We start from the raw sequence: 57671 nt of genomic DNA, 5'->3' as shown, positions 1-57671 counted from the left end.
AAAGCGTTTCGTAATGCGCTTCTTTCTCCATCCAAGACTTTTCAATGCTGCAAGGTAGCTGGGTCGTTGGGTTGATAAAGTACACCCCAGTCCCAACAGATGTATACTCTTCGTTTAAGCTGTATTTTAGTTTCGAGTAGAGCTCTGAATAGCTAAAGCGATACTCGGTGGCTTGCGCCTGAAAGCACAGTAGTATGCACAGTGGTGCTATCCACTTATTCATTGAATATTCCTTGTCCGTCTTGAGAGTGTTTTGCTGAGACATTACGCGTCAAAAGTATCATTTCCACCAGAAGGCTTTTGTACGTCAGGCTCACTAGGCTGTGATTCGGTGTGCGTGGTGCTCGACGGATCTGCTTTTGTTGCCACAACGGTCAATGTGATACCAAACATTTCACGGTAAATAATCGCTTTAACGTGGAAGTATAACGGTAACGTAATAACCAAGCCGATTCCATATAAGGCAATCGATAAGAAAACGAAGGTCACCACAATGCTATACAACGCGGCCAGCGGCAAAATTTTACGGTTACAGGCACGCAGTGAGTACCACAGTGACCGCATTGGTGACATGCGTTTTTCACAAATTAACAATACCGAGTGACTAAACACCAGAGACAGGTAGATAGAGAGCATAGGCACTAAGTTGCTAGAAGACGCTTGTAAAATAAGCGAGGCTAGCGTTGCCAGAATAACCGGGACAGTAAAGGCCAACCCTTTAGTAATGTGCGAAAGCTTGGTGTTAAACCCAGTTGCATGGCTCATCGCCATCATACAAAGGCTTGCAAAAATAGGAGCGCTAATCACTTCGTAGCTAAAGTTCGCCATAAATATGGCTTGAAAAATACTTTCGTCTACGGGTGAGTCCATATTGGCGAAGGCATCGATTAACACCCAAATATCGCCCAATTGAAGCTTAAGTGCGGCGTAAAAAATGGACAATTGCAACAGCATCAACAGCAGGATAGCTGGAGTAAATCGAGCAAAGTGTTGCAGCGTTAGTTTCCATGCCTCACTAAGAATGTCTCCCACTTTGAGTGAATACTTTCCATTGAGGGCGCGGTCTATGCTGCCCCCAACATTAATTTTGTTTGTGCTTTGTGTGTCCATGAAGCCAATAAGAGTTCGATTTAGATGCTCGCTAGTATACCTTGTCTAGAGCTGAGCTAAACCTAAAATATGAGGTACAGCACTTTGTATGGTCACAAAAACGACCGCCAATGCGACATGTGAACCTCAATGACTTAATCTTAACAGAATGTGAAATGAGTTTGATTCTTATGTAGGCATGGATATAATGCCAAACCTATATTCATTGACATTAGGTCGTTAACGTAACCACATGATAAGCCCTTTAAGACTCTCTTTGTTGATCCTACCCTTGTTTCCACAAGCGGTTTTAGCGAGTTCTGAGTTTGTCATCGTCTATGAACAGCACCCTCTTACCGACTCTCAATCGGAACGTCTTAGTGTTTTGCTAGAGCGCCCTGTTTCTCAAATTCAGGCCGATAGCTTTGAGGATATCGATACTTACCTCAAAGAGCGCCAAGTTGATTTAATGTTAATAAGCAAAAATCACTACCGTCAATTGCCTCAATCGAAAGTTGAGGTTATCGACAGCGACGTTGACTGGCAGACAGATAATTGGCAATACGTTGATAAAGAGACGGTTTCTTCACATCGTTTCTACCCATACAGTGTCGATTTCACGAGCTTGGCGATCAATGTTGACATGTTGCCAGAGTCGCTCATAAGCAATTGGACGGATGCTTGGGATACGCAATGGTCTGATCAAATTGCGATCACAAAAGACTATCAGTCATTATTTGTCGTAGCGTTACATATGCTTGGCTATGAATTGGATACGACTAATCCCTTAGAGATCCATTCGGCTTATAAACTGCTCGAAAACTGGTTGCCGAACATACATGAGATTTCTAGCAGTACTGAGATCGAAATGGCGTTTTTGTCCGGTGAAATTGTTGTTGGTATGAGTACAAGCAGTGGCGTGTACTCTGTGACCCAAGAAGGATCGCCAATGAAAATGCTGTGGGACCTAGACCCGATTATTCGTACCACCTATGGCTTTTCGGTGCCAAAGGGGGCATTGAGTCGCAAGCAAAGCATAGAAGCGCTCAAGTGGTTAGTAACGGGAAGCAACGCCGCGGAGTATGCGTTGTCGTATCGACGGGTCAGCGCAATTACTGCGAGTAATGACATTTTACCTGCTCACTTTACCGGTGACCCTAACTTATACCCACCTGCAAACAAGTCGACAGAGTTCAGAAATCTTGAAGAATATGCAGGCAAAAGCGAACTCTATAAAGAGTACTTTGATGCCTTATGTGAAGAGCATGAACGATTGGCCTACTAGTCGATCTTCCGTTACCGATTAGACATTGGACATTAAAATAGTCTAAATAATTTCTGCAATGAGCTCTGGCACCACTTGGCTCGCTTTTCCGTACCGCTTTTCAGCAAACTCACTTTCTAGTGCACTAGGTTCGAGGTTTAACTCGATGGTATGCGCACCATGCGCTCTCGCTTCGTGAACGAACCCCGCTGCCGGATAGACAACCCCGGACGTGCCAATAGAGATAAAGAGATCAGCTTGACTTAACGCGTCGTAGATGCGGTTAAGCTGCAGCGGCATTTCGCCAAACCATACTACATGGGGCCTCATTTGCGCCGGTATTTGGCAGCAATGGCAAAGGTCACCCGTTGTAAGGTCACCCTCCTGCACAATCACCTGGCCGCTTACACTGCACTGCGCTTTCAGTAGTTCCCCATGCATGTGCACGATATTTGAACTTCCAGCACGTTCGTGCAAGTTATCGATATTTTGAGTGACCAACAACACAGAGCCGTCGATACTCTGCTCTAGCTGTGCCAGCGCTTCGTGCGCTGGGTTAGGAGCAATAGCGGGATCCAACAAACCTTTGCGTCGTTTATTGTAAAATTGTTGAACAAGATCTGGGTTTGCGTGGAAACCTTCAGGTGTCGCCACATCTTCGATACGGTGATTTTCCCACAGTCCATCATGGGTACGAAATGTTTTGATCCCCGACTCTGCAGAGATACCTGCACCCGTTAGTATTACGATATTGTTGAAGGTTGCCATCCCTGAACTCCCACCTCTATGACCTCACTATAACCATATCAAGAGCATGGCTTTAAAGAAACCTATTGCACTTAGACCTTGGTCGCACCTTTAGTGAAAAAGACATTTTTTGCGACCGGTGTTCGCTTTTTGCCAGTGGCTGACTAAAATTTACCTATAATCATCCACTTATAGCGCTAAGTATGCCTAATTTAAGTTTGCAGTTGAAAACCTTATTGTATTGCTTGCTGTTTTTGGCTAGCGTGCCTAGTTTCGCCATTGATCTGAATGCCGATCAGGCCGCAGTTGCTTCAAAGGATGTTAAAGCCTTACAGCAGAAACGTCTTGAACTGCCTGATCCTGCGTTTCTGGAGGCCAGTCACCAGTCTGAGATTCATCGCTTGCTTGGTGATAGCATCGAACTGCAATCGGTCTATAGAGACAAGTTTTCTAAAGGGATTAAAGAGTACCGTCAAGACATTATTGGCTGGCACGAATTAGAAAACTTAAGTTATAACTTACGCTTGATTGGCACATCTAAAGAGGCGTTATTAGCGAGGTCGTCGTCTGATGTGCAAACACAGGTGACGGGTTTTGGTCCCTCTGGTGTGCTTCAGTTTAAACTTGAGCTCGATATTGCGCAGTTGAACGCTCAGTATATTGTGTACTCTCAAATTCGAAGTTTCAAAAAGCTTATCGCCGATCTTTTCATCTCTCCTATTCCCGTTATTTGGATTGCGCTAAAAGTATTATCTGTGATTGGCGTTCTAATGTGGTGGTTGTCCAACAGCAAGCGCCTGATCACGTTGTTCAAAACCCACTTAATCGACTCAACCGCAAAACCGGGCTTATGGGTTCGTTTAATCTGGTATGTGAGCCGCGCAGCAAACTCTATCGCTTGGTTATTGGCTCTTACCGCGACATTACGTCTATTGTCGAGCATTCCTAGCTTATCTCAATTGGCAGTATTGGAAATCTTTACTTGGTGGATCTTGGGAGGCTCAATAGCGATAAGCTTTATCTTAGAGTTTGTCTATCGAAATAGTAGACGCCGATCTCCCGCTATCACGGCGTTAAGGCTGAGCACTGTTCGTTGGTATATTTGGAGCTTTATCTTGGTGGGGGTGACGCTGCAAATTGCCGAGCGGATGTTAGGTCAAACCACCATATACTATTGGATCCTATCTTTGGTTTGGTTTTGGTTTGCTTTGGTAACGATTAAAGTGTTAAGGAAATGGCGCCCTCTAACCTTTGAAATGTTATCAGAAGTGAAGGACAAACCTGTATGGGTACTTTGGGCTGAGAAGCGCCAAAAAACGCCGCTAATAAGCTGGTTAGCGACAACCATAGGCATTGTGTGGATTGGCTATTCGAATATTCAACACTCCGTTGTAGCAGTGTTATCTCGATTCACATTCTTTAGCCAAGCGCTCGCGTATCTATTCAAAATAGAAGTGGCCAAACAGCACTCCAATGAGCAAAAACAAGGCACATTAAAGCGTGTTCGAGGCGAGGAAGTGTTTCGCTATGTTTTGCCAGGCAATGAAGACAGTACACTGATTCAATATGCTCAACCCGAGTTAAAGCAAGTTGGTAAATATGTGCTAAGCGAAAGTCCCGCAGTTGTGGTGATATCAGGAGAGCGAGGTGTTGGTGTCACAACATTCATGAAGCAACTTTTGCACAAAGTTAAACGTGCAACGCCTATCTATTTGAACTCTCCCTATGCTGGTTATCAAGAGTTAATGAAGCAAATGTCGTTGCAGCTAGGTCTTGGTGACGACGCTACTGATACCGAGATCCTTGCGCACTTGAGGAGCAGTGAACACACGTATCTGTTTGCTATAGACAATGCTCAACGGTTGGTTAAGCCAATGGTTGGTGGGCTTAACGACCTGCTAAAAGTCACTAATCTTTTGCGTCAATCTCAACAGAACCATCGCTGCATGCTGGCTATCGAGAAGTCGAGTTGGCGATTTGTCGACCGAGCACGGGGCGAGCGTTTGCTTTTTGATTGGGTCGCTTTCTTGCCTAAATGGAGTGAGGCTCAGATGGCAGAACTATTACGCAGCAGAGTGTCATCCGATCCTGCCTACCCGCTCTCCTTTGAGGGTTTAAGCGTACCAAAGCAGTGGGACCATGAAGATATGGATGACGAGCAGCGCGCTCAAACGGGATTTTACCGAATTCTGTGGCACTACGCCGATGGCAACCCAACTGTGGCATTACGATTCTTCCGTTACTCACTTAGACGAGATAAATCAACGCAACAAGTGGTCGTTAGGCTATTTCAAGCTCCAGAAGCCGATGAGCTTGAGAAAATGCCCAAACCGATGCTTGCAGTGTTGAGGTCTATAGTGCAGTTAGAAGTCGCCAGCCAAGAAGAGCTGTCACGATGCACCCAGCTTTCTGTGGCCGAAGTGCTTGGGACTTTGCGCTACTTTCAATCACGCGGATACATTGAGTGGTCTGACGATAAAGCCAGAGTCTCCGATCACTGGTTTCGACAAATCACAAATGTCCTTCATCGTCAGCACTTGTTGGTAAAATAATATGCGTAATCTCATTGCTCTTCTTACCGTACTGTTTTCGTCGACAGTGTTTGCAACCGAAGCCATACCAGACGTTGAAAGCTTGCAGCAATTTGCCAGCCTTATCCGTTGGAGTGGTGTGTTCTTTTCTATGGTCATTGTGTTTGCAACCTGGTTGCTGCTGCGCTTTATTGATTCGGTGGTAGAGAACGTGAGTAACCAGTTTGTCCAATATCGCATGGTGCTTCAAAAAGCCCAGTCGTTCTTTCAATTCTTTATGTACGTTTCGTCGGGCTTGGTTGTGTTCATGATTAGTTTTCGAATCAACGATCACATATTGGCTCTGATTGGCGGCACACTAGCGGTATCGGTTGGTTTTGCTTTAAAAGATTTGGCAGCGTCGTTCATTGCAGGGCTAACGGTTATGATTGATCGTCCGTTTCAGGTGGGTGACAGGGTCACATTTGAAGGGAATTACGGCGATATTACGACCATTGGCTTACGGTCTGTGAGAATGCGTACGCTGAATGACGATATCATCACCATACCCAACAACAAATTTTTAAACGAAGTCGTGGTAAGTGGCAACTATGGTGCGCTCGATATGCAAGTCGTCATTCCCTTCTTTGTAGGACTGGATCAAGATATCAATCTTGCGCGTACTTTGATTCAAGAAGCCGCGTCCTCGAGCCGATACATTCACCTTCCTAAACCCGTTGTAGTGTTAGTAAAACAAACCATCACCGACAATTACTTAGCCATCCAACTGACCTGTAAGGCGTATGTGGTCGATACCGCCTACGAAAAGTTGTTTGAAACCGATATTACGCTGCGAGTTATGGAAGAGTTCCAAAAACACGGTATAGCAGCGCCGAGGATTGCGACCGCACAAATAAACTATCAGCCAAACTGATGGGCAATAAAGGGTTGAACTTAGCGCTAATTCGGGGATAATCGCCGCCCTGCACTCGCATTCACTCAATTTCAAACAGGTAATCGGTATGGCTCGTATCATTGAATATGTTTACAAAAAAGAATCTAAAGAATTGCTCTTTTCTTATCAACAGTTTCACTCGATACACGAAGCCGTGGCTAAAGAAGAAGGCATCGACATTACCGACTATCTAAAGATGGAAAAGCAGCTAGAGGCCGTAGCTGACACCAAGGCCGTCAGAGATTACCGAGATACACATTTTAGAAAGTTAGGCTTTGGTACTATTCGCCTAAAGCCAAAAGTGAACCAACCATTGGGCAAAAAGAACCAAGCTTAATCATTGATTATAGTGAAAAGCAAAAAGCCAGAGTGATTCACTCTGGCTTTTTGGCAGGCATAACTAAAAGTTAATCTTTAATATTTAGGAATGCAGCTCCGCGAACACCACCCGAGTCACCGTGTTTCGCTTTCATGATGCGAGGCACGCGTCCAACAGACATCAGGTACTTAGGAATACGCTTAGGCATTTCTTCGTAGATCAATTCAAAGTTAGATAAACCACCACCTAGAGCGACAACATGTGGGTCATTGGCTGTGAAGATATTAGCAAAACAAATGGCCAGCAGCTCCATAAAGCGATCCACGTGCTCAAGGGCTTTAGGCTCTTGATTGTTATACTCGCCAATAATATCAATGGCTTTTTTCTTCTCACCATAGTAATGCTCGTAGATCAGCTCAAAACCACGACCTGAAAGGTAACTGTCTAGGCACCCTTTTTTACCACAGCCGCAACCCAGCAGTGGTGCGTTATCACCAAGATGGAACCAAGCATCGATAGGTAAGCGTGTGTGCCCTAACTCTCCTGCAATGTGTGAATAGCCAGAGAAGACTTTACCGTCAAAAATAAATCCACCACCAAAGCCCGTACCTAGGATCAGGCCTAGCACTGATGGAGAGTCTTTTAACTCGTCGTCCCATGCTTCAGACAGTGCAAAGCAGTTTGCATCGTTCTCAATCTTTACAGGACGTGTAAGTTTTGCTTCAAGATCACGGCGCAGTGGTTTGCCTTTTGCAGCAGGAACATTAACCGTCAGAACCGTGCCATCTTCAGCACTTTCCATACCTGGAAGACCAATACCAATTTTACCTTGCTCACCGAATTGCTGGTCGTATTTTTCAATAAGACCGACAAGGGTATCAATCAGCAGCTGATAGTCATCTGTAGGGGTTGGTACGCGCTCTGTGGCTACGCGATTTAAATCACTATCAAATGCACCAAACTCTATTTTAGTGCCGCCGACATCAAAACCGTAGTACATGGTCAGTTTCTCCTTAGTATGTACAATTAAACCGTTTTGGCTAAACCCTGATCAGGCACAGACAGAACGGCTCAAACCCTAAATTATCCTTATATCTACGCCTGCAATCCGTGACGCTGTGCAGATAAATGACCGAACAAAAGTGCGTTTGAACAACATTTCTTCAATTGTGTTGCCAACCGAAGTCCATTTGATGGAGAATCAGAGTGTGTTTAGCTCAATAAGGCAAATCGTATGGATGCAGGGACACTTCGCGGTACAATCTTTATCGTTTGGTTAGTCGTGTTATTGGTCAGTGAAAGGATCAATCCTCGTCGACCATTTACACCGTTGACAGGCAAACGAGTACTCAATAATTTTGCTTTGGTGGTGCTCAATACTGTGATTGTGTGGATTGTATTGCCGTGGATAGCGTATGACGTGGCAATTTGGGCAAAAAGCCAACAACTGGGACTATTCCATCAACTCACCATTCCCGTGCCAATTAAGTTTGTTTTGAGCATAGTGCTACTGGATCTGGTGATTTATTGGCAACATCGAGTGTTTCACACCTACTCTTGGTTGTGGTCACTGCACAAAGTACATCATGCCGATACCGAATTCGACACCAGCACTGCGCTGCGCTTTCACCCTATCGAAATAGTCCTCTCAATGGTCATTAAAATGGCCGTGGTTTGCTTGCTGGGGATTGACCCTATCGCAGTGATTGTTTTTGAAACGCTACTTAATAGCAGCGCTATGTTCAATCATGCGAACTTGTACCTAAAGCACACACTCGATCGCACTCTAAGGTGGGTGATCGTTACCCCCGACATGCATCGCGTGCATCACTCGGTATTTCGTGAAGAGTGCAATGCCAACTATGGGTTCTTCCTATCTATATGGGACAAACTATTTGGATCCTATGTTGCGCAACCAAAACAGGGTCACAATGACATGGTCATTGGACTCAATCAATTTCGTGATCCTAAAGAAATGGCCGTTCATCGAATGATGTCACAGCCTTTTAGAGATAAATAAGGTAAAACGGGGACCATCATGACAGTTAAATCAAACCGAAGTGCGTTAAGTGCAACAGCGCTGGTGGCCTCTTTAATGCTTTTATCAGGGTGTGCGAACGACCCAATTAATGATCTCTATACTTCCAGTAATGACCTGACGAATCAACACAAGCAAATGCACGGCAGTTTTATGGATAGTTATCAGGCTTGGAAAGGCACTCCCTATCGCTTAGGCGGAAGCACTCGTAGCGGCATTGACTGTTCTGCGTTTGTGCAACAAGTCTATCAGGAGTTTGGTCAGCGCTACCCTAATTCATGGTCCTACACCATGCTCCCAAGAACCACCAGAAAACAATGGCAAGCGTCTAACGAAGTACCAAACAGTCAGGTTCAAGTCGGCGATCTGGTCTTTTTTAGAACTGGGGTAAAACAGCGTCACGTTGGGGTATATTTGGGCAGTTATGATTTTTTGCATGCTTCAACATCCAAAGGAGTGATCATCTCTTCGTTGACCACGCCCTACTGGCGTCAGCACTTTGAAAGCTTTAGACGACCAGACAATCGCTAATCGTATACGGTAACGGCCGAATCAAACATATTCTTGATAAGGCCAACATAGTCTTCTAGAAATTCGACTTGTTGGTTCGTTGCTGGCTTGTTCCAAACACTGCTTAATATCTCTGCAAGGTCCGCGACCAACGCGTCCACTTCTTTTAGTAATTGAAAGCGAATACTGGTGTGCATGGATGGGTTTTGTTCGAATAATGCCATGATGTTTGAAGAAATCATGTCGGTGACGATCTCTTCTACGGTTTCTGTACCCACATCGCCTTGGGAGCTGGCAAATAGAGATAAACTGGTGGCTAAGTACTCAATAAGTGAATGATAGCCTTCACTTTCTACAACCATAATGACTCCTTAACACGTTTATTTAATAACTACTGACTTACTGTCGCCTGATTTCGACCGTTTCGCTTGGATAAATACAGGGCTTTATCAGCCGCCTCAATCCAATTTACATGAGTCGTAAACTGTTGAGAAAACTCGCTAACACCTAGACTAATAGTAAAGCTTAAACTCTGAGACTCATGTGTAACCTGCAGTTTTTCGACTCTCTTGCGCAGCCGATCAGCAAAAAACATTGCTTGGTCTGAACTTGTATTTGGTAATAATACTGCAAATTCTTCACCACCGTAGCGACCCACATAGTCAGAATCGCGAGCGGTCTTTGACACCATTTTAGCCAGTTGACGTATTACTTCATCCCCTGCGGGATGACCGAAGTTGTCATTGACGCGCTTAAAGTGGTCGATATCAATCATCACCAATGTATCAGTTCGTTTATGTAAACCACAATAATGAAAATGGTTTTTGAGCTGAGCTTCCCAACTTGAGCGATTCAAAAGCTGCGTGAGGCCATCGGTTTGACTAAGCTGCGACAGCTTTCTATTGGATGCGTTAAGCTCCAGCTTGTTCTGAGCGATGTCGGTAACATCTTGTAAGATGATACTAAAATGGGTGACTTGTGCTGTGAGGGACTTAAGCGGTGTGATCACCATATTTTGATACATGGTGTCCATGCCGTGAGTTACCGGTGAGTAGTTTTTAAACTTAAACACATACGGCCGATCTTCCCAGCAGGAGAATCCTTTGGTGCTAAGTTTGCCGCAGGTGTTAAGTTTGGCGATTAGCCACTCGACGGGCAGATCAGGGCAAGCATCAAATAGGTTTTTATGCATGATCTTATCGGCTCGGATCCCGCTGTAGGATTGCATAAATGTGTTCCATGCGACCACATTAAAGTCCAAATCTATTACCACAAGTCCGGAGTCCATATTGTCCATGATCTGCATAGCCCAATGGAAATCAGACAAATCCATGGTAATGTTTTTCATTAGAAAGTCTCCATAATGTCGTAAATTGCTTGTCGAGATTTATCATCGAGCAAAAACAACACTTCACACTCAAAGTTAAGATGCTCGGTGCGATAGGTAAATTCAATAGTAAACACTTGTGCGTGTTGTTTTGAGTCTTCGACTTTGTACCTATCGGGGGTCAGAGTCGTTGGCTGCCTTAGCACCATGTCGACGTTGAGCTGCTTTGACAACGACGTTAAAAATGACGCAACTAACAGGTTACCAATGTTTAGTACTATCTCGTTGAACGTAGAGTGTTCTCGAGAGAACCCAAGCTTTTCGCCAATAAGAGCAATGTCAGCCCCTTCCATACACACAATGGCTTCACCATGCAGGCCACTCCCAACAAATCGCTGAGCAACAGCAATTGAGGTTTCTCGATCCAAAGCATCAGTGATCATCATATCCAATTCACTGCTTTCTAGTGGGCCAACATTAGGAATGGGTAATGTGATGAACTCACCAATGAAATCGGACACAACCGCCGCCCCTGCGCCCAATGCGACATTGCAAATTTCTTTGAACTTGATGGCTGGTGAAATGTTATCGTCTTGATGAGCATTGGTTTTATCTGGTTTCTTGATAAGGCCAAGCTGCTCTAAAAGAGATTCAAACTTAACTTTTTCGAAGGGCTTTTTGATGAAGGCATAGGCGCCTAACGAGTAGCATCGATCGATCGCCTGTTGCTGAACATCTCCAGACACTACGATGGTTTTTAGAGGGTGATCCGTGATAGGCAGATGTGCCAATACTTCAAATCCATCCATTACTGGCATTGTGAGATCGAGAAACAGAATGTCAATGCGTTCTGCTTTCATTATTTCTAAAGCTTCAGCTCCGTGCTCGGCAAAAAGTATCGGATGATCTGTGTAGTGGGTTATCGTACGAGCCAGCGATTTTCTCGCTAGGCCGGAATCATCACAAATTAGAATTTTCATTATACAGTATGGCGGTCCTTTAATGCGGTTATAGTATATTGTGATCCCGATCAGTTCTAGAGTTTTTGTCAATTTGTTGCGTAAAAAACGATGTTACTCACAGCTATAGGTTTATTTTGTGCTTTTGTTAACAGGTATGCAGGAATAACTCTTCTACAATAACAATATGGCAAGTAGGTGAATTCATAATTGACCGTCTCAAGGAGTCCGTATGTGGAATGCAATCGCTAAGCAGTTAAGTGATACTTTGCAGTTTGATTTCAAGATTTTGGAACGAATGCGGATTTCAGGAGGCAACATCAATGAGAACTACGAAATATCGGATGGAGAGCAGCGCTACTTTGTAAAAATAAACGCCTCCGAGTTCCTTCCTATGTTCGAGGCAGAGCAGGATAATCTCACTACGTTGAGAAACACCAATACAGTGAATGTACCGGAGTTTATTACTCTGGGAAAAACTCGCGGGAATGCATTCATCATCCTGAATTACTTGCCAACGAAATCACTCTATCAATGTCGAAACAGTCTGGAATTTGGTGAGCAATTGGCTGAGCTGCATGCTATTCATACGCAGCTCGAATACGGGTTTGATAACGATAACTACATTGGTACAACGGTTCAGCCTAACCGGTGGCATAAGAAATGGGCTCAGTTTTTTGCCGATCAGCGGATCGCGTGGCAACTGAGTTTGCTGGCTGAAAAAGGCATACGGGTTGCGCAAGACAACGACGCATTGCTCGACAGTGTCTACTACGGACTAAAAAATCATAACCCTTCGCCATCATTGCTTCACGGCGATTTGTGGAGCGGTAATGCGGCTAATGGTCCATTTGGCCCACTCTGTTTTGATCCTGCTTGTTATTATGGGGATAGAGAGTGTGATATTGCGATGACCGAATTGTTTGGTGGTTTTGATAGCGACTTTTACAAAGGCTATCAGTCCGTGTATCCGTTAGCTGACGGCTATCAACGCCGCAAGTCTATCTATAATCTTTACCATGTACTCAACCACTGTAATCTGTTTGGTGGACATTACATTCAACAGGCGGAACAGATGATTGATGAACTAATGCTAAGCTATTCATAGAGTGGTGGTTTGGTAGGAGATCAATATGAAAACATTCAGCGAAAAAGGCATAGATTGCCCTCATTGTGGGCATCATATTCGGGTATCAGTGGATGCGACCAATGGCGATCAAAGCTTTTATGAGGATTGTCCCGCATGTTGCTGCCCTATACATTTGAGTATGCATGTGGACGAGCAACATGATCATATCGACTTAATGGTCGACGCTGACGACGAGCAAATGTACTAAGCCACCCAATTAGAGTGGCTTTGATAACACTATTGACCCCTTTGTTCTAGCACACGCTCGACAGTATCAACGATCGCTTGGGTTTGAGGATCAATTTCAATATTCACTTTGTCATCGACTTTACGATGACCAAAACAGGTTCGCTCAAGTGTTTCGGGTATTAAGTAGACACAAAAACGGTCTTGTTCGACTTCACCAATCGTCAGTGAGCAACCGTCAATCGCAACGAACCCTTTATGAAGTATGTATTTGGCCCAACTTGGGTCAATGCTAAACCATATTTGTTGTTGCTGGTGACCTGGTACTATGTGTGTAATCACTGCCTGACCAACGATGTGGCCTGAAACGGTGTGACCCCCTATTTCATCACCAACTTTTGCAGCACGTTCAATGTTCACCTGATCATTGGCTTGTAAGTGTGACAAATTGGTTTTGTGCAGAGTCTCTTGCATCAGGTCAAAGGTGACCTCTTGATCATTTTGCGCTGTCACTGTCAGACAACAGCCGTTATTTGCGATAGATGCACCTAGTTGAATGCTACTCGACAGACCTTCTGGTAGCTCAATGGTAAGCTTTCTAAACTGTGGCTCGTCAACGACTTTGACGACTTTTCCCATACCTTGCACAATTCCTGTAAACATTCTTCCTCACTTAGGTTTCATCACAGCGTTAACTGGATTATTATTCGCGTTCTTTTCCTGCTATTCAATTGTTTTTTAGGAATGCTATGCAACGTTATGTACGCGAAACCAATCACCTTGTACGCCTAGCAACGCCAGTGCTTATTGCTTCTGTTGCACAAACCGGTATGGGGTTTGTCGACACAGTGATGGCGGGCGGTGTGAGTGCAACCGATATGGCGGCCGTGTCGATTGCGGCCAGTATTTGGCTGCCCAGTATATTGTTTGGGATTGGTGTACTAATGGCGCTGATCCCCGTCGTAGCGCAGCTTAACGGCTCTGGACGCATCGAAAAAATCGCACCAGAAATTCAGCAAGGCGTGTATCTGTCGTTGCTGCTCGCAGTGCCAATTGGGTTGGTGCTGGTTCAAACGCCTAAGATCCTGTCGTTTATGGATGTCGATGTAGCGATGTCTCAAATAACCAGCGGCTATATTGATGCCGTTATTTGGGCTATTCCTGCATTCTTGTTATTTCAAAATTTCCGCAGCTATACCGACGGTATGTCTTTAACCAAACCTGCCATGGTCATTGGGTTTGTAGGGCTGCTATTGAACATTCCTTTAAACTATATTTTGGTTTATGGAAAACTGGGTTTGCCAGCGTTAGGTGGCGTTGGTTGTGGTGTTGCAACAACGATTGTGTATTGGGTGATGTTCGCTCTTATGGTGGGGTATGTCGCTAAAGCTAAAAAGCTGCAAAAAATCGGTTTGTTTGAACGCTGGTATGCACCGAATTGGAAAGAGCAATGGCGCCTATTTACCCTGGGATTACCCGTTGCATTGGCGATGTTCTTCGAAGTGACGCTATTTGCCGTGGTGGCTATATTGGTTGCGCCGCTTGGTCCCATCGTTGTCGCTTCGCACCAAGTGGCCATTAACTTTTCGTCGATGATCTTTATGCTTCCTATGAGTATAGGCGCAGCAGTGAGCATCCGTGTGGGGCATAAACTAGGCGAAAAAAGCACCGATGGTGCAAAGGTATCGACCCGAGTCGGCCTGATTGCAGGATTAGCAACAGCGGTCGTTACAGCATTATTAACCGTGTTTTATCGTGAACAGATCGCGCTACTTTATACCGACAATACAGAAGTGATCGTACTTGCTGGACATCTATTACTGCTTGCCGCGATTTACCAATGTACCGACTCAATTCAAGTCATCGCGGCGGGTGCACTAAGAGGTTACAAAGACATGCGCTCCATATTTGTGATCACCTTTTTCGCCTATTGGTGTGTCGGGCTGCCGTTAGGCTATGTGTTAGGGCGCACCGACTTGTTGGTTCCAGCGCTTGGTGCAGAAGGGTTTTGGTACGGATTTATCGCTGGCTTGTCTACAGCCGCATTACTGCTGTTTATGCGTATAAGATGGATGCATAAACAATCGGATCAAATACAGTTTAGATTTGCAAACCGGTAACAATAAAGGCGCTCTATGCGCCTTTATTGTATTCAGCATTAACGCAACGCTACAGGTGTTCAATGCTACAGCGCATAGCTCTCTAATTGCGACTGTTGGGTTTTAGAAATGTTGGCAACCTTTTCAGCATCGTCAACCAAATGGTTTAATTGAGTTTTCACATGATTCGCTTTATCCATCATTGCGGCGATGGTCAGATTCACTTCTTCAGTGGCACTTTGTTGCTGCTCTGCAGACACCGATATTTGTTCTGAGCGTTCGTGAATGGTCTCCACTGAATGCGCAATTTCGGCAAAGCGTTGCTCCATTTGGCGGTTACTTTCGAGCGCAATCTGCATGTCTTTTTGGCTCGTGAGCACCAACGATTTTGAGTGTTGAGCTGTCGATTGTAAATCATCGACCATAGTGCGTATATTGGTGGTTTGTTGGGTTGTTTCGCTGGCCAGTTTACGCACTTCATCTGCGACAACCGCAAATCCACGCCCCATGTCCCCTGCCCGTGCTGCTTCAATAGCTGCGTTTAATGCCAATAAGTTTGTGCCTTCGGCAATATTGCTGATCACACTCACCATCTCTTCGATCTTCACTACTTTTTGATCCAGCAGTGCCATTGCTTGAGCGCTAGTACTCATTGATGTTTCGAGTTTGGTGAGTAATTCCGAATTATGCTGGACCGTTTTTGTGCCTTGCAAGGATTGGTCTGAAGTGATTTGAGTCTCTTGATTGGTTTCTGTGGTGAATGCAGCTATCTCTTTAATGCTCGCTTCAAGTTCATTGACCGCAGAGGCCACGGTCTCTACGTATGCAGCTACGTTATCCATATTTTCATAGGTATACTTTGCCGTCTCAAACGAACCATGAGCATTAGTGTTAAGCTCTATACTGCTCGCGTTCACTTTACTTAGAGAAGTCTTTGTTGAGTCTGTAACTTGATTGAGCATCTGGCTCAGTTGACGCAGTTCTTTAGGGCCCTTTGTTTCACACGCTTTCTTTTGATAGTCCAACTTCACCAATCGAGTTAGTCCCTCATGCATCACCTTTACGCCCTTTTGTAGCCACTGGCTAAGGGCTATTGCGCTGACAAAAATGGTGATGGCAATAATTGAACATGCTATCCATAGCGTCGCTTTGGTGTAGTTAATTGACGACGAAATGGTATTTCCCTGCAACAGCAGTTGTTTTTCTATTTCGTGTGCAATCAACGAGCTGTTGTGTGTGAGTTGTTCGGTGTTTTGCGTCAGTTCAGCTAGTGTCGCTTGCGCGGTTTGATCCAGTTGAAAACTATCCATCAATTGTGAAACTACGCCATTTCGCTGCAAACCTTCCAACACAATGTCGTAGGCGGACGTTAAACTCGGGAACTCTTTAATATCGGGTTTGATTTCAGCGTAGTCGTCGTATGCAAGCTCAAGCCCTGCCAAGCGTCCTCGTAGGTCTCGATAGTGCTTTTGCGCCTGAGCTGCATTGTCTGCGGCCAAAAACAGCAGGAATGAACGTGACATTGTCACCGCGGCGTCACTAAAGCGGTTTGCCGCGTCAACAGCGACTGGGTGTTCTTCCGACAAATAGGAAGATATACGGCTCATTTCAGGGCCTATAGAATCTATACCGTACTGAAACTGTGCGATATTTTGCTGAGAGCGACTACGGACATCTAATTGACTCCGTTTGGCATCAATAAACTGCTGAGCAAGAGTTTCATTGTCAACGTTTAGCTGTAAGATTTCCTCTAGTAGTGGGTCTTTGACAGTGGCTAATCGGCTCTGAAGAGATTGAAAATCGCTGACTGACGCATCATTAAGTGTGTCCAACGTGGCTAACTGGACTTCAAGCTCCTCTTTCGTTTGCGCATTGCCTGCCAAATTGAAGTGCATGAGCTTAATGAGTGCGTTCTGGGTAAGGTTAACGTTGTTAAACGCAACTGGAAGTTCATGATGTGATAGCTGACTAAACTCGTCATCAATCGAGTCAACTAGATAAGCACTTCTAAAACTTGCAATAACACTGACTAACAGCACAACACCAAATACCGCGACAATGGCATAAATGATTGAGGTGCCGCCGTGAGTCTTTGGCGGGATTGTTGTGGACTCAGCCTGTCGCGAAATGTCTACTAAATCAACGTTTTTCAAGTTGCTCTCCTAGCAATCTAAACTTTCGTGCGATACTAGGCAGGCTTTGTGACAGTCACATTGCAGATTTACGTCAAATTGATGAAGCCGTATTTGAGACGGTAACGCTGGTGTTTTAGGCAGCATTAAGGAGCGGTGCTCGATTGTTAAGCAGTCAGATCACGTTGGCACAATAATTTGTTGCACCTAATACGGTCTCTAGGTAATATCGTCTGCGTTCAAGACGTTGCGTCCGTAGCTCAGTTGGTTAGAGCACTACCTTGACATGGTAGGGGTCGGTGATTCGAATTCACTCGGACGCACCATCCTTGACTGCATAAGCAGTCAGTTGAACACACAAATTTGGGTCCGTAGCTCAGTTGGTTAGAGTACTACCTTGACATGGTAGGGGTCGGCGATTCGAATTCGCCCGGACCCACCAAATTTAAAGATAAACCCGCTTTTTAGCGGGTTTTTTCTTGTCTGTAGAGTACGATCGGCACTAATTATAACTGTTTTGACAGTGCCATTATTACTTTCAGTCCTTGTTGCTTTTCTTAAGGTTCTTTCGCGTTCTTTTCTGCGCTATCCCACACGCCAAGAATATACATAACTCCTAAAGCACGGTCGTAAAGTCCGTATCCCGGTCGTGCCCACTGTTCTTCGCCCCAAATATGACGACCATGATCGGGGCGCACGTAGCCATCATAACCATATTTATGCAAAGTCTGCACGACTTTAACGGTATCAACCGAACCGTCACAAGCACGGTGTGAGGCTTCAATAAAATCCCCGTTGTCATAACGTTTAACGTTTCGAATGTGCATGAAATGTATGCGGTCGTGGTATGCATCAATAATGTCTGGAATATCGTTATTCGCAGAACCTAATGAACCAGCACACAAACTCAATCCGTTGTAAGGGCTATCCACTAGGTTAAGAAAACGACCGATATTTTCTTTATTGATGATCAAGCGAGGCAAACCAAAAATTGGAAATGCAGGATCGTCAGGGTGAATACCCATTTTAATACCGACTTCTTCACACACTGGGATCACTTGATCAAGGAAGTATTGTAGGCTGTGCCACAAGTCTTCTTCTGTGAAGTTTTCGTACAGTTTAAATACTTCCTTCAGGCGAGCTAAACGTTCTGGCTCCCAACCTGGCATGGTCACATCCACATTGGTCGATAACTTTTCAATCAGCTCTATTGGGTCGATATTTTCGATTTTGTTCTTTTCAAAAAAAAGCGCGTTTGAACCATCTTCCATCTCTTTGTAGAGTTCGGTTCGAGTCCAGTCAAATACGGGCATAAAGTTATAACACACCACTTTTACACCCACTTTTGCCAAACGGCGGAGTGTTTCTTTATAGTTGTCGATATACTTGTCACGAGTTGACAAACCAAGCTTGATGTCTTCGTGAACGTTGACACTCTCAACAACATCAATATGAAAACCCGCAGCTTCGATGATCGCTTTTTCTTTCGCAATACGCTCTTCGCTCCATAACTCCCCGGCTGCCATGTCATGCAGTGACCAGACGATGCCTTCTACACCTGGGATCTGTTTAATATTGCCAAGAGTAACTTTGTCGTTTCCTTCGCCATACCAACGAAATGTCATTTTCATTTGTTATTTCCTCTGTGCTACGAAGCTGGCTACTGATTCTTTGGCACCCTTTGAAAACAGTGTTTCTAACGCGGATTGAAGCTCTGCTCTGAATGTTTGATTACTCGCTAGATCTTTTTCAAAGACACTATGAAGAGATAAGAAGCCATCTAAGGCTTTTTCTAAATCTGAGCCAGCTTGCAGCCAAATTTGTGCAAGCTGCTGTTTGAGAGGATCTTGCACGTCAATCGCCTGCCCCTGTTCGTTCACACCGCTGACATAACGAATCCAGCCCGCCAAAGCTAGACATAAACCTCTAATTGAAATGCCATTGTTTAGTGAATAGTCAATGGTTTGCAAAAAGCGCTGCGGAACCTTCTGTGTTCCGTCCATCGCAATCTGCCATGTACGGTGTTGCAGCGCTTTGTTTTCGTAACGCTCAATTAATTGGTCTTTGTACTTTTCGAGGTCAATGCCTTCAATGCTTAACGATGGCGTAATTTCCTCGTCCATCAGATAGCGAACAAACGTTTTGAAGTTAGGATCTTGAATAGTTTCCGAAATTGTCACATAACCAGACAAGTAACCAAGATAGGCCATAGTAGAATGTGTCCCGTTAAGCAGGCGCAGTTTCATTTCTTCATACGGTACAACGTTATCCGTAACCTGAACATTGGCGATTGACGTCTTCTCCCATGCAGGACGTTCATTGGCAAATTTGTCTTCAATCACCCATTGTAGAAAAGGTTCGGTAATCACACTGGCTTTATCTTCGAGACCCAAAATGTTCTCTATACGAGCGATATCATTTTCTGTCGTGCGAGGAACAATTCGGTCGACCATTGTGCATGGGAAAGTGATGTGCTTTTTAATCCATTGATAGAGATCAACATCAAGTTGCTTGGCAAACTGCAACACTACTTTTTCTAATACATGACCATTTTCAGGTAAGTTGTCACAGGTCAATGGTGTAAATGGTTGCACTCCTTTTTGATAGCGACAACGCATAGCTGAAACCAAAAGTCCGATCGCAGATTTTGGTGTGTCAATATTTTTTAAATCATGCACAATCAGCGGATGTGAAAGGTCCAAATCACCGGTCGCCGGGTTGTGGCAATAGCCCTTTTCTGTGACGGTCAGAGAGACGATTTTCACCTCTGGGTCACACATATAACTTAAAACTTGCTCTGTCTGAGCTGACATCAACACCGTTTCAATGGAGTCAACGATGTTGATGTCTAATTGATCGTTGTATCCGACGCCGATCGAATAGAGGTTGTCTTGAGCCGCTAGTTCTCTCTGTAATTCTACATTGCTCCATGTAACACCAACAATTTTCCAGTTACCACCAAGCTCTTTTATCACAGCATCCGTAATCAATGCCTGATGAGCGCGGTGAAAAGCGCCAAAGCCCAAATGTACAATTCCAACTTTTGCATTATTATTATTTTCGTTGGGTTTAATTAGGGCATTAGCCTCAGATAAGTAATCTTGACTTAATCTCATAATTATTCGAACCAAATGATATTAACAGACGCAACGAATTCTTTGCGCAAGATGATTTGTGAGAGAGTGTGTGACGAATAGCGCAGGGAAATATCCCCACGCTATAGAAACATCTCTAATTACATTGCTTGAATTTTGTCTAGAAGAGTGACTAGATCTGGGTTTTCCTTACGGAATTTATCATACACAGGCTTAACGGCTTCTTGGAACTTTGGAATATCACTTTCAACAAAAGTAATGTTTTGATTGACCAGTTCCGCTTTCGCTTTTTCTACATAGTTTGCCCAGTTAGTATCTTGTTGCTTAACTGTCTCTTTTGCGATTTCACGAATTTTCGCTTGCTCTTCAGCAGATAAGCTATCCCATACGCCTGTTGACACTACAAGTACGTCTGGAACCATAGTGTGCTTGTCGTAAGAAAACGTTTTCTTTACTTCGTAGTGACGAGAGGAGTAGTAAGACGGAATGTTGTTTTCCGCACCATCAACAACACCCTGTTGCAATGCAGAGTAAAGTTCACCGTAAGGTAGTGGAACCGGAGTGCCGCCCAACGCTTTGATAGTATCAATAGAAAGTGCTGAGTTTTGCACACGAATTTTCAGACCTTTCAAATCTTCTGGAGTACGAATGGGTTTGTCGGTGTAGAAACTGCGCGCACCTGCATCCAAAAATGCAAGACCAATAAAGCCAGAATCTTTGGAAGACATTAGGATTTGCTCACCAATCGGACCCTGCAGTACAGCATCATATTGTGCGCGGTCACGGTATAGGTAAGGGAGAGAAAGAATGGTGTAATCTGACGCAAATGCAGTCAGTGGCGCTGCACTTACTTTGGTGACGCCGATAGTACCACCTTGTACCATTTGCAGTAGTTTAGTTTCATTACCTAATATTCAAAAAAGTATAGTATCCATTTTAGTCTCTTTTTATTGCAACAACGTACCAAAACAAAAAGTGACTTATGGGCTAGACGAGGCGCTGCTTTTAATCGTTTTAAATTCACTTACAGGTAGCGATACGGTATCATTGAGCTTCTAGGAGCGTATAATGATGAAAAATTCCAGACATGAGATGATCGCGTTAGCGAGTCAACTTCGTACTCACCCTGACATCGCTGGGTTAGACTTCATTGAAAAGAAAATAGAAGCAGTCAGTGTGAAACACGGTGTTCCTATCTCTAACACGTTGCGTCACTTTTTAAATGGCATGAGGGCTATCCGCTCAGACGAGGATGAGTTGGCCATTGAGGAGTATGCCTCGTGTATTCGTATTGCGTCTGATGGAGATTACGTCTTAACCGCTATTTCTCACCTTTTAACAGCAACCATTCACTACGAGCAAGAAAGAACAGAACTTGCCAGCGTTCATTTTAAAGCCGCCCTTACTAACGAACATCGACTCGACACCGGAACGCTTTCTTGGATCTTAGTCAATATAAGTGGGTTTTACTGTTTTTTAGGCCATTACGAACGCGCTTTAGAGTGCGCCAGTAAAGGCGCTGAGTTATCGTCCTCGTCATTTAATGCGTATAACTATTGTGTTTGCTTACTTAACATTGGATATGCTCAGACACACCTTGGCCGTGGACGCGAAGCTGTCACCGTATTAGAAGATGCGGTAGAGATTGGTACTAAAAATAACAATATACGTCTGTTGGCCATTGCACACTCCTACCTTGCACGCAGTTATGCAAGTCTCGATAACTGTAACTTTGATAAAGCCCAACAACTCTTTTTTACTGCGCGTCAATATTTTACCGATGCGCTATCGGTTAACGATCATGTCGAGAATGAGATTGGGATTGCACGGTTTTACAATCAACATGCGCGATACATCGAAAGCGTTGAAGTGTGTGATGCGATATTTGCCCAGCTTGGTTCTGAATTAAGACCAATCGCTCGCAGACGTGCCTTAGAGCTACAGTGCGAGGCCTTAACTGAACTTAAGATGTGGGAACGCCTTGCTAACGTTGAGAATCAACTTCGACGATTGGTATCCAGCGCGCTGGATGAACATGAAACAGCAAGGAAAGAAAGTGTTGTCGAAGAGATTGATAGTACAGCAGAGCGACAAGAACAGCTTATTAATAGCAAAGTCTTCGAGAACTTAGACGCCATCAATACCATTGGCCAAATGATTGCAACAAGTGACAACCTTTCTAAGACTCTGCCTAAGATATATCAGCAAGTGAACACTGTGTTCCCTACTTTTGAGTTTGGGATAGCGCTTTATGATAACGCTAGCGATATCTTAGATTATTGTTATTTTTACGATGTGAATGGTTCTGTTAAAGGAAAGCGTGTCGACTGTAATATAGGTGACAACCTAGGTGCTTTTGTCGTTAACCACCTTCAAACGGTGCATATTAACTCGGTGACGTCAGATACCCTATCTCCCTTCCTTAATACAGAATACAAAGAAGTGAGCAACCCAGTTGTGAATGACGAAGAGTGCCACTCGTTACTCATGACCCCTATTGTGCTTAAAAATGAGTTACTTGGCGTCCTATCATTGCGCGCTAAAGAGGTTGATCAATATCACTCTTATCATCGCCGTCTGTTTGAGCAATTGGCTAACTTCATTGGTATATCGCTCATTAACTTGCAGCAGAAAGCGAGATTATTGATCGCCAATCAGCAACTCGAAAAATTGTCGCAAACTGATCCACTCACCGGTTTGCGTAATCGGCATCAGTTGAGTGAGTTGTTCCATGAATCGTTAGACTATAGCGTCGTTAACTCAACCAGTTTTTCACTGGCCCTTATCGATATTGATGAGTATAAGCAGTTTAACGATACCTTCGGACATCAAATGGGCGACCAAGCGCTAGTGATGGTGGCTAACTTACTTGCTGAACGTTTTAGCGACTGCAATGCACATCTATTTCGATACGGTGGTGATGAGTTTTTGCTGCTTGCTGAAGGGTTGAAGCAAGACGCGTTAGAATATCGTTTGCAATCACTTCTGGATAACTGCTATGCACTGCACATCGATGGCATCAACACTCCAATCACCTTGTCAGTAGGCGCAGCAATAGCAGAACGCCCCGAACGTGGCACTCGTTTTAATCTACTGTTTGACTTGGCGGACGAAGCACTCTATCAAATCAAGAATCAGGGTAGAAACGGATATCTCGTTCGTACTTGTAAAAAAGAACAATTGCTATGTGACTAATGCAGATCCTAGTCTCGCCGAAACTAGAATCACTAGACTTTTTATGTGGTACGCCATAGGCTTACTTAAACTGGTGTTTTCTATACTTTCAGATTAAGGATACGCGCACAATGATTTCAAAATGGTCTAAACGTTTTTTCCAGATGGCCGAGCTTGTTGGCTCATGGAGTAAAGACCCCTCTACTCAAGTTGGTGCGGTGATCACTAAGAACAACCGTATCGTCTCGGTTGGTTTTAACGGCTACCCTCACGGTATTTCTGATAGCGCCCAAACCGACGAACGAGAGCTAAAATACCTCAAGACATTGCACGCAGAAGAAAACGCCATCTTATTCGCAAAACGCGATTTAGAAGGCTGCGAAATATGGGTGACTCATTTCCCCTGCCCAAACTGCGCGGCAAAAATAATTCAAACGGGGATTGCATGCGTGCACTGCCCAGAGCAAACCGAAGATTTTATCTCCCGCTGGGGCGACAAAATTAAAATTAGCCAAGAAATGTTCATGCAAGCCGGTGTTCGTGTTGATTGGTTGCCGTTAAAAGATTTGGCAGACAGCCAAGAAAACGTACGATAATAGGAAGTGATGATGAAAAATGGACCTTTTCGCTGGGGTATCCTTGCTCCGGGCAATATAGCTAACCGTTTTGCACAAGCCTTTGAAGCTGTAAATAATGGTCTGGTATATGGTGTCGCTAGCCGAAGTGTTGAACGAGCTCAAGAATTTGCCAACCAACACGGCATCCCGACCGTTTATAACTCGTACGATGCGCTGATTCAATCGAGTGACATCGACGCTGTTTACATTTCCAGTCCTCATCGATTTCACTTTGAGTTGGTGAAAAGCTGCTTGTTAGCAAAAAAGCCGGTGTTGTGTGAAAAACCCCTCTGTGTCACCGCGAAGCAAGCAAAGGAACTCATCGCTCTTTCACACGAGCAAAATACCTTTTTAATGGAAGCGTTGTGGACCCGCTGTTTACCGCTATGGCAACAGGTAAGAGATTGGATCGCTGCGGGACTTATAGGTGACATTGTCACTATGGAGTCAAGCTTTGGCTTTGTTTTTCCCAATGATCCAAACAACAGGCTCTATAACATCGAATTAGCAGGCGGAGCCTTGTTGGACACAGGGATTTATAATCTTGCAATGTCTGACTTTGTGATGCAAAAAGCGCCTCTAGCAGTGCATTCTTCGGTAGAGAAAAGTGCGACTCATGTGGATCAACGTACTACGGGATTGCTTGACTACGGTAGTGCCACCAGCGTGTTTACCTGCACATTAGTCTCCGAATTAAGTAATACTTTTAACATCTTCGGTACCAAGGGCCGCATTTCCATTGATGCGAATTTTTGGGAAGCCCAGCATGCGACTTTGTCACCCGCTAATGGCGAAAAGAGAGTGAGTCACATCCCCTATCGAAAGAATGGGTTTGAATATCAAATTGAAGAAGCGCAGCACTGCATTGCCGCGGGTAAGTTACAGAGTGATCGTGTCAGTCACGACTTCACCTTAACAATGGCCAACATCATGGATGATATACTTGAAAAAGGCGGCGTCAATTACCCATTTGCACCGCGCAGCTAAGCGAGCTTAATCATGAAGCACAATCGCGTTATGTTACTGTTGGCGATGACGGCAGCGTTACCTAATGCGGCGTTTGCCGAAGGCTTTGAGCTACCTATCTGGAAGTCGGATGCCGAGGCGTTAGGCTACGTGCTCCCTGAGGCGTTTGGCATCAGTATCGGTTATATGCATGTTGAGCAAGGGATAAATGTCGATAGCATTAGTTTTGAAGGGCTGAAGTTAGGCCGTATACCAATCCCGAGTGATGCAATAAATATTGCGACTCGAGATAGCTACCAAAATAGCGATGTACTCACATTAAGAGCGGATGTTTGGCTGTTTCCCTTCCTTAACTTTTATGCCATTGGCGGTAAAATCAAAGGCTACTCTCAAACAACAATTGACGTAGAGATAAATACACTTGGAGGACTACCCGTTGCGAAAGATCTTCCTTTTCGTTTAGATCTAGATGGAAATATGTATGGTGGTGGCTTTGTCCTAGCGGGTGGCCATGGAAACTGGTTTACCCTCGTAGATGCAAGCTTCACCAAGACTAACCTAACCGTGATTGACGGTGGTATAGATTCGTTTGTCGCGACACCACGTGTTGGCTATGATTTTACCAATCATGGCACTCCAATTCGGGCTTGGGTCGGAGCCCAGTATCAGGATATTCAACAGAGTCTATCTGGTAATATCTCAGACTTAGATCTACCTAGTGAGTTGGCGAGCTTGATTGATTTGGTTAATCGCGATGAAGAAGGCCGATTTAACGTCGAGCAAAGCTTGGCCACGGCTTGGTCGCCGGTGGCGGGGTTTCAATACACATTCAATAAAACGTTTAACGTGATTGGTGAATTTTCGTTTGGCGAACGACAAAGCGTTTTTGTTACTTTGGATACGCGATTTTAGTGCTCGAGAATGTTCTCAATATAGTTACAGTTTGGCGCACGACTGCATACCCAAAAACGGCGTCCAACCATCTCACCTTGCGTCGCGGTTCGAATCACTAACGGGCTGCCACATTTTTGACAAAATTTAGCGCTGCTGGTGTCAGTTTCTAAGTTTAGATAGGGCGATAGTTTTCGACTGATGGCCGAGACTCGATACGCATGTTGTTGGTTTAATGAAATAACGGGAATGTTGGCGCTGCGGCAGATCGCTAAAATGGCTTTTTCTCGATCAGCCTTCTGCGGGCTAATTTTTTTGCCATCGTCAATAACGATTGTACAGACTACTCGCCCACTTTGAATATCCACAATTACATAGTCTAGGGTCGCTTTCAACGCTTTGGCATAGGCTCGCGCGCGCTTTTTACTGCTGGATTCTTGCGGGACAACGATACTAGAGAGCGCGACTTTGGATTGAACCAAAGCTTTGTCTTGAACTGCTTCGAGTAACGCGATATTGAGCGCGTGTTCTACATCGCTAAAAAAGCGTTTACGGGCTGAATAGCGGTACTCTTCTGCTACATACCGTTTTAGGACTTTACTCCTTACAATAAGGTAGAAAACAACCAGTACTAAAAATAGAATTGCAATTTCGACCATGCTCTGTCCGCTGTTATGTCACTTTAGGCGAGTAAAGTGTAACAGCCCAAAAAAACAATTGAGAGCGATTTCGCTCCCAATTGTATGATTTGGTTAGAAAGTGATGATTATTTAGCTTGGTAGTTTTCTAAATCACTTGGCATCACTAACACAACACCTTTCTCAGTCACTTCAAAATATTTCGCATCGTGTTCAAGGTCATCACCGATCACAATACCATCTGGCAGTATAGTCCCTTCACCAACAATCACTTTGGTTAGTTTACAGTTTTGGCCCACTACAACTTCAGGTAAAAGTATTGAATCACGGACAACCGAGCCTTCATCTACATACACCGACGTAGAAAGTAAAGAGTGATCAACCGTCGAACCTGACACAATGGTCCCTGCAGAGAGAACCGAATCCGTCGCTGCTCCACGACGCTCTGGTTCATTGAAGACAAACTTCGCACCAGGTAACTGTGATTGTGTGGTCAATGTTGGCCATTGACGGTCGTAAAGGTCCAACTCAGGCTTAGGTGACAAGATGTCCATGTTGGCTGCGTAGTATTCGTCTAGATCACCTACATCACGCCAATACGCTGTTTCACATGGATGCCCGTGAGCACTGAACACATAACCACGTACATTCAAACGCTTAATAATTGCAGGGATGATGTTATGGCCAAAGTCATGTTGATACTCAGGATCTCTTAGCGCTTCGACGAGTTCACGCTCCAATACTTCTTTATTGAAGATGTAGATCCCCATAGAAACTAGAGATTTACTTGGATCCGTCGGACTTGGTGCAGGATTGGCCGGTTTCTCTTGGAATTCTACCACATTACCTTCACCGTCGATTGCCATTACACCAAATGCGCTTGCCTGTTCGATGGGTTTATTAATGCACGCTACAGTGACATCGGCATTAGTTTCAGAGTGGAAGTTAAGCATGCGCGAATAATCCATCTTGTAGATGTGGTCACCGCCAAGAATAAGTATACGGTCAGCGTCCATTTGACGGATCAAATCTAAGTTTTGGTAGACCGCATCTGCCGTACCACGATACCAGTCGTTGCCAGTACGCTGCTGTGCAGGGACAATCTGTACACCGTCACCCAAAGCGTTGGAAGAGAACTGCCAACCACGCTGAAGGTGTAAAATAAGGTTGTGGGCCATAAACTGGGTAAGAACACCTACCGAGCGTATGCCTGAGTGATAGCAGTTGGAAAGTGCGAAATCAATTATTTTATACTTTCCAGCAAAAGAAACAGCGGGCTTAGCGTCATCTTTAGTAAGGCCTTTTAAGCGAGTACCTTTACCACCCGCAAGAACCAACGCAATGGTGTTCTTAAGCAAACGATTGCTTGGGTGGTGCGAATATTTATTGTGGGGCATGTGAGGGTCTCTCCTAGTATTTTTATTAACGCACTATTGTCATACTTTTTGTGCGGTTTAATGACTATACCCCCTTTAGATTACGTTTTTTTTGAAGCAATACTAAATCCTTGAAGTCGGTCGATCTAACTGCTTAAAAATTGCGCTTACGCAAACAGTTACCTAACAAACCACCCCTTACATGTGAAAACTGTGCAACGAATGACCAATCAATCCACTGCTTTAGTAGCATTTTGGCTCTCTTGGACAGACTGTTCCCCTTGAACAGATAATGCGAGCGGGTTTCTCAATGCCTCGTTCTATCCACCCTACATTAAGGATTTTCGATACTTTACTTAATGCGGTCTTTATGGAAGGTGCAATAGCAACCTCACCGTGGTGAGATACGCAGGCTTCTTTTAACTGTTGCGCCATTTCGATGCTATCAATGCCTTGTGCAGCGATCGCTGGATTTAAATCAAGACCAGCACATAACACCCTATTGTTACCGGCTGGATCTCGCATATACACCGACTCACAACAATAAATTCGCGGTTGCCCCGCGACATCTAACACCGAGATTTGTGCCGAAGTACCGTTACTTGGTGTCGATAGCATGCGAAACACTGCCCAGTGCCGACATGGGTCTTCGACCTGACGCATATTCCCCCAAGGTAAAGGAATACCATTGCCACGATAGACCGCTTTTAGTTTGCCTGGACCATAAGCATCAAAGTAATGCCAGTTTGGATAAGGTGACACAACGGTCATCCTTCTCATTGCAACGGACGGCGACACTTGTGCCAGTTGGTGGCTTGCTATTTCATAACCGTTTCTATCCAGTAATTGTCGAAATGGAACTTTTGGGCATAACAAAGCACCGGCGAAAAAGCTGGACTCAAAATCTCGCCATGCGTCTAAAATGTCAGCAGCGTTTAGATCCAGGTTCTGGTTTTGAGCGTCGTTCCAGTTTGAATGGTGCCCTACTCTTAGACTGGTTTTTACACCCTGCTCGTTGTGCAAAACACAGTGGCCAATATAGACCGCAAGATCATATTTAAGTCGTGTAGGAAATTGCTTAAGCATATCATTGAGGTAAATGTGACCAGGAGGCTCAAAGTGTGAGGTGATGATCTCTTTCCCATCAATGCCTAACTCGTTACGGATTGCGCGTGGTGTTTCTGAAATCCAATGGATACGTACACCTAGCTGCTTCGCGATGTCCATTAGGTCTTCAACACTTAACGGTAAACGTTTCCCACCAATTTCTTCCGCACGTTTCTCCAGGTCTGGAAAATGATTTTGGTTATTTTCCTGATGCGCTCTGATCAATAGTTGAGCAAATTGCCTCCCTCCTATTCCTGCTTGCGACAGCAGCTCTGGAATCGCATTTTGCAGAATATCGGGAGTAAAAAGAAAACTTGGCTCTAGCGCGATACCTGCAAGTCCACCCTTGCCAGATTTATGTGGCGTAATGTGTGACTCCTCCGGCTCATCATCTAGAAACCATTCGAACGGTTTTTGAAACACATCCGCAATGACCTCTAACATGTCTGCGCTCGGAATTCGTTTGCCCCGCTCAATCATAGATAAATAGGACACCGAAGGCGCATAGTCTGGATTGATCCGTACGCATCGAGTGGACAGGTCCTCCATGGTTAAATTATTACGCTTGCGCAAATTTCTAACCTTGGTTCCCAAGAAATGTGTCTGTCTAGCTAGAGAGTTTTTACTTTTCATTTTTGTAAAATTCACATTGTGAAATTTTTGTTGTGAAATTGTATACAAAAAACAGGTAGTCTACAAATGAAGCAGCAAAAAAGTAAAACATCAGGAGCACACTATGACTATGACCCATCGAATCCATGACGAACACTCTCCCAACTCGTTGTCAGAGAACCCAATGTCACCGCAATTGCGTGAAGTTAAAAAAGCGAAACCTTGCCAACAACATGTTGTGAAATCATTTTTGGATAAAAACTTTCCACTGGATGGGGGCTCTCACCAAGACGTAGCGAGCTACTACGTTTATTACTGCAATCTTATGGTGTGTTTTAAGGATGGTCGCTTAAGTGGACTGGTAAAACCTAGCCAGTTTGTCGCGTTAGGTGGCCACAAAGATTCCCCAGAGGCGCTGGTGTTTAAAAATGACAGTGGTTCACACCTTGAGTTAACGCTTGGAAAACGACGTGGTGCTGATGGTCTTGTGACAATTTCCGACCTGCAATTGGAAACTCAAACAACCCTAAGCGCCGATAATCTTGGTGGGGTTAGATATTGGGTAAGCTTGATGGAAAACAGCAATCAAGGTGCACCGATTGCTCACTTAGAAGATAAAGAATATCGTAGCAAGAGAGACGATGACTACCAATTAACTCGATTCGTTTAATTACACGACTTTCTTCTGATGCTGCAACGGCTTGAATGAGTTACACTTATTTAAGCCGTTATCATTTAGAAAGGACTCTTTAAATGACTACCCTTCGAGCAACAGTCGTTGCCGCTTCACTCGCTACTTTACTTGTTGGCTGTTCTCAAACAACGGATCCTGTGTATATAGCCAATGACAACATCGCTCCGTACAAACAAGCGACATTCGATCAGTATCTAGCCGAAACAGAGCAGTGGCTAATCGAGCATCGACATTTTGTCAGCGATAATCAGCAAAAAGAACTCGATGCAGTTATGCCGTTCGAAATAGTACCTAGCAATCCTAACGGTGAAGGAATATTGCTTGTACATGGTCTGTCTGACTCGCCCTACTCCTTTGTCGATATGGCCCCTGTACTGGCTGAACAAGGCTACCTAGTGCGAGCTATATTGCTACCAGGTCATGGCTCCAAGCCTGCTGATCTTCAACTGGTTGAGTTGGAAGACTGGAACGAAATCGTCGAACATCATACTCAACTGCTTCAAAATCAAGTCGATAAAGTTTGGCTTGGTGGTTTTTCGACAGGAACAAACTTAGTCACCCATTATGCAGCGTCTCATCCAGGTGAAGTTGAAGGGTTGATTTTGGTCTCTACCGCTTATCATCCGCGCGATCCAATGGCTAAATACACACCCTATGCGAAGTGGTTTAGCGATTGGGTAGATCAAGAGTTAGAATCCAATCATACCCGTTACTCGTCGTTTTCAATGCATGGTGCTGCGACCTATTATCAGAGTACTAAGCAGGTTAAAACTCACATAGAAAATAAACAGGTCTCGCTACCTACCTTTATGATTTTAAGCGAGGCAGATGAAACCATTGATTCTCAATATGCTGTCGACGCGTTTCAAATGAACTTTACTCACCCCAATAGCCGTGCGCTTTGGTTTGGTGAGACAGCTTATGCCGATACACGTATAACCCAGTATTCCATGGTTCTGCCAAAGAAGCAGATATTCAGTGGCAGTCATTTATCGCCACTTTTCTCTCCAGAAAATACGGTTTACAACAAAGACGGTGAAATCCGGTTCTGTTTTGAGCAGCAGCCTGAAATGTCAGTAACGTCTTGTGAATTGTCTAATAATGTGTGGTTTGGTGCTTATGGATTAGGTGACGAGAGAACACAAAGGGCACGGCTCAGTTGGAACCCGTATTTTGATGAAACGATGGACGCACTACTGGTGTTTTTAGCCGAAAACTAAGGCGTGTTCTATGCGAATAATAAAGGCGCTATTGATAGCGCCTTTTTATTGCACCGCGACTTAGTGCTGCGGTCTCGATGCAATGGTCTTAATGCAATGCGCTTAATGTAATAGCCATAGCGTTATGCATCGTAGACTAACTGCTGATTCTCATATCTTGTGGCTACTTTACACACCATTAATGCAGCTCTTTGACCCACAACGACATTAGGGTTTGGGAACACAACCGCTTCATGGGCCACCTTGGTGGTTAATATCTGCTCGCCGTCATGCCCAAGGACATCGCCTAACTCAAATGACGTAAAGTTCTCTACATCTTTAGCGAAGTTAAACTGGAAGTTTTCAAAGTGGCGAGTGATGGTTCTATTGACCCGATAAGTGATGATGGTGTGAGGTTGCGGTGGTAACGGCCTATCAGTGATGAGGCAGGTAAGCGCATCAAAAAATGGTTGGATCCGAGCTAAATCGTTTTGCCACAGAGGCGCTACTTGTCCTAGCTCTACCGTCACTGCTTGTGCACTGTGATTTTCCGCCGAGTACCAACTGCAGGTTGGGCTTGGGGAGTTAGACAGGAGTACGGCTTCTAGTTTGGCTGCATCCATAAATTCAATAAGCGCCCGACTTCTGGTGGGTTTTAAGGTTTTTGGACTGACTGCAAAGGTATAGTGTTTAGAGCCGCGGATTGCGCAATGCAAATCGAAGTGCCAGCGAGTTGCTGGATCGGTGCCAGCAAAAAAGGCATCAATGTGCTGCTTTATTCGTAACGCAATAGCCGTTTCTTTATTAGAATAATCGGGTGCTTCGCCAAACAGTCTATTTAAGTTTTCGACCACAAACCTTGAATGACTGAGCGTAGCTTCTGGGTGGCCAAAAAACACCAGCAAGCGATGCTTTGACTCTACTTTTCCACTTAAGATATCAGTAACGAGGTGATTGACCGACTCCATTGGCGCAGTTTCGTCACCGTGTACACCGCTAGAAATAACAATATGTTTAGTGTCTGGCGTTATCGATGCCGGTTCAACAAGTAGATAGCCGCTTTCCAGTAAACTGACGTTGGTTAAATTGTCTAATGTGACAGACTTTTCAGTGACAGTGTCACGCCCGGTAAGTCGGTGATGTTCTAAGGTGTCATGTAAAAAACTTTGAGAAAACAACGGCATTCTACCGCACTCCTTGCTTCTGGTGATGGTTAACTTCGATTTGTCATTTGCAAACGATGTCTACATTGCTTAAGACACTCTCAAAGTTTTTACGCCCAACTATCGACGATTCAATCTAGATCATAACCGAAAGAGCTCTCTACGTTGAATTGAGCCCTTTTTTTTGAGAGCCACTTCAAGCCTGTTGCATATTATTTTTAAGTCGCTCATTTATTGGGCGAAAGTGAGTGATTGCACCATGATAATGTTTGGTTTTAACTCGATATCATTACAAATGTTACGGATATAGTTTGCGGTTATGATTAAGAAGAAAAAGGCATTTAGAGAGTTCAAATAGACACTGTATGCTGCCGTTCTCAATATAGAGACGTTTCGTCGGTTGATTTTAAAACTCCAATAATATAGGAACTCATTATGTCAGTTGCTGTCATTGCAAATTTAGCGGTATTTGCTGTATTACTCGCTTTCTTATTTAAGCAACAGCGCCAAGAACGCACACTTTCTTTCCTTGTTCTAACCGGGCTTATGTTAGGCAGCGGTTTTGGCTTAGTGCTTCAGCTTGTTTATAGCGATTCCGCGGCCATCATTAAAGAAACCATCGACTGGACTAATGTGGTCGGCAATGGTTATGTTAGCCTACTGAAAATGGTAATAATGCCGTTAGTTCTCGTGTCTATGATTTCTGCGGTCGTGAAGCTTGATAACTCAGGCTCTCTAGGCAAAATCAGTGGCTTAACCATCGGCGTGCTTATGGTAACAACAGCCATCTCTGCATTGATAGGGATCGCGGTTACTCAAGCCTTTGGCCTAACGGCTGAAGGCTTGGTAGAAGGCAGTCGCGAAACAGCTCGAATTGCGCTGTTAGAAAGCCGCGCAGATAGTGTCAGCGACCTAAGCATTCCACAAATGCTATTAAGCTTCATTCCAACCAATCCGTTTAATGACTTAACCGGCGCACGCTCAACATCCATTATTGCTGTGGTCATTTTTGGCATCCTTGTGGGTATTGCTGCGCGTAAAGTAATGCAAGAGAAAAAAGAGCTAGAAACACCAATTCGTACTTTTGTCGAAGCCATTCAATCTATTGTTATGCGTTTGGTGAAAATGATCATGGCGCTTACCCCTTATGGTATTGCTGGGCTAATGACTAAAGTGGTCGCGACATCGTCAGCAACGGATATTCTTAACCTGTTAGGTTTTATTGTCGCGAGCTACGTCGCGATTGGTCTAATGTTTTTGGTACATGGTCTGTTGGTATCTTTTGTCGGTGTCAGCCCAAAAGAATATTTTAAAAAGATTTGGCCAGTGCTGACCTTTGCATTTACTTCTCGAAGCTCGGCGGCAACCATTCCTCTTAACGTGGAAGCACAAATCACCAAACTAAAAGTTCCGCCAGCGATTGCAAACCTTTCAGCATCATTTGGTGCGACCATTGGTCAAAATGGATGTGCTGGTATCTATCCAGCTATGCTAGCTGTTATGGTTGCCCCAACGGTTGGTATTAATCCGATGGACATTGGGTTTATCACTTCTCTGGTTGCTATCATAATGATCAGCTCATTTGGTATTGCAGGTGTGGGTGGCGGAGCTACCTTCGCAGCGCTCATTGTATTGCCTGCAATGGGGCTACCCGTCACTATTGCGGCGTTACTTATTTCTATCGAACCTCTTATCGATATGGCACGTACCGCGTTAAATGTGTCCGGTGCAATGACCGCAGGAACGATTACGAGTAAACTGCTTAAGCAAGAAGAGACGCCAGCGGAGCTCGAATCCGCTAACGCTTAAATTGGCTTTTATTTAATCAAGCTAGCCCATTGTGGCTGGCTTTTTTTGTTTTTGAAGCTCAAAAACAGCTTATGCTTTGAGTTTGAATTGCTTTGAAAAATAGAAGGTGCTGTAATAAAGAAAATCTAATACTGGCTTGATGTTATGAGCAGCGGAAAAACGTTTTTCTTTTTTGATTACGAAACTTGGGGTGTCAACCCTGCCACCGACAGACCCTCTCAATTTGCTGGGGTCCGTTGCGATGCAGAGCTTAATATTATCGGCGAACCACTGGTCATTTACTGCCAACCACCCACCGATTACCTTCCTAGCCCAGAAGCCGTATTGTTAACTAAAATCACGCCACAAAAAGCGCGTCGTGAAGGGTTACCAGAACCGGAATTTATCGACAAAATCCATCAAGAGCTGTCTAAGCCAGACACCATTAGCTTAGGCTATAACAATGTCCGCTTTGATGACGAAGTCACACGTTATACCTGCTATCGAAACTTCATTGATCCTTATGGTTGGAGCTGGCAAAACGGTAATTCTCGTTGGGATTTATTGGATGTGATGCGCGCTGTGCACGCCCTACGCCCAGAAGGAATTAATTGGCCTGAAAACGACGATGGGTTACCCAGTTTTAAACTTGAACACCTTTCTGCCGCCAATGGCATAGAACATGAAAATGCGCACGACGCAATGGCGGACGTCATTGCAACGATTGAACTTGCGAAAATTGTTCGAGCCGCTCAACCAAAAATGTTCGATTACTTGCTGTCGCTGCGTACAAAAAATGAACTGACCAAATTGGTCGATGTGGTAAAACAGACTCCACTGGTCCACGTATCGGGTATGTTCGGCAGTGAAAGAGGCTATACCAGTTGGGTTGTGCCTATAGCATGGCACCCTAGCAATAAAAACGCATTGATTGTCGTAGACCTTGCGCACGATCCTGAGCCACTGCTGACTCTAAATGAAGACGAGATTATGGCTCGCTTATACACCAAGCGCTCCGAGTTAGGGAACGATCTCCCTATTCCGGTTAAAGTGATCCACCTTAATAAGTGCCCTATTTTGGCTCCGCCTAAAACGCTTACGCCACAAGCGGCAGAGCGATTGGGGATCGATCGCGCCCAGTGTTTGCAACATCTCGAGATCGTTCGTAGCAACCACGATATAAAAGAGAAACTATTGTGGGTGTTCAGTCAGCAGCAAGAGTACCCAGAAAAATCTGACGTTGAAAGCAAGCTGTATGATGGCTTTTTTAGTCCTGCGGCGCGCTCTGCAATGGACATTATTCGTCATTCCTCCCCCGAGCAGTTGGCAGTGCTAGATATTGAGTTTGACGATCCTAGGATCGCCCCACTGCTGTTTCATTATCGAGCTAGGCATTATCCGCACACATTGACGCCAGATGAGCAGCGTCAATGGCAAGCACACTGTTATGACTATTTTTACGATCGTTTACCGGACTATAAATTCAATTTAGAGGCCCTATACAATCAGTACTATGGCGACGAAAGTAAGCGAGGTCTTATTGAGAGTGTTAGCCATTATATTGAATCACTCGAAAACTGAAGAGAGCTATAGGTGAATTTACTCCTTCGATATATTACCTCGGCGGCACTCATCGTACTGTGCTTATTTATTGGCAATACGTTGCAGCACGTATTGCACTTAGCGGTGCCTGGCAGTGTAATTGGCTTGCTTCTGTTGTTTGGTTTGCTGGTTTCAGGTGCGGTAAAGCCAGTGTGGGTGGAAAAGTCTGCCTCATTGTTGATCAAATATATGATTCTACTGTTTGTTCCTGTCAGTGTTGGGCTAATGGTACACCTCGATACGTTAGCCGATAACTTTTGGATGATCATTGTCAGTACGGTTGGAGGGTCATTAATTGTATTGGTGATTATGGCTCTACTTTTAGAACGAATTCTAGTGGGTAAAAAATAATGGTTTGGCTTTTTGTCACTGTTGGTGTGTATTTTTTTGTTCGCTGGTTATGCAGTAAAATAAGCTCGCCTTTTGCCAACCCGCTGCTCTTAAGTATGGCCATTATTATTCCACTGCTGCTGTGGTTTAATGTCCCCTATCACACCTATTATCACAATAACGACCTGCTCAACCATTTACTGGGGCCGGCTGTTGTAGCCTTAGCTTACCCGCTCTACGAGCAACTGCCTGCCATACGCCAGAATTGGAAAGTGATCACTACCTGCTGCTTTGTCGGTTCACTCGCTGCGATGACCAGCGCAATAGGGTTAGCGGTCATTATGGGTGCTGAAGAGACGTTGCTTGCGAGTATCTTAGGAAAATCTGTCACCACCGCTATCTCGATGGAAATTGCCGAGCAATTTGGTGGTGTCCCAGCGATTGCTGCGATATTAGTACTATTAGCAGGGATCGTTGGTGCGCTGTTTGCCTACCCTATTTTTAGTGCATTAAACATAACCCACCCAATAGCCAAGGGCTTAACTATGGGCACGGTATCTCATGCGCTGGGGACCGCTACCTGTTATGAAAAGTCGCAACAAGATGCTGCGTTTAGCTCCCTTGCACTGGTGCTTTGCGGCGTATTTACCTCAATTTTGGCTCCGTTAGTATTTACCGTTGCGCTACACTCAATCATGTAATCAATTACATTGTGAAGCGACACTAGATTCACAAAAATGATCGCAATTAAAAGCATTGTGATGGCTTATGATTGACGAAAACGACGATCCTTTAAGGTTTACTATGCACTCTCAAAGAGAAATGATAATCCAAGCGTTGCCCAACGCTCTACAGCAACCAGTCCGTGACCTAATGACGGCTCCAGGTTTTGATGCCACAATCGCCAAACAGAGTGTGAAAGCCCTTTCCGATGCATCCGGATTGGATGAGTCGCAATTAAAGTTGGCCTTGTTGCCATTGGCTGCCTCTTTTTCTTACACACCCATCTCCAAATTTAATGTGGGTGCCATCGTGACGGGTAAGTCCGGTAAATTGTATTTTGGCGCCAATATGGAATTTACCGGAGCACAGTTAGGTCAAACGGTTCACGCAGAGCAGTCCGCTATTAGCCATGCGTGGATAAAAGGCGAAACAGCAATAACCAATATCACCATTAACTACAGTCCATGCGGTCACTGTCGCCAGTTCATGAATGAGCTTGATTGTGCAAGTGAGTTTAATATTCAATTACCTGATCACGCTGCCCAGCCTCTTCATTATTATTTACCCGATTCATTTGGGCCAAAAGATCTTAATGTTACAGAGGGGTTAATGCACCCAACGTCTCATGGTTATTCTCTGGACCAACAACACCCACTGTTACAGCGAGCGGTTGATGGGGCTAATATGAGTCATGCCCCTTATACGGGTGATCATAGCGGCATCGCAATCGAGTTGGCTAACGGTAAAGTTTTCATTGGATCGTATGCTGAAAATGCCGCCTTTAACCCTTCTCTGCCGCCATTGCAGGTTGCGCTTTCACAAGTTCTCATTCATGGGTTTCAATTTAGTGATATCCAATCGGTAGCGCTTGTTGAAGCCAGTGGTGGTGCGATTTCGCATCTTGCTGATACACAAGCGACGTTAGACGTAATCGATCCAGACATCCCTCTTATCTATACCAATATCTAGTTGGTACCACATAAACACCTGAGGCTGCTTATGATAAGCAGCCTTTGTTTTTTTGTTTACAAGCAAACGATTGCGTCCAGAGTAAAAATCCGTATCATGCGAGGGAAAATTTCTACAACCATTTGAGGTGTATATGATTGGCTCGGCAACATCGGTATCCGCAACAAAAGTCTTACTGCTTGGATCGGGAGAATTAGGTAAGGAAGTGGCCATTGAGTGTCAGCGTTTAGGGTACTACGTCATCGCTTGTGACAGTTATGCACACGCACCCGCTATGCAAGTGGCCCATCAAGCAGAAGTCTTGGACATGTTAGATGGCAACGCCATACGTGCGCTGGTAGAGAAAGAGCAACCGGCCTATATTGTCCCTGAAGTTGAAGCGATAGCGACCGATACTCTGGTTGATCTCGAAAGCGAGGGATTTACAGTTGTTCCTAAAGCAAATGCTACTAAGCTGACGATGAATCGAGAAGGTATTCGCCGACTTGCTGCAGAGGAGCTTAAATTGCCGACCTCTCCTTATCAATTTGCTGATACCGTCGAGAGTTTTCACGCCGCCGTTGCCGACGTTGGTGTCCCTTGCGTAGTAAAGCCAGTAATGAGTTCGTCTGGTAAAGGCCAAAGCGTTATTAAGTCTGTCGACGACATCGATGCGGCTTGGCAATACGCTCAAGACGGAGGCCGTGCAGGTGCAGGTCGTGTGATTGTTGAAGGGTTCATCGATTTTGACTATGAAATCACACTTCTCACGGTAAGCGCCAGCGATGGGATTCACTTTTGTGCGCCTATTGGCCACCGTCAAGAAGACGGAGACTATCGCGAGTCATGGCAGCCGCAGCAAATGTCATCAGCAGCTAAAGCAGAGTCTGAGAGAGTAGCTGGCGCCATTGTCAGCGCTCTGGGTGGCTATGGACTGTTTGGAGTGGAGTTGTTCATTAAAGGTGACAAGGTTATTTTTAATGAGGTCTCTCCTCGACCGCATGACACCGGCTTAGTGACATTAACCTCTCAAGAGCTGTCTGAGTTTGCATTGCATGTACGCGCATTCTCTGGTTTTCCCATTGGCGACATCGTTCAATATGGCCCTTCGGCTTCTGCGGTAATATTGGGGCAAGGTACATCAGAAAACTTGCGCTATAACGGATTGGACAACGCGCTTTCAGTTCCATCAACCCAATTACGCTTATTTGGTAAACCCAATATTAATGGTAGACGCAGACTTGGCGTTGCTATCAGTCGTGCTAAGAGTATTGAAGAGGCCGTTGATGCTGCGAAACTGGCCGCCAGCAGAGTAAAAATAGAGTACTAGTTGCTGACCCAACAAAACAAAAGGCCCGAGAGTGACACTCTCGGGCCTTTTGTTTAAGGCTTTTCTAATAACCACACTTGTTCACTAAAACGTGAAACACCGGATTTAGCTTTCTGCAGCTCAAATTCACTCTCATCACTGTCAATCAACGTGATGGTATAGTGGTTAAACAGTCGTTCTATTTCTTGGCGCTCTACCGAAAATGGAGGGCCTTGCTTTTCGTGTTGTGGGTAACTCAAGGTAATGAGTAACATTTTTCCACCACTTACCAAAAGCTGGTCCATCCGTTTTGAGTATTCAATGCGAAGCGTTTCAGGAAGCGCTATAAGTGCCGCGCGATCGTATATTCTATCCACCGGTGTTAGTGGTGCTGTAAAAATGTCGCCCACGTAGATAGAGAGCTCGTCAAACTCATACAGTGAGTGTGACGAGTCTAAGGTGATGACTGTTGGTGTATATAAATGTTCCGCAAAAAAACTTTTAACCGCAATGTCGCTCAATTCACAGCCAATAACGTTATGATGAAATCGTGATAACCATATAAGGTCTTCGCTTTTGCCACACAATGGGACGAGAACCGATTGCTCTTTTGTGGGTGCTACTTTAAACCAGTGCTTTTCTAAGTGTGGGTTCACCTCAAGTTGATGAAAACCAATTTTGTTGGACGCCCATTTTTGATGCCAAAAATCGTGGTCTTGTTGTTCCTTCATTGCACCCTTCTTATTTTTTGCGATGATTAAAAAAGGCCACCGTAGTGACCTTTATATTGAAGAGCTTAAAGCTATTTTTTTAAACTTTCTACCCTAGATTTTAGCTTTTGACCTGGACGGAAAGTAACAACCCTTCTTGCGGATATTGGAATATCTTCCCCAGTCTTTGGATTACGTCCTGGACGTTCATTTTTGTCTCGCAAGTCAAAATTACCAAATCCAGACAACTTTACTTGTTCGCCATTCTCTAGCGCGCAACGAATCTCTTCGAAAAATTCTTCTACAGTATCCTTTGCATCCCGTTTGCTTAATCCTACATTCTCAAACAGGTATTCGGCTAAATCAGCCTTAGTGAGCGCCATATAACATTCCTCAACGTTAACATTCGACCATCTTGTAGCTGCAGTGGATACTGAGAACAGACACTCTTGGTTAAGAAGCGCTACTGTCAAAATCACTACTGCTATCAATCACATATTGCGACTTTTTAGAAAGTGTATGCCATACAAATGAATTTCGCCAATATTTTTCACAATAAAATTGTCAACTAGATTAGTGACTTACCTTGAAATTACTTATTTTTTGTACAGCAATAGACGATCTGACGTAAATATTATACAGTTGCAGGTAATATCACTAATATAATACATATTAACAGAATCTTAATTCAGTGGCCGCGATTTGATAATTGACACTAAATTGTCATTAGTACAATAAAAAAAGAGGCCCAATAGGGCCTCTTCTGCTTTATATTCAGTCACTTGGGCTATTAGTTTTACCTACTAGTCGCGCAGCGATGCACCAAAGGACTCAGAGATGTGCGTGACTATGGAGTTTACCGCACCAGCAATATCAGAGTCTTCTAGGGTACGCTCTACAGATTGCAGTGTTAATGCAATGGCAAGGCTCTTGTTACCCTCTTCTACTCCTTTGCCGACGTACACATCAAAGAGTTTGGCTTCAACCAAGAACTCGCCGCCATTTTCTAGACACGCTTTAACAATGTCACCTGATGCAACAGAATCATCGACAACAACAGCAATATCACGGCGGTTAGCAGGGAACTTAGACAGTTGCACGGCTTCTGGGATCACCTTAGTGTTGATCGCAGACCATTCGATTTCGAATACGATAGTACGGCCATTAAGACCAAACTTACGCTCAAGCTCTGGATGAACAGTACCAATGACACCGACTTCTTGGCCATCTACGATGATTGCGGCAGATTGACCTGGGTGTAAAGCTGGGTGACTGGTTGGCGCGAATGAGTACGCTTTCTCGTTCGCGGTCAATTCTAAAACAGCTTCAAGGTCACCTTTCAAGTCAAAGAAATCAACAGTGTTGGTTTCGATGTCCCAATGTTCTTCACCACGAGTTCCTGCGATAACACCCGCGAGCATTGGCTCTTGCTGCATGCCATTTTCAGCTTGCTTCGAAGGAACGAAACGTAATCCGTATTCAAACAAACGAACGCGCGGTTGCTGGCGTTTTTGATTGTGAACAACGGTATTAAGAAGCCCTTGAATAAGACCAAGACGCATCGCGGACATATCTGCCGAGATTGGGAAAGGCAGTACCAATGGTTCAACACCGGGTACAACCAATTTTTGCTGCTCAGGCTCGACAAAACTGTAGGTGATCGCTTCTTGATAACCGCGATCGACCAATAAGTTGCGCACGCGTTTAAGCGGCATGTCGGCTTCAACGTGGTTGTGCATGGTTAGGGCTGCAACGGGATGTTGATTAGGAATGTTGTCATAACCGTAGATACGGCCGACTTCTTCAATCAAATCCTGTTCGATAGCAATATCAAAACGCCAAGTCGGCGCGATAGCACTCCAACCTGTATCGGTCGTTGAAACCGTTAGACCAAGACGCTCTAGTATTTCAACTACGTCACTGTCAGCAATGTGATGGCCTAGCAGGCTATCAAGCTTTTCACGGCGCAGTGAAACTTTATTAGGCTTTGGTAGTTCTGCATCAGATTCAGCCGCTACGATAGGCGCAACGTCACCGCCGCAAATATCAACCAATAGCTGAGTAGCTCGCTCCATCGCTTTATACTGTAGAGAGTAATCTACGCCACGCTCATAACGCATAGAGGCGTCAGTGTGCAGCCCATATTTGCGTGCTCGGCCACGAATTTGATCCGGTGCAAAGAATGCGGCCTCTAACAGAATGTCTTGAGTGTCCGTCGTAACGCCCGAATGCTCACCACCAAAAATACCCGCAATAGCAAGCGCTTTGTTGTGGTCGGCAATGACGAGAGTATCGCTGGACAGTTTGGCTTCGTTGCCATCAAGCAGAGTCAGTTTTTCATCTTGCTCAGCCATACGCACAACAACGCCACCTTCAATCTTAGAAAGATCAAATGCGTGCATTGGGTGGCCTTGCTCAAGCAATACGTAGTTGGTGATGTCAACGACTGCGTCAATAGAACGGATGCCACAACGACGCAGTTTTTCTTGCATCCACAGTGGAGATTGCGCTTTCACGTTTACATTTTTAACGATTCGACCAAGATAACGTGGGCAAGCAGCAGGCGCTTGTACATCGATGTCAATAGTGTCTTGAAGGGTGTTAACCGCGTGTTCAAAAGCTGGCTCTGTCACGTCTGCACGGTTTAACACGCCGACTTCACGAGCCAGTCCGCGAATACTAAAGCAGTCAGCACGGTTTGCGGTTAGATCAACGTCGACCGTCACGTCGTTAAGCTCAAGGAAGTCACGGAAATCTTTGCCGATCTCTGCAGTATCGCTTAGCTCCATGATGCCGTCTGATTCAACGTCAATGCCAAGCTCACTGAAAGAGCAAAGCATACCATGTGAAGGTTGGCCGCGAAGTTTTGCTTTTTTGATTTTGAAATCGCCAGGCAAGACTGCCCCGACTGTGGCAACCGCCACTTTGATTCCTTGGCGACAGTTTGGAGCGCCACAGACGATGTCGAGAAGTTCTTCCTCACCCACATCGATTTTTGTTACTCGAAGTTTATCGGCGTCTGGATGTTGACCGCATTCGACAACTTTACCTACTTTAACACCAGTAAAAGTGCCAGCAACAGGCAATACATCGTCTACTTCTAGACCGGCCATAGTAATTTGGTGTGTAAGTTCGTCAGTAGATACTGAAGGGTTTACCCACTCACGAAGCCATAATTCGCTGAATTTCATTGTGATGAACCCTCTGGATTACTTGAATTGTTTAAGGAAACGAAGATCGTTTTCGAAGAATGCACGCAGATCGTTGACACCATAACGAAGCATGGTTAAACGCTCTACACCCATTCCGAATGCAAAACCAGAGTATTTCTCAGCGTCGATGCCTACACTGCGCAATACGTTCGGGTGAACCATGCCACAGCCAAGGACCTCTAGCCATTTACCGTTTTTCCCTTTTACGTCAACTTCTGCTGAAGGCTCAGTAAATGGGAAGTAAGAAGGACGGAATCGAATCTCAACTTCTTCTTCAAAGAAATTACACAAAAAGTCATTTAGGATGCCTTTTAGCTGTGCAAAGTTGACGTTTTCGTCTACCAACATACCTTCTACCTGATGGAACATTGGTGTATGAGTTTGGTCGTAATCGTTACGATATACGCGGCCTGGCGCAATAAAGCGGAACGGAGGCTTGCCGTTTTCCATCGTACGAATTTGCACACCAGAGGTATGCGTACGAAGCATGAGATCAGGATTGAAGAAAAAAGTATCGTGATCGGTACGTGCTGGGTGATCTTCTGCGATATTTAATGCATCGAAGTTGTGGAATGCATCTTCAATTTCTGGACCAGATTCAGTTTGAAAGCCAAGCTCACCGAAAAATTGCTCAATACGTTCGACGGTACGAGTCACTGGGTGAAGTCCACCATTTTCAATGCGACGACCAGGCAAGGTAACGTCAATGGTTTCTGCGGCTAGTTTTGCTTCTAATTCGGCGCGCTGCAAAGCGTCTTTACGAGCGGCGATGGCTTGCTGTACGACACCTTTCGCTTTGTTGATCTCTTGACCGGCTGTACGGCGCTCTTCTGGTGGTAATTTACCCAAGCTTTGTAGCTGAGCCGTTAGCTCGCCTTTTTTGCCTAGGTACTGTACCCGCACTTCATCCAGTGCGACTAACGAGTCTGCGCTTTCAATCGCAGTGTTCGCATTAGCAATAATCTCTTGTAGATGTTGCATCGTTTCCTCAGTTAACCAAATCTAAGCGTTGGTCAAGTTTTGGGTAGTGATCCCTGACGGAATCTGGGTTTTTATATAGCCCTACATAGTAACGAAAGACATCTGGAAATCCAAACTGAAATCAGGGTTTAACGAAAATTTATATGCGGATTCAAAGGCTAATGATAAGAAATGGTAATTAGCGGTAAATATGAGAGTTATCACTCACGCAAACGCGCAATTAACGCTCACAAATGATGATAATTGAACTGTACATTGGATGCTTGCGTATACTCATACAAACGTCCGATTTAGAACGGAGGAATAGGTGAAAAAGAAACAGCAACTGTTACTTGCTATGATCCTCGCAGCATTTGTTATGCCTGTAGCCCTTCTCGTGATTAATCTGGTTCAAAAATCGCCACAGAATGACCTTAAAGACTACTTACATAGAATAGCGCGAGTTCAAAACGCTAAAATCATCGAATGGGAATTCAAGCCATTTATCTCCCCGAGCAGACGGACGTTTTATCAACCGGTAGAGCGGTTAACTATTGGTATTATTGAATCAACTCAGTTACGAAAATGCGATTTACTCGAAATGGTGTATCTGCACAATGACGCTTTAGGAAAAGTACAAGATCCATTTCGGAATCTTGATTATCAAGTCAACGTTCTCATTGGTCTAGAGAGGTGCATTAAGGGGCGCGACCTGACGCCAGAGCTGACGAATAAACTTAAGAATATTGTTAACGAAAAATGGAAACAGCTACCACTGCATATTAACAATGCCTTGTTTTACTCCGAAGCGGGTCACAAACAGCGCTATAGTGAGCAGTGGTTATCCGTTGATAGTGCGCCTGCTAATCAGTTTTATCGCGATCTTGCTAAGGTGTTTGATGAGTTAATCATTGGGTATGAACAGAAAGACCTGCCGCTTCAGTTCACGGCCGTTGCCTATCAAGAGCAACTAGAGAAAAACCGGCATATCGGTGAGCTACTGTATTCACTGCACTTTACCAATCAATGGCTAGAGCAAATCAACCAACAGCTGATTCAGTACAATTCAAATGTGCTTTGTTCGACTGGAAGACAGTCAGAACAAATAACCATCATGCTTAACATTTTTTCAGAGCTTTACGTTAAACGGTTGCAGCCCTATTTTTCTCAGTTGAATCATCATTATCACTCAGTGGTCCCCTTGCTCGAAATCTATCAGCACCCTATTCTATTAAGACAAGGTAGTGAGGATCTCACTGAGCACTATCAGAGGTTTAAAACCAACCTGCAACAGCATGTCGAGTACTGGACGCAGTTAAGAGAACGTTGTGGCGTATCTATGCATCAATTGATGGGAAGGGAAAGTGAATGAAAAACTGTGCGTTGGCCGTATTAGCAATGAGTGTTGCGCTACCGAGTTATGGGTATCAACTAGAAAAAGTCTATGATGGTCTCAAGGTGCCTTGGAGCGTTGAGTTCGTTTCAGATACCAAAGCGTATGTCACTGAACGCAATGGCGGTATTTTGTTGATAGATTTGGCAACAAAAACACATCAATCGCTTCCTGTACCGGAGCATATTTACACGTCGGGTCAAGGTGGACTGCTTGATCTTTCTCTATCGCCAACTGCCCCCCAAAAGTTATACCTAACGTACAGTAGTTCTGAAAACGGTAATAGCAATTATAGTGGCGCAGCAACGGCGTTGGCCGTTTTTAACCCACAACAACCGCAGAATGGCTGGACAACACTTTTTACCGCGTCAATGGAAGGTAGTGGCGGAAGACATTTTGGAAGCCGGCTACTCGTCGATGAGCAACATATTTATATGACCATTGGAGAAAGGGGGGAACGCGAGGCAGCTCAGCAGCTCTCCAATCACAATGGGACGATTATTCGCTTAGATCACAACGGCAAGTCCCCAGCATCAAACTTTTTTAGCGAGCAGGCACTTCCAGAAATATACAGTTACGGCCATCGAAACCCTCAAGGTATCGCTCGTGACAATGATGGTCAGATTTGGGCAATTGAGCATGGCCCCAGAGGCGGAGACGAAGTGAATAAAATTACCTTAGGCTCCAACTATGGCTGGCCGGAAGTATCGCAAGGCAAAGAATATTGGGGACCAATATCGGTAGGAGACTCCACCTCCCCCCCTGGCATGCAAGAGCCTGAATTGGTTTATACACCATCAATCGCACCCGGTTCGTTGTTCTTCTATTCCGGCGAACGCTACCCAAATCTAGACGGTAAATGGCTCGCAGGGGCACTAAAGCTAATGCATGTAAGCGTGATAAAACAAGTGGATGGAAGGCTTATGGAGGAGCTACGACTGTTTGAAAATTTAGGGGAAAGGATCCGAGATATTAGCCTCTCGCCTGATGACTATCTCTATATCTCGACAGACTCAGGCAATCTGTACAGAGTTTTACCCAATTAGCCGTCACCGACGATTTTTAACGCGACCACAGTGGACACCTGTTATCTAACAATCTGTTTTTAGCAACCGCCCTTTATCAACTGTGGTCTTTGCCTGACTTCACATGGGCAGTCGCGTTCACTACGAATGTTTTGAAAGGGCCTTCAACAACTTGTTTGGTTTTGCTAATACGAACACACCCCTTTCCAACATTAAAGTGCTCGCCGATTTGGTTTGTTGGGTCGATTTTTTGAATGTCGCCGACGTAAAATCCAATAAATTTTTGCTGTGCATTCAGGTGAAATACCGGTTCATCATTAAACCGGTAACAAAGCATTTTATAGTTAATACCCTCTTCCAGCTCAGGAAAACACTCCATCAACAATGTGCGAACTTGCAGTAATTTTTCTTTGCGCCAATCGCTTTCCAACGCGTCGAGATAGTCATTGACTGAATTTACGTCATATTGCATCTTAATTCCTTTCGCAATTATTTGTATGCAGTGACCTGACCCGCGCCTGAAATATAGGATTGAACCATTGCTTGAGCGCCAGTTTTGTATTTCACATCACCACTACCAGAGATTTGTACTTCCAAATCGTTTACCGTACCTAAAATAACGTTGGCGTTGCCAATTATGGTGACTGACGCTTTGTGACTATTAAGCCCACTCAAGTCTAGGTCACCGGCACCTGAAATGGTGATCACAAGGTTTTTAACGATTCCTCTTGCGTGGAGATCGGCTTGCCCCGCAACATCGATGGTAAAATCTTCGAGTTCAACTTTGCTTAAGTTAAGTTCGGATGTTCCATTAATACTAATAGTAAAGTCGTCAAACTGATGTATTGCCAACCATGCTCGGGTTTGTTTATCCAAAACAAGATGATCAAACGTATCGGATGAAGCGTAAATACTGGCGCTGGTAGGCTCTATTTTGTCTTTTGACGAAAGGGTTAACATACCCTCAGTAAGCTCGTAACTCACCTGCCCCTGTAAGTTTTGGTCAATGGCGATATCTAAGCCATTAGTATGTGCTGGGCTAACCGTAATATAGGTATCTATGGGTGTGGTAATTTGCATGGTGTCAAAGGCGTCCAGAGTGACTTTTTCAGTCGTTACTTCACCGTCCCCTACGCTACTGCATCCAGCAACAACAGCTAACGACAATAGGCCAATCCATTTTTTCATTACAACACCCCACTCTTTAATAAGTGGTTCTATTATGTCTTTGAATTGTATTAAAAGGCCAGTGTTGTTTATCTAAATCGTTCTTTTCGTTGGATTTGACGACAATTTTTGGCAATAAAAAAGGAGGCCGAGGCCTCCTTTATAAAGTCTTAAAGCGTTCTATTACAGAGCTGCTTTAGCCTTCTCAACTAGAACAGCAAATGCTGCTTTGTCGAATACAGCGATATCGGCAAGGATCTTACGATCGATTTCGATAGACGCTTTCTTAAGACCGTTAATGAAACGGCTGTAAGATAGACCATTTTGACGAGCTGCAGCATTGATACGTGCAATCCACAATTGACGGAATTGACGTTTCTTGTTGCGACGGTCACGGTAAGCGTATTGACCCGCTTTAGTTACCGCCTGGAAAGCTACACGATAAACACGTGAACGTGCTCCGTAGTAACCTTTAGCTTGTTTTAGAACTTTCTTATGACGTGCACGAGCTTGTACACCACGTTTTACGCGAGGCATTATGTCTCTCCTAAACTAAACGATTGATAACTAAAAAGATTAAGCGTATGGCATCATACGAACAACTGCAGCCACTTCACATTTAGGAAGGATTGCATTTGGACGAAGCTGACGCTTGTTCTTAGTCGTACGCTTGGTCAGGATGTGACGTTTTGTAGCGTGCTTAAATTTGATTCCACCAGCAGTTTTCTTGAAACGCTTAGCAGCACCTTTGTTGGTTTTCATCTTAGGCATGATGAATAACTCCGCATTGTGATTAATTAAACAACATGTAACTAGGGCGAATAAAACCCTACAACTTAAAGCTGCAGGGCTATACTACTTGCAGGCCGTTTGTTACTTCTTTTTGGGGGCCAACACCATGATCATCTGACGACCTTCTATACGCGTTGGGAAAGATTCTACAACAGCGAGTTCTGCTGTATCGACTTTCAAACGGTTTAGAACGTCAACACCGATCTCTTGGTGAGCCATTTCGCGGCCACGGAAGCGAATTGTTACCTTCACTTTGTTGCCGTCTTCTAGGAAACGCGTCAGGTTGCGTAGTTTTACCTGATAGTCTCCAATATCAGTTCCAGGTCGGAATTTAACTTCCTTAATCTGAATCTGCTTTTGCTTCTTCTTCTGCTCTTTAGCAGCTTTGCTCTTCTCAAAGAGGAACTTGCCGTAGTCCATTACGCGACATACAGGTGGCTCCGCATTTGGACTGATCTCTACTAGATCCATTCCTGCTTCTTCGGCTGTTGCTACCGCTTCTTGAATAGAAACGATACCTACAGGTTCACCATCTGCACCCGTTAAACGAACTTCTTTAACGCCACGGATTTCACCGTTTAAACGGTGTGGGTTTTGCTTAACTGGCGCTTGGCCACGTCTTCCGCCTTTAATAGCTTATTCCTCCAGATTGAGCTTACGGCTAGCAATCTCGTCTTGGATGTATGAGATAAAATCATCCACTTTAAACTTGCCGAGATCTTTACCTTTACGAGTACGTACTGCGATTTCTCCGGCTTCCATTTCTTGGTCACCACAAACCAACATGTACGGCACACGCTTCAAAGTGTGTTCGCGGATTTTAAAGCCAATCTTCTCATTTCTCAAGTCCGCTTTGGCTCTAATTCCACTTTTTTGCAGTTTTTTCGCTATTTCAGCTACATATGCTTCTTGTTTTTGCGTGATATTTAAAATCACAGCCTGTTCTGGCGCTAACCAGGTTGGGAAGAAGCCTGCGTAGTCTTCGATCAAAATACCGATAAAACGCTCTAATGAACCCAAAATAGCGCGGTGAATCATCACCGGAACTTGGCGTTCGTTGTTTTCGTCTACGTATGACGCGCCTAAACGGCCCGGCAAATTGAAGTCGAGCTGCACTGTACCACATTGCCACGCACGATCGAGACAATCATACAAAGTAAATTCAATTTTAGGTCCGTAGAACGCCCCCTCACCTTCTTGAATTTCAAAAGGGATGTCCATCGCTTTAAGAGATTGTTGTAGAGCGTCTTCAGAACGGTCCCAAATCTCATCCGAGCCTACACGTTTTTCAGGACGTGTTGACAGCTTAACAACGATGTTGTCAAAACCGAATGTGTTGTAGGTATCGTAGACCATCTTTATGCAAGAGGTCACTTCGTCTTGAATCTGGCTTTCAGTACAGAAGATGTGAGCATCGTCCTGTGTGAAGCCACGTACGCGCATAATACCGTGTAATGCACCAGAAGGTTCATTACGGTGACACGAACCAAATTCGGCCATACGAAGCGGCAGATCACGGTATGACTTAAGACCTTGATTAAAGATTTGCACATGACCCGGACAGTTCATCGGTTTGATGGCGTAATCGCGGTTCTCAGACTGAGTAGTAAACATAGCGTCGCCATATTTGTCCCAATGCCCCGAACGTTCCCACAATACGCGATCCATCATCAGTGGGCCTTTTACTTCCTGATAATCGTATTCCGTCAGTTTTTCACGCACGAAAACTTCTAAATCGCGGAAAATAGACCATCCATTGTGATGCCAGAAAACCATACCTGGTGCTTCTTGTTGCATGTGGAATAGGTCTAAGTGCTTACCGATTTTACGGTGATCGCGTTTTGCCGCTTCTTCTAAACGCACAATGTGTGCTTTTAGCGCCTTCTTGTCGTGGAAAGCGGTTCCGTAAATACGCTGCAGCATTTTGTTGTCGCTATTACCGCGCCAATATGCGCCAGCTACATTCATTAATTTAAAGTGCTGACAAAAACCCATATGCGGTACGTGTGGACCACGACACATATCGATGTATTCTTCGTGATGGTACAACCCTGGACGATCGTCTTTGGCAACGTTTTCGTCTAAGATTTCCATTTTGTAAGGTTCGCCACGAGACTCAAATGTATCGCGCGCTTCCTGCCAGCTGACTTTTTTCTTAACGACTTGATATTTCGTTTTAGCCAACTCTTTCATACGCTTTTCGATTTTGGCAAGGTCTTCATCAGTCAAAGACTCTTCCATATCGATGTCGTAATAAAAACCGTTGTCGATGGTTGGACCAATCGCCATTTTTGCTTGAGGATACAGTTGCTTGATCGCATGACCGAGCAAGTGTGCACAAGAGTGACGTACGATCTCTAAACCGTCTACTTCGTCTTTTGCGGTGATGATTTCTAAAGCTGCGTCTTGTTCGATTAAATCGCACGCGTCAACACGTTCGCCATTGACTCGACCCGCAATGGTGGCTTTTGCCAAACCAGGGCCAATATCGGCTGCAACATCAAGAGTAGAAACAGGGTTTTCAAATTGACGTTCAGAGCCGTCAGGAAGTGTAATTACAGGCATGTTATGTCCTATTACAGTGGTCTTGCATACTAAGCAAGACGTGTTTTATTAATATGCAGCTTAATTGGGTGAATGGCTGCGTGATAGCGACGCTGTTTTACGTACAAATACCAATGCACAGACAGCGAACGCGGTATTGTACTTGGTTTGTATTAAATAACAATGAATTGTCCAGTTTCTAGCAAAAGCATTAATGGTTATTTTTACTGGATCGACCAATTAAATAGTTAGCTGAGGTATACTCAGCACAATACACCTTTGATATTAAGTAGATATGTACCTCGACAACTATTACACGGACGAAAATCAGGCAGTTCGATTTACTCGCCAGCAAGCCAGTGACTTTGCCAAGACCATCGCGGGTGACTTCAACCCTATTCATGATGTAGATAACAAACGATTTTGCGTACCAGGCGATTTATTGTTTGCTTTTCTACTGCATAAAAATGGCCTATCTCAAAAAATGGCGTTTAATTTTGCAGGGATGGTTAACGAGACAACGAATATTCAGCTTGCGAAGCAATGCAACAACACCTCGTTATTGACCGACGAAAATCAGAAAGTCTACCTTGAAATGACTCAATCCGGTGAGCTTAGTCATGACCAAGCTTTGATCGAAAAAGTGGTTAAAACGTACGTAGCATTTTCTGGTATGAACTTTCCTCACATTATGGTTCCGCTAATGCGTGAGCAAGGAAAGATGATCAACATTGCGCGGCCATTAGTGATGTATCAGCATATGGAAGTTGAGTTTGTTCACTTAGATATTGTTAACCCTAAAGTAAATTTCACGGGGGCATCTATGGAAGTCAAAGGCAAACGTGGACACGTTATGCTTAATTTTGATTTTGTCGAAAATGGTAAAATAGTTGGGTACGGCACCAAAAACATGGTTGCCAGTGGCTTGGTCGATTTTGACGAGGCTGGGATCCAATTATTAGTGGATAAGTTCAATCAACTTAAAAGCCGTTACCTAGACGTAGCTTAACGAATCGTTACGCTACGGGATAAAAAAAGCCAACGCTAACGTTGGCTTATTTGTGTCTTAACTTAGGGAGTTAAGTACTTCAACTGGGTGTAATGGCTTGACGTCTGAAAATCGTTTTGCTTGGCTTCGACATGAATAGCCTGTTGCCATGATCCGGTCTGAGTCATGTTTTTCTATTGTCGGCCCCCAACTGAGTGCAAAAATGTCTTTCGACATCCCTAGTTTATCTTGCTCATGGCCAAAGGTTCCCGCCATGCCACAACACCCAACGGGTATCGCTTTAAAACAAGCATTGAAGTGCTTGAAGATAGTGCCCCACTCTTTCTCTGCGTTTGGCAACATCGTCTTCTCTGTGCAATGTGCTAACAAATACCAAGGTTGCTTACATCCTTCAACTTGAGGGGCATCAATCAGCCCTGACTCTAAACGAGGCAATAGCCACTCGTGCGCGGTTAGCACATCAAAGCTTTCATGGTTGGAATGTTCTATCTCAGAATATTCATCGCGGTAACAAAGTACCAGCGCTGGGTCAACACCTACCATAGGAATGCCAACCTCAGCAACTTCAGCTAAAAACTCTCCAGTAGAACGAGCGGTTTTACTAAATTGCTTTAAGAATCCTTTAATGTGTTGTGCTTTACCATTGGGTTTAAATGGCAGCACTACGGGAGTGATTCCTAGTTTAATGGCCAGCTCAACAAACGCCTCAACGACTTGCCCGTCGTAATAACTGGTAAATGGATCCTGTACGATCAACACGTGTTTGTCTTTTTGCTGCTGACTTAATTTAGCCAACTGTGCCAAGTTAAACTCAGGTAACGGTAGCATGGACAACCGGGTAGCAAGCGTCGGATAGGTCAAGTGCGGAGTATCGACATAACCGACCGTGGATTTGATTAACTGATTCACCCAACGACTAGACAGCACACCGTTTACAACTTTAGGCAAGGTAGCCATAAGCGGCAGTAAGTGTTCAATATTGGCCACTAGGTAGTCTTTGGCCGGTCGCTGGTAGCGTGAGTGGTAAAGATTTAAGAACCGAGACCGAAAACTAGGCACATCCACTTTGATTGGGCATTGGCTTGCACAAGCTTTACACGCAAGACAACCGTTCATTGCCTCGTAGACTTCATGAGAAAAGTCGTTGTGGTGTCGCTTGTTCAAACTGTGCCTAACTCTATCTATGAGCGTTTTAACCGACGTTGTACGATCAAGGGTTTGCTTCTCTAGATCAAGAATATCGATGCCTTGTTCATTGAGTTGTCTGAGCCATTCCCTAACAAGACCTGCTCGTCCTTTTGGAGAGTGTCTACGGTCATAGGTTACTTTCATCGAAGGGCACATGGGCGATGACGTATCATAGTTAAAACACAACCCATTACCATTGCACTCTAACGCTTGGTGAAAACTGTCTCGTACATTGATTGGAATCTGTCGGTCAAAGTAACCCCTTTTGTTGTCGCTCACTTTGACTAAACTATCGCTGCTATCAAGTGGCGTGCAAATTTTGCCAGGATTCATTTTATTAAGTGGGTCGAACGCAGACTTTACGCGCCGAAGTTGTTCAAATAATTGTTCACCAAAAAACTCCGGACCGTATTCTGAACGATATCCTTTACCGTGCTCGCCCCACATTAGGCCACCGTATTTCGACACAAGCTTAACCACCTCGTCCGATAAACGGTGCATCAGCGCTTCTTGAGCAGGGTCGCACATATCTAATGCAGGACGCACATGAAGCACACCCGCATCCACATGACCAAACATTCCGTAATACAAATTGTGGCTATCGAGAAGCTGCCTGAACTCGGAAATGAAGTCGGCTAGATTTTCTGGTGGTACACAGGTGTCTTCTGCAAACGCAACAGGTTTTGCTGCGCCTTTAGTTGCCCCTAACAGCCCAACCGCTTTTTTACGCATTCCATAGATCTTACCGATATCTGTGACACTGTCACATACTTGGTAGCCGATAATACTATCTGTTCCTTGCTTTAATTTGATGTCGAGTTGCGATAGCAAACGCGCAACGTCAGCATCAACCTCATCACTAGATTCACCCGCAAATTCGACCATGTTAATGCCCTTCATGTCGGCATTGGGAACATCGGTGATTAACTGACTTACTGTATTCCAAACGATATCTTGTTTGGCGAGGTTAAGGACTTTTGAATCAATGGTCTCAACCGACAGTGCCTTAGCCTCGACCATAAAAGGAGCATGACGCAACGCAGAATCAAAGCTGTCGTATTTGATATTAATCAGTACACGCTTTTTGGGAATAGGCGTTAAATTGAGTGTTGCCTCCGTCAATATTGCTAGCGAGCCTTCGGCGCCACACAAAATGCGGGTAAAATCGAACTTGCCCGTATCCGTCAATGAATTCTTTAGATCATATCCGGTTAAAAATCGGTTTAGATCGGGAAATTTGTCGATGATTAACTCGCGGTTCTCACGGCAGACCGACTCAGAAACGGTAACCGCCTGCTCTGCAAAAGAGTCGGCTTTAGGCAGACCTTGAGAACCATCTGTTTCAAATATGGAGCCATCAGCAAAAACGGCCTGAAGTGATAAAACATGATCAGACGTCTTGCCATACTTTAGTGACCCCTGCCCCGATGCATCGGTATTGATCATCCCACCGATGGTGGCACGGTTACTGGTCGATAAATCGGGCGAGAAAAAGAATCCGGCGTCTCGCACGGCATCATTCAACTGGTCTTTAATAACGCCTGTTTGTACGCGAACCCAACCCTCTTCGGTGTTGATCTCGAGAACTTTGTTCATATGTCGAGACAAGTCAACAATAATGCCCGGTGTTAGCGATTGCCCGTTGGTTCCTGTACCACCACCTCGTGCGCTAAAGCGGATATTGCTAAATGGTGTGGTGTTGGCAAGACGAGTGATTAAAGAGATGTCGTCTGTCGTACGGGGTAACAACACCGCGCTCGGCAGCTGCTGATAAACACTGTTATCAGTTGAGACAGCCAACCTACTGGAGTAACTTTTTTCGATATCACCGGTAAAGCCTTGCTGCTCTAACTGAGACAAATAATCTAGAGTGCTAGAATCGATAGAAGCTTGAGTATCGAGTCTTGGTATCATTGCGTTCCTTGCCTTTGTTCTGTGCGGGAACAGTGAATGTAACCGCATAAACATTCAAATGGGTGTATTGAATCACTTTACCTTATCTGTTTTTTAGTTCAACACGCATTCTCAACAATTAGCGGTTAAAAAACACTTGTCATCTCTGAAATATAAAATACCATGTACGGTATACCCTAGGGGTACTAAATAAGGACGATTTAAATGCGCAAGAATAAAGTTGTGACGACAGAGGATATTTTACTCAAACTCTGTCAGTCAGTATCACAGGTACTCACTTCAGCCACCAGTTCGATGGTAAACTATTCGGCGATGGTGCAAAAAATTAACAAGACGAGTCTCAAACCAGATTTTGGCTGTTTTGTTTTGTTCGACGGTGGGTTTTCTGGCCTGGTAGTGATTAACTTTACCTCGCAAGCGGCCCTAGAAATCTATACCAATTACATGCGCAATATGGGGATGCCGGAAGAAGAACTTGCTATTTTGCATACCTCTGATGAAGTTGGCGATGTACTCGGCGAACTTATGAACCAGTTAGTGGGTAATTTTACAAACAAGATACGTAAAGAGTTGCAAACCAATATCACGCAGAATCAACCAAAAATGCTGTCGATCAATAAGCAAGTGTTGTTGTCGGTTGATACCAATCTAGACCGCCCACAAGCTCGACGTGTTACCTTTACCACCGAGCAAAACAACATCTTCTACCTCGAACTTGCTATGGATAAAACCGAGTTTATTCAACTTGAAGAGTTTGAAATTGAGGGTGATACGGACCCAGATGATATTCTCGACCAAGAACAGAATCGAAGCAAAAACACCAAAAACGAAAGTGTTAGCGACGCAGTCACTGACGACCTTCTTGATTCGCTTGGTATATAGTTACAAACCCGTTTTAAAGGCCGCATAAGCGGCCTTTTTTGTTTCCAAACAGTACGCATTTATCTGCCGTAACATCCATTATTGCCCAATTCACCGACACTTTTGTACAAGCACTCGCATAACTGTATATACATACAGTTATGCGGGAAGTGGTCATTTCTCCGTAATTATCCAAAGCTTTTTTTGATTGATCACAAGGAAATTTGGTAACATATGCCCCCTTAAAATTAAGAGGATAAGTATGGACAAGCGACGCGCGTTGAAGAAAATTGCCAAGTGCCTAGAGTTAGGTAATTCGGCCAACGTTAACGAAGCCGCCAATGCAATTAAGATGGCGCATAGCTTAATGCTCAAATATGGTCTCGATAAGGACGACATTGAGTTTATTAAGATGGGAAAAACGCAATCGTCCCATTTGCTGCCCGCTTCAGTCGGCGAGTCCATATTGCGCATTATCCGTGGAATCAATACTCGATTTGGCGTTGAAGCCGTTCTGGTCAACCATAAAGGCCTAAAACGCGTTGAATTTATTGGTGAAGCTGACCGCGCCATTTTTGCCGCGTTTGCTTTTGATATCGTTTATCGCGAAATGAATCAGCAGACTGGACAATTCCGCAATGGTTTCCAGGGTACTGGTACCAGTAATGCAGAAGTCACTAAACGAGTGAATTCATTTTTATCTGGCTGGATTGAAGGCGCGTTAGAAAAACTCCCTGTTATCGCGCCTGATGACGACTCTCAAAACAAGATCAACAACTACATTGATAAAGAGTTTAAAAATATCGATAGAGAGACGTTCAAAAAACAGTTATATGAAGCAATGAAAAACATCACTGAAGATTATGAAAAGGGACTCAAAAAAGGACGTACTGTATCGGTAAGCCGAGGTGTACAAGGTGAACAAGCTCGTAAAAGGCTTGGTAATGGGTCTTAATTGTAACGAGTAATCACCACCCATTAACAGCACTGTAACAAATGTAAAAGCTGTGTTATGCTTCACTGGTTTTCAAGTTAGTCGAGGCTGTATGCAAAAGGAAAGACAAAATTGTGACTGGTGTAAAGAGTTTCTACCGGTCAACCCACTTAAGTATTCTGATGGCAAACGCTATCACTCATGCGATGGCTGCCTACCTTACGCAGAATTTGATATCCGCATGTTTAACTCTGATGAAAAACGGTTACAGAAAATATCTCTTCAGCTACAAGTAGCCTAATAAACATCTCTTCTTTCTAAGCCCCCTATTTTGGGGGCTTTTTTGTGCCTATAACTTTTCACTTAGCTAGCGCTCTGAATCATCAAAAACAAGCACCATGTCATAACAGCTTAAAAATGCCGCAAAAAAAGCTTGCAAAACAAGCACACTCGAATTACTGTTGAT

54 protein-coding genes and 2 tRNA genes (1 of these 56 cut by a window edge) are annotated in these 57671 nt (G+C 44.4%); 29 read left to right on the top strand and 27 right to left on the bottom strand.

What is annotated here, in order from left to right; all coding sequences use genetic code 11:
* Positions 1 to 223: the start of a DUF2987 domain-containing protein gene (locus tag ST37_RS15605; RefSeq protein ID WP_172401013.1), read on the bottom strand. Its footprint begins 416 nt before the window's first position; the window shows 223 of its 639 coding nt (coding positions 1–223); the start codon lies at positions 221 to 223; its stop codon lies beyond the left edge, outside the window.
* Between the two features lie 41 nt (positions 224 to 264).
* The gene (locus ST37_RS15600) at positions 265 to 1110 is read right to left on the bottom strand and encodes a hypothetical protein (RefSeq protein WP_084888014.1); all 846 of its coding nucleotides are present in this window, start codon (positions 1108 to 1110) and stop codon (positions 265 to 267) included.
* 232 nt (positions 1111 to 1342) lie between these two features.
* Between ST37_RS15600 and ST37_RS15595 the strand changes: the two genes are divergently transcribed.
* Complete coding sequence (locus tag ST37_RS15595) at positions 1343 to 2374, top strand: extracellular solute-binding protein (protein ID WP_084888012.1); 1032 nt, start codon at positions 1343 to 1345, stop codon at positions 2372 to 2374.
* A 42-nt stretch (positions 2375 to 2416) separates the two neighbouring features.
* Here ST37_RS15595 and cobB read toward each other — a convergent pair whose 3' ends face one another.
* Positions 2417 to 3121 (bottom strand): Sir2 family NAD+-dependent deacetylase, encoded by a 705-nt coding sequence (gene cobB / locus ST37_RS15590; RefSeq protein ID WP_084888010.1) that lies wholly within the window; start codon positions 3119 to 3121, stop codon positions 2417 to 2419.
* A gap of 182 nt (positions 3122 to 3303) precedes the next feature.
* Here cobB and ST37_RS15585 point away from each other — a divergent pair, with 182 nt between their 5' ends.
* The 3 genes from ST37_RS15585 to ST37_RS15575 all read left to right on the top strand — a co-directional run bounded on the left by ST37_RS15585 (position 3304) and on the right by ST37_RS15575 (position 6902).
* Positions 3304 to 5652, top strand: a complete 2349-nt coding sequence (locus ST37_RS15585) for an ATP-binding protein (protein WP_172401012.1) — start codon at positions 3304 to 3306, stop codon at positions 5650 to 5652.
* Position 5653: 1 nt separating this feature from the next.
* The gene (locus ST37_RS15580; RefSeq protein WP_084888008.1) at positions 5654 to 6544 is read left to right on the top strand and encodes a mechanosensitive ion channel domain-containing protein; all 891 of its coding nucleotides are present in this window, start codon (positions 5654 to 5656) and stop codon (positions 6542 to 6544) included.
* Between the two features lie 88 nt (positions 6545 to 6632).
* Complete coding sequence (locus ST37_RS15575) at positions 6633 to 6902, top strand: DUF2960 family protein (protein ID WP_084888006.1); 270 nt, start codon at positions 6633 to 6635, stop codon at positions 6900 to 6902.
* Between the two features lie 70 nt (positions 6903 to 6972).
* Here ST37_RS15575 and nagK read toward each other — a convergent pair whose 3' ends face one another.
* Positions 6973 to 7884: an N-acetylglucosamine kinase gene (gene nagK, locus ST37_RS15570; protein WP_084888004.1), complete on the bottom strand. Its 912-nt coding sequence runs from the start codon at positions 7882 to 7884 to the stop codon at positions 6973 to 6975.
* A 234-nt stretch (positions 7885 to 8118) separates the two neighbouring features.
* Between nagK and ST37_RS15565 the strand changes: the two genes are divergently transcribed.
* Together ST37_RS15565 and ST37_RS15560 are read left to right on the top strand one after the other, a co-directional pair.
* Positions 8119 to 8904: a sterol desaturase family protein gene (locus ST37_RS15565; RefSeq protein ID WP_084888001.1), complete on the top strand. Its 786-nt coding sequence runs from the start codon at positions 8119 to 8121 to the stop codon at positions 8902 to 8904.
* Between the two features lie 18 nt (positions 8905 to 8922).
* Entirely contained in the window at positions 8923 to 9453 is a 531-nt protein-coding gene (locus ST37_RS15560) for an NlpC/P60 family protein (protein ID WP_084887999.1), read from the top strand.
* On the opposite strand, the gene ST37_RS15555 is transcribed toward ST37_RS15560, so the two are convergent.
* Genes ST37_RS15555 through ST37_RS15545 form a run of 3 tightly spaced genes read right to left on the bottom strand, consistent with a single transcriptional unit; the run spans position 9450 to position 11739 of the window.
* Positions 9450 to 9794, bottom strand: coding sequence for a DUF3802 family protein (locus ST37_RS15555; protein ID WP_084887997.1), 345 nt, complete (start codon positions 9792 to 9794; stop codon positions 9450 to 9452). The genes ST37_RS15560 and ST37_RS15555 overlap by 4 nt on opposite strands.
* A gap of 29 nt (positions 9795 to 9823) precedes the next feature.
* Positions 9824 to 10780: a diguanylate cyclase gene (locus ST37_RS15550; RefSeq protein ID WP_084887995.1), complete on the bottom strand. Its 957-nt coding sequence runs from the start codon at positions 10778 to 10780 to the stop codon at positions 9824 to 9826.
* On the bottom strand, positions 10780 to 11739 hold the full coding sequence (locus ST37_RS15545) for a response regulator (RefSeq protein WP_084887993.1): 960 nt from the start codon (positions 11737 to 11739) through the stop codon (positions 10780 to 10782). The genes ST37_RS15550 and ST37_RS15545 overlap by 1 nt, the downstream gene beginning before the upstream one ends.
* Before the next feature lie 211 nt (positions 11740 to 11950).
* On the opposite strand from ST37_RS15545, the gene ST37_RS15540 reads away from it, so the two are divergent.
* Both ST37_RS15540 and ST37_RS15535 read left to right on the top strand, forming a co-directional pair.
* The gene (locus ST37_RS15540; protein WP_084887991.1) at positions 11951 to 12826 is read left to right on the top strand and encodes a fructosamine kinase family protein; all 876 of its coding nucleotides are present in this window, start codon (positions 11951 to 11953) and stop codon (positions 12824 to 12826) included.
* A 25-nt stretch (positions 12827 to 12851) separates the two neighbouring features.
* Positions 12852 to 13055: a CPXCG motif-containing cysteine-rich protein gene (locus ST37_RS15535; RefSeq protein WP_084887989.1), complete on the top strand. Its 204-nt coding sequence runs from the start codon at positions 12852 to 12854 to the stop codon at positions 13053 to 13055.
* A gap of 29 nt (positions 13056 to 13084) precedes the next feature.
* Here the strand turns inward: ST37_RS15535 and ST37_RS15530 are convergent, their stop codons facing one another.
* Positions 13085 to 13696: a riboflavin synthase subunit alpha gene (locus ST37_RS15530; RefSeq protein ID WP_084887987.1), complete on the bottom strand. Its 612-nt coding sequence runs from the start codon at positions 13694 to 13696 to the stop codon at positions 13085 to 13087.
* A gap of 86 nt (positions 13697 to 13782) precedes the next feature.
* Between ST37_RS15530 and ST37_RS15525 the strand changes: the two genes are divergently transcribed.
* Positions 13783 to 15153 carry an MATE family efflux transporter gene (locus ST37_RS15525; RefSeq protein ID WP_084887985.1) on the top strand — a complete coding sequence of 457 codons (1371 nt, stop codon included), beginning with the start codon at positions 13783 to 13785 and terminating at the stop codon, positions 15151 to 15153.
* A 65-nt stretch (positions 15154 to 15218) separates the two neighbouring features.
* Here ST37_RS15525 and ST37_RS15520 read toward each other — a convergent pair whose 3' ends face one another.
* Complete coding sequence (locus tag ST37_RS15520) at positions 15219 to 17285, bottom strand: methyl-accepting chemotaxis protein (RefSeq protein WP_084887983.1); 2067 nt, start codon at positions 17283 to 17285, stop codon at positions 15219 to 15221.
* A 228-nt stretch (positions 17286 to 17513) separates the two neighbouring features.
* On the opposite strand from ST37_RS15520, the gene ST37_RS15515 reads away from it, so the two are divergent.
* Both ST37_RS15515 and ST37_RS15510 read left to right on the top strand, forming a co-directional pair.
* Positions 17514 to 17590: transfer RNA gene (locus ST37_RS15515), tRNA-Val, on the top strand.
* 39 nt (positions 17591 to 17629) lie between these two features.
* Positions 17630 to 17706 (top strand) — tRNA-Val (locus ST37_RS15510).
* Positions 17707 to 17821: 115 nt separating this feature from the next.
* On the opposite strand, the gene uxuA is transcribed toward ST37_RS15510, so the two are convergent.
* The 3 genes from uxuA to ST37_RS15495 form a co-directional block, all read right to left on the bottom strand.
* On the bottom strand, positions 17822 to 18895 hold the full coding sequence (uxuA, locus tag ST37_RS15505) for a mannonate dehydratase (RefSeq protein ID WP_084887982.1): 1074 nt from the start codon (positions 18893 to 18895) through the stop codon (positions 17822 to 17824).
* A 3-nt stretch (positions 18896 to 18898) separates the two neighbouring features.
* Positions 18899 to 20380: a mannitol dehydrogenase family protein gene (locus ST37_RS15500; RefSeq protein WP_084887980.1), complete on the bottom strand. Its 1482-nt coding sequence runs from the start codon at positions 20378 to 20380 to the stop codon at positions 18899 to 18901.
* Positions 20381 to 20499: 119 nt separating this feature from the next.
* Positions 20500 to 21273 (bottom strand): TRAP transporter substrate-binding protein, encoded by a 774-nt coding sequence (locus tag ST37_RS15495; protein WP_277922159.1) that lies wholly within the window; start codon positions 21271 to 21273, stop codon positions 20500 to 20502.
* Positions 21274 to 21427: 154 nt separating this feature from the next.
* Here ST37_RS15495 and ST37_RS15490 point away from each other — a divergent pair, with 154 nt between their 5' ends.
* The 4 genes from ST37_RS15490 (at position 21428) to ST37_RS15475 (ending at position 26028) form a co-directional block, all read left to right on the top strand.
* The gene (locus tag ST37_RS15490; protein WP_084887976.1) at positions 21428 to 23554 is read left to right on the top strand and encodes a sensor domain-containing diguanylate cyclase; all 2127 of its coding nucleotides are present in this window, start codon (positions 21428 to 21430) and stop codon (positions 23552 to 23554) included.
* A gap of 110 nt (positions 23555 to 23664) precedes the next feature.
* Entirely contained in the window at positions 23665 to 24129 is a 465-nt protein-coding gene (locus tag ST37_RS15485; RefSeq protein WP_084887974.1) for a cytidine/deoxycytidylate deaminase family protein, read from the top strand.
* A gap of 12 nt (positions 24130 to 24141) precedes the next feature.
* Positions 24142 to 25137 carry a Gfo/Idh/MocA family oxidoreductase gene (locus ST37_RS15480; protein WP_172401011.1) on the top strand — a complete coding sequence of 332 codons (996 nt, stop codon included), beginning with the start codon at positions 24142 to 24144 and terminating at the stop codon, positions 25135 to 25137.
* Positions 25138 to 25149: 12 nt separating this feature from the next.
* A complete protein-coding gene (locus ST37_RS15475) occupies positions 25150 to 26028 on the top strand; it encodes a hypothetical protein (protein ID WP_084887970.1) in 879 nt (292 codons plus the stop codon).
* Here the strand turns inward: ST37_RS15475 and ST37_RS15470 are convergent.
* The 3 genes from ST37_RS15470 to ST37_RS15460 form a co-directional block, all read right to left on the bottom strand.
* Entirely contained in the window at positions 26025 to 26666 is a 642-nt protein-coding gene (locus tag ST37_RS15470; RefSeq protein ID WP_084887968.1) for a DUF2726 domain-containing protein, read from the bottom strand. The two genes, ST37_RS15475 and ST37_RS15470, sit on opposite strands and share 4 nt — an antisense overlap.
* 107 nt (positions 26667 to 26773) lie before the next feature.
* Positions 26774 to 28042, bottom strand: a complete 1269-nt coding sequence (gene glgC, locus ST37_RS15465) for a glucose-1-phosphate adenylyltransferase (RefSeq protein WP_084887966.1) — start codon at positions 28040 to 28042, stop codon at positions 26774 to 26776.
* A gap of 222 nt (positions 28043 to 28264) precedes the next feature.
* Complete coding sequence (locus tag ST37_RS15460) at positions 28265 to 29761, bottom strand: DUF3612 domain-containing protein (protein ID WP_084887964.1); 1497 nt, start codon at positions 29759 to 29761, stop codon at positions 28265 to 28267.
* A 103-nt stretch (positions 29762 to 29864) separates the two neighbouring features.
* Here ST37_RS15460 and ST37_RS15455 point away from each other — a divergent pair, with 103 nt between their 5' ends.
* Positions 29865 to 30410: a hypothetical protein gene (locus ST37_RS15455; protein WP_084887962.1), complete on the top strand. Its 546-nt coding sequence runs from the start codon at positions 29865 to 29867 to the stop codon at positions 30408 to 30410.
* An 83-nt stretch (positions 30411 to 30493) separates the two neighbouring features.
* The gene (locus ST37_RS15450) at positions 30494 to 31654 is read left to right on the top strand and encodes an alpha/beta fold hydrolase (RefSeq protein ID WP_084887960.1); all 1161 of its coding nucleotides are present in this window, start codon (positions 30494 to 30496) and stop codon (positions 31652 to 31654) included.
* A 122-nt stretch (positions 31655 to 31776) separates the two neighbouring features.
* Here ST37_RS15450 and ST37_RS15445 read toward each other — a convergent pair whose 3' ends face one another.
* Positions 31777 to 32817, bottom strand: coding sequence for a succinylglutamate desuccinylase (locus tag ST37_RS15445; protein ID WP_084887958.1), 1041 nt, complete (start codon positions 32815 to 32817; stop codon positions 31777 to 31779).
* Positions 32818 to 33231: 414 nt separating this feature from the next.
* On the opposite strand from ST37_RS15445, the gene ST37_RS15440 reads away from it, so the two are divergent.
* The 6 genes from ST37_RS15440 (at position 33232) to purT (ending at position 39517) form a co-directional block, all read left to right on the top strand.
* The gene (locus ST37_RS15440; RefSeq protein ID WP_084887957.1) at positions 33232 to 34605 is read left to right on the top strand and encodes an L-cystine transporter; all 1374 of its coding nucleotides are present in this window, start codon (positions 33232 to 33234) and stop codon (positions 34603 to 34605) included.
* Between the two features lie 144 nt (positions 34606 to 34749).
* Positions 34750 to 36165: an exodeoxyribonuclease I gene (gene sbcB / locus ST37_RS15435; RefSeq protein WP_084887955.1), complete on the top strand. Its 1416-nt coding sequence runs from the start codon at positions 34750 to 34752 to the stop codon at positions 36163 to 36165.
* A 12-nt stretch (positions 36166 to 36177) separates the two neighbouring features.
* The gene (locus ST37_RS15430) at positions 36178 to 36537 is read left to right on the top strand and encodes a CidA/LrgA family protein (protein WP_084887953.1); all 360 of its coding nucleotides are present in this window, start codon (positions 36178 to 36180) and stop codon (positions 36535 to 36537) included.
* On the top strand, positions 36537 to 37217 hold the full coding sequence (locus tag ST37_RS15425; RefSeq protein ID WP_084887951.1) for an LrgB family protein: 681 nt from the start codon (positions 36537 to 36539) through the stop codon (positions 37215 to 37217). Before ST37_RS15430 ends, ST37_RS15425 begins: the two co-directional genes overlap by 1 nt.
* Before the next feature lie 103 nt (positions 37218 to 37320).
* Entirely contained in the window at positions 37321 to 38208 is an 888-nt protein-coding gene (gene cdd, locus ST37_RS15420) for a cytidine deaminase (RefSeq protein WP_084888158.1), read from the top strand.
* Positions 38209 to 38341: 133 nt separating this feature from the next.
* Positions 38342 to 39517 carry a formate-dependent phosphoribosylglycinamide formyltransferase gene (purT, locus tag ST37_RS15415; protein ID WP_084887949.1) on the top strand — a complete coding sequence of 392 codons (1176 nt, stop codon included), beginning with the start codon at positions 38342 to 38344 and terminating at the stop codon, positions 39515 to 39517.
* 53 nt (positions 39518 to 39570) lie between these two features.
* Here the strand turns inward: purT and ST37_RS15410 are convergent, their stop codons facing one another.
* The 4 genes from ST37_RS15410 to pheS form a co-directional block, all read right to left on the bottom strand.
* A complete protein-coding gene (locus ST37_RS15410; protein WP_084887947.1) occupies positions 39571 to 40227 on the bottom strand; it encodes a thiopurine S-methyltransferase in 657 nt (218 codons plus the stop codon).
* A gap of 71 nt (positions 40228 to 40298) precedes the next feature.
* Positions 40299 to 40589 (bottom strand): integration host factor subunit alpha, encoded by a 291-nt coding sequence (gene ihfA, locus ST37_RS15405; RefSeq protein ID WP_084887945.1) that lies wholly within the window; start codon positions 40587 to 40589, stop codon positions 40299 to 40301.
* Between the two features lie 420 nt (positions 40590 to 41009).
* On the bottom strand, positions 41010 to 43397 hold the full coding sequence (gene pheT, locus ST37_RS15400) for a phenylalanine--tRNA ligase subunit beta (RefSeq protein ID WP_084887943.1): 2388 nt from the start codon (positions 43395 to 43397) through the stop codon (positions 41010 to 41012).
* 18 nt (positions 43398 to 43415) lie between these two features.
* Entirely contained in the window at positions 43416 to 44399 is a 984-nt protein-coding gene (gene pheS / locus ST37_RS15395; RefSeq protein ID WP_084887942.1) for a phenylalanine--tRNA ligase subunit alpha, read from the bottom strand.
* Between the two features lie 307 nt (positions 44400 to 44706).
* Here pheS and ST37_RS15390 point away from each other — a divergent pair, with 307 nt between their 5' ends.
* Positions 44707 to 45750, top strand: a complete 1044-nt coding sequence (locus ST37_RS15390; RefSeq protein ID WP_084887940.1) for a DUF3080 family protein — start codon at positions 44707 to 44709, stop codon at positions 45748 to 45750.
* Positions 45747 to 46817 carry a PQQ-dependent sugar dehydrogenase gene (locus ST37_RS15385; protein WP_084887938.1) on the top strand — a complete coding sequence of 357 codons (1071 nt, stop codon included), beginning with the start codon at positions 45747 to 45749 and terminating at the stop codon, positions 46815 to 46817. Before ST37_RS15390 ends, ST37_RS15385 begins: the two co-directional genes overlap by 4 nt.
* A gap of 76 nt (positions 46818 to 46893) precedes the next feature.
* Here the strand turns inward: ST37_RS15385 and ST37_RS15380 are convergent, their stop codons facing one another.
* From ST37_RS15380 to thrS, 6 genes are all read right to left on the bottom strand, one after another.
* Positions 46894 to 47268: a DUF1801 domain-containing protein gene (locus ST37_RS15380; protein WP_084887936.1), complete on the bottom strand. Its 375-nt coding sequence runs from the start codon at positions 47266 to 47268 to the stop codon at positions 46894 to 46896.
* 17 nt (positions 47269 to 47285) lie between these two features.
* On the bottom strand, positions 47286 to 47984 hold the full coding sequence (locus ST37_RS15375) for a DUF2807 domain-containing protein (RefSeq protein ID WP_084887934.1): 699 nt from the start codon (positions 47982 to 47984) through the stop codon (positions 47286 to 47288).
* Positions 47985 to 48146: 162 nt separating this feature from the next.
* Complete coding sequence (rplT, locus tag ST37_RS15370; protein ID WP_084887931.1) at positions 48147 to 48500, bottom strand: 50S ribosomal protein L20; 354 nt, start codon at positions 48498 to 48500, stop codon at positions 48147 to 48149.
* A 39-nt stretch (positions 48501 to 48539) separates the two neighbouring features.
* On the bottom strand, positions 48540 to 48734 hold the full coding sequence (gene rpmI, locus ST37_RS15365) for a 50S ribosomal protein L35 (protein ID WP_019275792.1): 195 nt from the start codon (positions 48732 to 48734) through the stop codon (positions 48540 to 48542).
* Between the two features lie 102 nt (positions 48735 to 48836).
* Entirely contained in the window at positions 48837 to 49388 is a 552-nt protein-coding gene (gene infC / locus ST37_RS15360; protein ID WP_084887929.1) for a translation initiation factor IF-3, read from the bottom strand.
* Between the two features lie 3 nt (positions 49389 to 49391).
* A complete protein-coding gene (gene thrS / locus ST37_RS15355) occupies positions 49392 to 51320 on the bottom strand; it encodes a threonine--tRNA ligase (RefSeq protein ID WP_084887927.1) in 1929 nt (642 codons plus the stop codon).
* Positions 51321 to 51594: 274 nt separating this feature from the next.
* Here thrS and ST37_RS15350 point away from each other — a divergent pair, with 274 nt between their 5' ends.
* Positions 51595 to 52308 (top strand): DUF3581 family protein, encoded by a 714-nt coding sequence (locus ST37_RS15350; RefSeq protein WP_084887925.1) that lies wholly within the window; start codon positions 51595 to 51597, stop codon positions 52306 to 52308.
* A 57-nt stretch (positions 52309 to 52365) separates the two neighbouring features.
* Here the strand turns inward: ST37_RS15350 and ST37_RS15345 are convergent, their stop codons facing one another.
* Positions 52366 to 55410 (bottom strand): FAD-binding and (Fe-S)-binding domain-containing protein, encoded by a 3045-nt coding sequence (locus ST37_RS15345; protein ID WP_084887924.1) that lies wholly within the window; start codon positions 55408 to 55410, stop codon positions 52366 to 52368.
* Positions 55411 to 55614: 204 nt separating this feature from the next.
* Here ST37_RS15345 and ST37_RS15340 point away from each other — a divergent pair, with 204 nt between their 5' ends.
* From ST37_RS15340 to ST37_RS19840, 3 genes are all read left to right on the top strand, one after another.
* Entirely contained in the window at positions 55615 to 56292 is a 678-nt protein-coding gene (locus ST37_RS15340) for a DUF3334 family protein (RefSeq protein WP_084887921.1), read from the top strand.
* Between the two features lie 241 nt (positions 56293 to 56533).
* Complete coding sequence (locus tag ST37_RS15335; protein WP_084887919.1) at positions 56534 to 57226, top strand: DUF2786 domain-containing protein; 693 nt, start codon at positions 56534 to 56536, stop codon at positions 57224 to 57226.
* A gap of 91 nt (positions 57227 to 57317) precedes the next feature.
* Entirely contained in the window at positions 57318 to 57506 is a 189-nt protein-coding gene (locus ST37_RS19840) for a hypothetical protein (RefSeq protein WP_143698211.1), read from the top strand.
* The last annotated feature ends 165 nt before the right edge of the window (positions 57507 to 57671 follow it).

The organism is Vibrio sp. qd031, from assembly GCF_002100145.1.
Classification (GTDB): domain Bacteria; phylum Pseudomonadota; class Gammaproteobacteria; order Enterobacterales; family Vibrionaceae; genus Vibrio.
This window is presented reverse-complemented; position numbering and strand designations above follow the sequence as displayed.

Coding starts and splice junctions, on each gene's coding strand:
- ST37_RS15600 (WP_084888014.1), bottom strand. CDS start 1,110: ATGGACACACAAAGCACAAACAAAATTAATGTTGGGGGCAGCATAGAC.
- ST37_RS15595 (WP_084888012.1), top strand. CDS start 1,343: ATGATAAGCCCTTTAAGACTCTCTTTGTTGATCCTACCCTTGTTTCCA.
- cobB (WP_084888010.1), bottom strand. CDS start 3,121: ATGGCAACCTTCAACAATATCGTAATACTAACGGGTGCAGGTATCTCT.
- ST37_RS15585 (WP_172401012.1), top strand. CDS start 3,304: ATGCCTAATTTAAGTTTGCAGTTGAAAACCTTATTGTATTGCTTGCTG.
- ST37_RS15580 (WP_084888008.1), top strand. CDS start 5,654: ATGCGTAATCTCATTGCTCTTCTTACCGTACTGTTTTCGTCGACAGTG.
- ST37_RS15575 (WP_084888006.1), top strand. CDS start 6,633: ATGGCTCGTATCATTGAATATGTTTACAAAAAAGAATCTAAAGAATTG.
- nagK (WP_084888004.1), bottom strand. CDS start 7,884: ATGTACTACGGTTTTGATGTCGGCGGCACTAAAATAGAGTTTGGTGCA.
- ST37_RS15565 (WP_084888001.1), top strand. CDS start 8,119: ATGGATGCAGGGACACTTCGCGGTACAATCTTTATCGTTTGGTTAGTC.
- ST37_RS15560 (WP_084887999.1), top strand. CDS start 8,923: ATGACAGTTAAATCAAACCGAAGTGCGTTAAGTGCAACAGCGCTGGTG.
- ST37_RS15555 (WP_084887997.1), bottom strand. CDS start 9,794: ATGGTTGTAGAAAGTGAAGGCTATCATTCACTTATTGAGTACTTAGCC.
- ST37_RS15550 (WP_084887995.1), bottom strand. CDS start 10,780: ATGAAAAACATTACCATGGATTTGTCTGATTTCCATTGGGCTATGCAG.
- ST37_RS15545 (WP_084887993.1), bottom strand. CDS start 11,739: ATGAAAATTCTAATTTGTGATGATTCCGGCCTAGCGAGAAAATCGCTG.
- ST37_RS15540 (WP_084887991.1), top strand. CDS start 11,951: ATGTGGAATGCAATCGCTAAGCAGTTAAGTGATACTTTGCAGTTTGAT.
- ST37_RS15535 (WP_084887989.1), top strand. CDS start 12,852: ATGAAAACATTCAGCGAAAAAGGCATAGATTGCCCTCATTGTGGGCAT.
- ST37_RS15530 (WP_084887987.1), bottom strand. CDS start 13,696: ATGTTTACAGGAATTGTGCAAGGTATGGGAAAAGTCGTCAAAGTCGTT.
- ST37_RS15525 (WP_084887985.1), top strand. CDS start 13,783: ATGCAACGTTATGTACGCGAAACCAATCACCTTGTACGCCTAGCAACG.
- uxuA (WP_084887982.1), bottom strand. CDS start 18,895: ATGAAAATGACATTTCGTTGGTATGGCGAAGGAAACGACAAAGTTACT.
- ST37_RS15500 (WP_084887980.1), bottom strand. CDS start 20,380: ATGAGATTAAGTCAAGATTACTTATCTGAGGCTAATGCCCTAATTAAA.
- ST37_RS15490 (WP_084887976.1), top strand. CDS start 21,428: ATGATGAAAAATTCCAGACATGAGATGATCGCGTTAGCGAGTCAACTT.
- ST37_RS15485 (WP_084887974.1), top strand. CDS start 23,665: ATGATTTCAAAATGGTCTAAACGTTTTTTCCAGATGGCCGAGCTTGTT.
- ST37_RS15480 (WP_172401011.1), top strand. CDS start 24,142: ATGAAAAATGGACCTTTTCGCTGGGGTATCCTTGCTCCGGGCAATATA.
- ST37_RS15475 (WP_084887970.1), top strand. CDS start 25,150: ATGAAGCACAATCGCGTTATGTTACTGTTGGCGATGACGGCAGCGTTA.
- ST37_RS15470 (WP_084887968.1), bottom strand. CDS start 26,666: ATGGTCGAAATTGCAATTCTATTTTTAGTACTGGTTGTTTTCTACCTT.
- glgC (WP_084887966.1), bottom strand. CDS start 28,042: ATGCCCCACAATAAATATTCGCACCACCCAAGCAATCGTTTGCTTAAG.
- ST37_RS15460 (WP_084887964.1), bottom strand. CDS start 29,761: ATGAAAAGTAAAAACTCTCTAGCTAGACAGACACATTTCTTGGGAACC.
- ST37_RS15455 (WP_084887962.1), top strand. CDS start 29,865: ATGACTATGACCCATCGAATCCATGACGAACACTCTCCCAACTCGTTG.
- ST37_RS15450 (WP_084887960.1), top strand. CDS start 30,494: ATGACTACCCTTCGAGCAACAGTCGTTGCCGCTTCACTCGCTACTTTA.
- ST37_RS15445 (WP_084887958.1), bottom strand. CDS start 32,817: ATGCCGTTGTTTTCTCAAAGTTTTTTACATGACACCTTAGAACATCAC.
- ST37_RS15440 (WP_084887957.1), top strand. CDS start 33,232: ATGTCAGTTGCTGTCATTGCAAATTTAGCGGTATTTGCTGTATTACTC.
- sbcB (WP_084887955.1), top strand. CDS start 34,750: ATGAGCAGCGGAAAAACGTTTTTCTTTTTTGATTACGAAACTTGGGGT.
- ST37_RS15425 (WP_084887951.1), top strand. CDS start 36,537: ATGGTTTGGCTTTTTGTCACTGTTGGTGTGTATTTTTTTGTTCGCTGG.
- cdd (WP_084888158.1), top strand. CDS start 37,321: ATGCACTCTCAAAGAGAAATGATAATCCAAGCGTTGCCCAACGCTCTA.
- purT (WP_084887949.1), top strand. CDS start 38,342: ATGATTGGCTCGGCAACATCGGTATCCGCAACAAAAGTCTTACTGCTT.
- ST37_RS15410 (WP_084887947.1), bottom strand. CDS start 40,227: ATGAAGGAACAACAAGACCACGATTTTTGGCATCAAAAATGGGCGTCC.
- ihfA (WP_084887945.1), bottom strand. CDS start 40,589: ATGGCGCTCACTAAGGCTGATTTAGCCGAATACCTGTTTGAGAATGTA.
- pheT (WP_084887943.1), bottom strand. CDS start 43,397: ATGAAATTCAGCGAATTATGGCTTCGTGAGTGGGTAAACCCTTCAGTA.
- pheS (WP_084887942.1), bottom strand. CDS start 44,399: ATGCAACATCTACAAGAGATTATTGCTAATGCGAACACTGCGATTGAA.
- ST37_RS15385 (WP_084887938.1), top strand. CDS start 45,747: ATGAAAAACTGTGCGTTGGCCGTATTAGCAATGAGTGTTGCGCTACCG.
- ST37_RS15380 (WP_084887936.1), bottom strand. CDS start 47,268: ATGCAATATGACGTAAATTCAGTCAATGACTATCTCGACGCGTTGGAA.
- ST37_RS15375 (WP_084887934.1), bottom strand. CDS start 47,984: ATGAAAAAATGGATTGGCCTATTGTCGTTAGCTGTTGTTGCTGGATGC.
- rplT (WP_084887931.1), bottom strand. CDS start 48,500: ATGCCTCGCGTAAAACGTGGTGTACAAGCTCGTGCACGTCATAAGAAA.
- rpmI (WP_019275792.1), bottom strand. CDS start 48,734: ATGCCTAAGATGAAAACCAACAAAGGTGCTGCTAAGCGTTTCAAGAAA.
- thrS (WP_084887927.1), bottom strand. CDS start 51,320: ATGCCTGTAATTACACTTCCTGACGGCTCTGAACGTCAATTTGAAAAC.
- ST37_RS15350 (WP_084887925.1), top strand. CDS start 51,595: ATGTACCTCGACAACTATTACACGGACGAAAATCAGGCAGTTCGATTT.
- ST37_RS15345 (WP_084887924.1), bottom strand. CDS start 55,410: ATGATACCAAGACTCGATACTCAAGCTTCTATCGATTCTAGCACTCTA.
- ST37_RS15340 (WP_084887921.1), top strand. CDS start 55,615: ATGCGCAAGAATAAAGTTGTGACGACAGAGGATATTTTACTCAAACTC.
- ST37_RS15335 (WP_084887919.1), top strand. CDS start 56,534: ATGGACAAGCGACGCGCGTTGAAGAAAATTGCCAAGTGCCTAGAGTTA.
- ST37_RS19840 (WP_143698211.1), top strand. CDS start 57,318: ATGCAAAAGGAAAGACAAAATTGTGACTGGTGTAAAGAGTTTCTACCG.